Origin of the sequence: Hydrogenispora ethanolica (assembly GCF_004340685.1) — a bacterium.
In the GTDB taxonomy this organism is placed as follows: Bacteria; Bacillota; UBA4882; order UBA8346; family UBA8346; genus Hydrogenispora; species Hydrogenispora ethanolica.
In genome coordinates this window covers 1-57,671 of the sequence record NZ_SLUN01000008.1, presented here as the reverse complement: position 1 = coordinate 57,671, position 57,671 = coordinate 1, and the positions used below count along the sequence as shown (strand labels likewise).

The window sequence follows — 57,671 nt, the reverse complement described above, 5'->3', positions numbered from 1 at the left end:
GCCACGCGTTCCGTGATGAAGGTGCCGTTGGTGGAGAGCACCGTCCGGATCCCTTTTTCCGACGCATAACGGGCCAAATGGAAAAGATCCGCCCGCGCGAGCGGTTCCCCGCCCGAGAATAGCAGGACCGGAACAGCCGACTCTTTCAGCCCGTCGATAAAACTTTCGGCTGCGGCGGTGGATAGCTCATTGGGATGCGGCTCGCCCTCCGCCTCGGCGTAGCAATGCCGGCACCGGAGATTGCAAGCCCGGGTCATATTCCATACCACCACCGGGCCTTTGCCCGCCGCCGTTCCGTGATGCGGCAATTGGGAAGAAGCCGCATACCGCAACGGATCTCCGCTGTGTTGCGCATCGGTCAATAACTTGGTAACACTGATCATCGTTTTTTTCCTTAGGCATTTTTCACCATCGATTACCCCATTATTCAGATTATAAATGAATTCCCCAAAAAGACCAACTTTTTTTACAAAAAATAAAAGAACAAGCCCGCCTGCCTGTCTTTTATTTTTCCCATTCCGAGAGAGCGATATTGGATGAAACCGGAATCAAGACGAGCCGAAACCGGACGCTTGGGAAAAAAAGCCCGCCTTTACGCCTCCTCCACCATCCGGATCGCTCCGAACTTGCAGAGCCCGACGCAGACTCCGCAGCCCAGGCAGCGATCGGCCAAGACCTTCAGCTGCTGTTCTTCCGCCACCACCGCGTCGCAATGGCCGGGCTTCAAACAGGCGCCGCAAGCCTTGCAGCGGCCCGGATCGATCTCCGCATGACCCCGGCCCAGCTCGATCCGGTCCGTGGCGGTCAGATACTTTAAGGAGAGGCCCACGATGGCTTCATAAGAAGCATATCCCTGCTCCTCGAGGAAACGCTCCATGCCGCGGCGGATCGCCGCCACCGCTTCGAATCCCCGCCACATGGTGGCGGTGCAGATGCCGACCGACATCGCGCCCCACATCATCATCTGAATGGCATGCTCCCACGTATCGATCCCGCCGGAAGAGGTCAGCGGCACTTTGACTCTTTCGGCTACCTGCGCGGTGATCTTGAAAGTGTTGTAGCGGATGGCCGAGCCGGTGATGGCGCCAAAGGACGAGCGGCCCATCAGGGGATACAACGGCCGGCCGCCCTGATAAATATCCACCGGGGGCGCAGCCAGAGACGGACCGCCCACTAGCGACAGGCCCGCGGCTCCGGCCCGGACGCAGGCCTCGGCCACGCTGCCGATATCCAAGGCCGTCGGAGTCAGTTTGGGAATCACGGGAATGCTGCAATTCTCCTTGGCGATCTTGACGATGGCCGCCGCCAATTTCGGGTTCTGGCCGGTTAACGCGCCCCCTTCGGCCTCCTCGTCGGCCAGGCCCAGCTCCTTCTGGCCCAGGCCGAAGTTGGGACAGCACATATTGATCTCCAACGCGTCGGCGCCCGCCTCCTCAAACTGCCGCGCCAGGCGGCCGTAAGCCTCGAGATCCGGTTCCTGGCTCGAAAAATTGACCAGCACCGCCAGGGAGGTCCGCTTTTTGGCCTGGCGGATCAGTTCCAAGCCTTCGGCCAGATCGAGCCGCTTATCGGAAGGAAAGACCATCACCCGTTCCGGGCTGGAATAACAGCGTAATTTCCCCTGGTAGGTCTGGCGGGTCATCACATGCTTGATGCTGACTCCGGCGGCGCCGTTCCGCTCCGCCGCCTCCAAGTGTTCGATCTTGGCGGTGGTCGGTCCGGAAGCGATGATGATCGGGTTTTTTAATTTCAGTCCGGCAAAATCCATCGGATTGGCCTCCCTTTTGTAATTAATGCCTGGGTCGTCTGGCGGCGCACCCGTCAGCCGGACTCCGGCCACGTTAAACTGAGCCGTTTCTGTTGGTCCGCGGCGTCCCGGGCGGTTAACACCGTCCTCAGCGTCGCGAAGAGTTCCGTCGCCTGAATCATCGGCGCGCCGGGAGTGGCGATCCCGCGACATTGACACAGGAAATCGGCATATAAGTCATGGTCCGGCCGAACCAGCGGCACTTGAACGGGAGGTTGATCGTGGGTGCAAAGCACCACCTTGCCGTCGCGATCGGTAATATCGCCGCCGGTATGGACTTCCACGGTTCCCCGGGTGCCGGTTACAAAATAACGGCAATCCCCATGGGAAGGGAAAGCCTCGGGAGCCAGCCATTCCGTTTTGATGAAACCGGCGCTGCCGTCCGCCGCGGTAAAGAAGATCTGCCCGTTGTCCTCAAACTCCGGATATTCGGGGCAGCTGAAATTGGAGTGCGCCGCCATGATCGCCACCGGCAGCCGGCCGGTGAGCCAGTGGTATACATCCAGATCGTGGACTGTCAGATCGACCAGAATCCCGCCATAGCTCCGGCGGCGGAACATCCACTCCGGCCGGGTCCCTTTTTTCAATTTATGCGGCCGAAACGCCGTGAAATTGACCACCGGGCCGATGGTCCCCGTCGCAATCAAGCGTTTCAGCGTCAACACCGGCGGATTATAGCGCTCGCTAAAGAGCGCCGCCAGGACCGGCGCGGGATTCAGGGAACGGGTTTCGTAAAACGCCTCTTCCAGCTCGGCCAGTTGGTCGAAGCTGATGGCCGGCGGTTTATCCGCCAGGACGTGAATTCCCCGGCGCAGGCAGGCGGCAATAGTCGCGGTCCGTTCGGTAAAAGCATCAAAACAAGCGACCGCCTCCGGCTGGGCTTGCTCCAGCAAATCGCCCAGGGAATCGTAGATGGGAAGCCGGTACTCCTCAGCCAACAATCGCCGATAATTGGGATGGGCATGGCAAACCCCCACCCATTCGATATCCGGAAAGCTTCGCATGGTTTGGAGCAGGTCAAGAAGATGAAAATGCTGGGCTCCGGCGATGGCAAAACGCATCATGTTCCTCCGTTTCGTAACGGCGGCTCGCGCCGTCATCATGATAGACACCGTCGATTTGAGAATAAAAACCCAAATCATTAAAAACTTGGCGCAAATAATCTTTTTTACCAGATAATTAACATTTGTTAGCGCACAATTTCATTTTGTCGAATAAAAAATTCAAACTAAGTATCCACTTCGCTCCGCTCACCCTCCCACTTTACCCGGTTTGAGCCGCACTTCCCCGACTTATCCACAGCCAAAACCATGAACCCCGTTAAACGGAACCGTTTATCCACAAAAATAGATGACTTATTCACAAAAAGAGCTTGCTGAACGACTGAGCAAGCTCTCCCATTCACAAAACAAGCTTGCTTATCCACAAAAAGAGCTTGCCGAGCGACTGAGCGAGCTCTCTTATTCACAAAACCAGCTTGCTGATTCACAAAACAAGCTCACTCATCCACAAAAAGAGCTCGCTGAACGACTGAGCAAGCTCTCTTATCCACAAAACGAGCTCGCCCGACGACTGAATGAGCTCTTTCAGTCACCCAAAGCGATCCGTGATCCACAAAACGTTCTCTTTCAGCTCCTCAACCCGGTCACGTGTCCGCCAAACAACGCTACTAAACGCCATGACTTATCCTTCAATCCCTTCGTAATTGTTTTTGACAACGACGGCACCGGATCTCCGAAAGCAATCCCCTTCAAAACGCGGTAAAATGATCAAATTACCCGTTTACCTTCACTTTATTGTATCATAAATTGCTCGTTGAACACTATAAAAAAATAACCAGTTGTTATTTTCCTTTAGATTTGCCGCTGCGAAAACTACGAAAATGGTTCAGTTCATTCGGACAATAAGAGGTCTCCTGCTGCCAAATAAGAAGAGACCCTGTTTAATTTGGGTCTCTTCTTAGAAGCGTTGTGATAAACCCTGTCCGAAGGCCAGGGTGAACACAAAAGCTCAGAAAAGCAAGTGATAAAGTCGTTTTTTAATCCATTGAAAGGATGATTTCCGAATTTGAGGACTTTATCACATGGCTTTTAGGAGAAACCGGATTGAAAATTATCTGAAGTACACTACGTTTCACCCGGAACTCCGGAAAATGGTCAAAAAGTTTCGCTATCTCTTTGGGATTTCCTATTTCTTTTGAGTCAGGCTCAAGTCTCCCCTAAAGTCTCAAAAGCCATCCCTGACACGAGGGGACCCGTTGCTATTTTCTTCGCCTGCCATACTTAAATTATGGTAAACAGATTGACTCATTTTACGATTTTGCAAAAGTGTGCCAGCATATTTTAAGGTTGCAACCAAGCAAAAAAGACAGCCTAATAATTCATTTCCTTCCTCTACCGCATTTTTAACTACCCGGTACGATGGTCCCACCAAATGTTGCCAAATTATTTTCATGCCAATTATTCTGGAAGTAACTACCATTAGCATCAAACCACACATCATGATATAGTAAGCTTCATTCTTGCAGAAGTGATTGAGCCCATATAAAGCATTTTCTTTATGTTTTATCGCGAGAAAAAGGCAAACGAGAATAATCGCCAGTACCAAATAAAACCATGAAAAAGGAGTATTATCGGTTAGAAAGTCCAATTCCCGAATGAGTAGACAAGTGAAAAATCCGGCTATGATGATCATGCCATATTTTATTTGCGGGTATCGAAACGAAAGATAGAGAAATAAGCCGGCAATGATACACAAAATCGCTTCTTGAGAAAATTCTGTTGCCGAAATTTCTGTAACAGAATTTTTTAATAAAATGATGTCAATGAAAAAACCCGCAAATAAAATAATGAGAAACACAGAAATCATCACAAATTCGGTAATTCTTTTTTTAAAAGTGCAATCAATGTCCATCGTTCCATCACCTTTATTATCATGAAAAACATTCCTGTATAATCCTAAGATATTGCTATGATATGCGATATATGATACGGAATAAGCTTTTGGATTCGTTTACCATCCGATCACGGCATCACTCGTTATGGTGGGAAGTTTCCGGATTATCTTCGCTGTTTCAAGATCAATCCAAATGACCTTTTTCCCGTTGGCAATGACCAGTACATCCCCGGCGGAACTGTGGTAAAAATGCGGAACGATCTTCTTGTCCAAGCCGATCCATTTAATGCGCAGATTCAGATCCACCTTTTGAGTCTCAACGTTAATAAACTTCCACTGGTCGGGGCCGATGGCGATAAGGTATTTTTGGTTGGAAGTATAGAGTAAGTTACAAGCGGCGCCAAGGTCACAGCCAATCCGTTTGATCACTTCTTTTTTTTCAGTGTCAACCGCCGTGATATCGAGAGAAAAATTGTTATAAATATAGGCCAGTTTCTTTTGCGGAATTGTGAGGATGTCACCGGTCCGGAATATAATATCCGGCGCGTCCAGCAGCACGAAAACATCCCCCTCGACGATGGACGCAGTATAACCCAAGGCCTTCCAAGCGACCATATAACTTCGTCCTAACGGCAATGTCTTGATAATCTGCCTATTATTCAGATCCAATACGGTCAGAATCCCCCGATTCGTCGGATGATAGATTAAACCATAAGCGGAATCGGCGGGGATTACCAATTGATCGATCTTCCAATTGAATTGAAATTTACAAACTAAATGCTCATCGCCGATATGAAAGACCGCCACCTCTTTATTTCCGATAACATATAGCTCGGACCGTTCCGCGGCAATTTCAACTTGCTTCGGGATGAAATCAACCCGGTAGGTGGCGGCGTTTCCGCTCTCATCCAAACAAACGACCCTGCCTTGGTTCTTTTCGGCAACAAGAGCATAAACAGTTCGATTTTTGGCAACATAATCCACGCTCAGTTCATCCAATTGAACCTGTTTGCGAAGTTGCATGGTATTCAAATCGATAAAATAAGCGGCGGCCGGAATGGGAGTGGCCGTTTTGACCAACGTTTTGGGAGCTAAATTCTTTAAATTGGAGTTATAGCCATAACTGGTCGCCAGCAAAACCCGTCCGTCTTGAGAAAAATAATTGGCGGCTGGGTTTTTGGCGATGGCGATGGTTTGCCGGATTATTAAAGAGTCCGCTTCGAAAAAGCATAGATTGGCGGAGAGCGGGTCCGTCCCCGCCGTGGTCACTATCAGACGCTCCTCCCCCGGAGTGAGGGTAATGCTGACCCCGGGCGAATCCAGGGGAATTTGCTGGGATTCCAGATTCATCAGATTAATCCGCAGCAGCTCCGAGGGACCACCCTGCGCAACGGATTGGCTAAGCGCCCAAAAGTAAGAATGTTGCCGATTGATGGCAAACGCGGTCAAAACCGCCGCCCGTTCGAATTCTTTTTGATACGCCGTGTAATCCGGCTTGAGTAATGAAAGGGACCAATGGCCTTTGTCCTTGCAAAGGAATAGCTTCTCCCCGCGTTGATTGGTGATGACTTGTTGCGGACCCTTATCCAAAGTCAACGAAGCCAACACTCGCCCATCCGAGTCGATGACTTGAGCTTTCTGGTTATTGCCGAGCAAGAAGAAGCGCTCCGGGGCGTCCGCCCAACTATGGCCCTGAAATGTCAAGAACAGGAAAAGCGCCGCTAATAAAATACCACTGATGCGTCGTTTCAAAATGTAACCTCCATTATTTAGAAATTTTCTTTTTTTGTTCTAAAAGCGTTGTGATAAACCCTGTCCGAAGGCCAGGGTGAACACAAAAGCTCAGAAAAGCAAGTGATAAAGTCGTTTTTTAGTCCATTGAAAGGATGATTTCCGAATTTGAGGACTTTATCACATGGCTTCACGCGACAACTGCTTCTGACTGATTATCAAGGTTTTTTCGTAATTTTGATTTGTCCCGGATACTGGCGGGGCATCTCTAATAAGTCAGCGTCGGATCCCCCGGTTAAATAGATTTCAAAAAAGTTCAAAACCGCTTTGCGGGTCAGCTGCACCGCCAATTCCGGTTCGATTTTGCCAAAATACAACGCCCGGACCAGCAGCGGACGTTTAGGATAGTAACGCTTGATAATTACTCCCAAATCGGAGAAGTCCAAATGTCTGGCTTTGTGAATTCGGACCATGTAGCCCCGATGGGTATTCCGCCAGAGCTTTTTAACGGTGTAATCACACGTTGCTGTCAGGTCATTATTGATGATGCCTAACGGTTTGGCGATCGGCCGATCATAATCCTTGCCATGCATCGATCCGTCAATGTCGATGGCTGCCTTTATTTCCGGATCATCGATACAGGCTTGGACCGCGGCCGCGCCGCCGTAGGAATGCCCGAAACAGCCGATCCGGCTGAGATCCAACCTGTCCAAGAAAGGTCGCGTGCGGTCCTGATTCAGCACCGCCATTTGAGCGACAACGAACTGGATGTCCGTAACCACCGTCCTAAACTGATCGTCCAGGAATTGGTCTTCATTTTTAGGTTGAGCCTGGGGATAAAAATGCTGGTCCGGGAAGACGGTGATCCCCGATAGATAAGGATGGTTGATTGCCGCGATGAAGTACCCGTGCGAAGCCAAATCCTCGAACAAACTCTGATAAAATAGGTAGGTCGCGCCATAGCCCGGCGAAAACACCAATACCGGAAATCCCGGCCCATCCTGCGCCGGGAGCGCGTCCCGCACCGCGTGAGTTTTGATCAGGAACTGGAAATCCGGACTCAAGCGGGGGGCTTCTTTAGGAATCAACTCGGCCGAACTTACAGCGGCAAATCTGGCGGAGAGTTCGTCCAAATACTCGCTGGGTTCCCCGGCGGTCGCCGGAGTGATAGGGTACCACAATTGCACCATCAACTCCCGATGGCGGAAGCCGGCATTTTCTCCAATCGTTTCGGTCCGGGACTGATCCACTAACGGCAAGCTGGTGACGCCGACCCCATAGGCGCCGGTTGGCGCCGGCAACGCGATAGGAGTCATGCTGGATGGCGTGGCAGCGGATTGACAGCCACTGAGGAATAAAACCAATAAAAAGAACCCACTTTTTTCGCAAAACTCATACCTCCGGCAGAAATCGCTATTTTTAAACACTCATGCGATGGTTCGGAAAGAAAAAACTTCGGTGGAGCGGATGGCCGATGATCAGCCCAGTGCTTTCCGTAGCTCTGCCACTACGGTCTCCTGAATCGTGCGGGTAATCGTCGGGCCGATAGGCAGCGATAACACTTCTGCGGCGGACTCTTCCGCCACCGGCAACTCGGCGGCGTTCCGAGCATACAACGGCTGTCGGTGGAGGGGGACCGGGTAATAGATCATGGTGCCGATCCCCTGCTGCTCCAAGTGGCGTTGGACTTGATCCCGCTTGCCATGCAATATCCGGATCGTATATTGGTGATAAACATGCTTGACGGCGGGGTCTTCATGGGGGATGATCAACCCCGATATATCGGCTAACAATTCGTTATAGACATAAGCGGCCTTTCTCCGGCCTTCATTCCAGGCTTCGATGCGCGGCAGTTTTACCCGGAGTATTGCCGCCTGCAGTTCATCGAGGCGGGAGTTGTAGCCAAGCATCTCATTGTAATAGCTTCGTTGCGAACCGTGATTCCTGAGCATTCGCGCCAGCGCCGCGATTTCGTCGCCGTTGGTCGTAATCAATCCGCCATCTCCGTAAGCCCCCAAATTTTTGGACGGATAGAAAGAGAAACAACCCACATCCCCGATGGCGCCGAGTTTTTTACCGTAGTACTCTCCGCCAAAAGCTTGGGCCGCATCTTCGATAACCTTCAACTTGTATTGCTTGGCCAATGCCAAAATGTCGTCCATCTCCGCCCCCTGGCCGAATAGATGGACCGGTATGATCGCCTTGGTCTTCGGCGTAATCGCTTGCTCGATCCGCCGGACGTCGATGTTATAAGTTTCCCTGCGGATATCCACGAACACCGGTGTCGCTCCGATCTGACTGATCGCTTCGGCGGTGGCGTAAAAAGTAAAAGGGCTGGTGATCACTTCATCTCCGGTTGTAATGCCGGCTGCCCGCAACCCGATGAGCAAAGCATCAGTTCCGGAATTGACGGCGATCGAATGTTTAACTCCCAGGTATTCCGCACTCCCCGCTTCAAACGCCGCTCCATTCGGTCCCATAATGAACCGGGTCGAACGCAACACTCCCTGAATGGCTTGGTTTAAATCCTCCCATAACTCATCCACCTCAGGCTTGAGATTTAAAATGGGTATGTTCATCGACAATGACTCCTCCAAACATAATCAATTCCCTCAACGCTGGATACCCCGTTTGTTATTCAAGATAAACCGGATGAAATGATCGATCTCCAAACTGCTCTGCAGTTTGAATTCCATTTCCTCAATGGCCTTATGCAGCGCCAGTTTCGAATGGTACAGGATCTGATAGGCCAATTGAATCTGGGTGAATACTTCCGGTGGGATTCCGTTTTTGCGGAGACCCACCTCATTGAGACCGGCCACTTTCGCCGGATTCCCCTCGACCAGAATAAACGGGGGCACGTCTTTGGTAACCTTGGTCATCAGGCCGATAGTAACAATGCTGCCGATTTTGCAAAACTGATGAATGCCGCTCATCCAGCCGACTACCACATGATCTTCCAGCATAACATGTCCGCCGAGCGCGGAACCGTTTTCCAGCAGATTGCCGTTGCCCACATGGCAATCATGGGCCACATGCGAATATAGCATCAATACATTGTTATTACCCAGCCGCGTTTCTCCGCCGCCTTGTTCCGTGCCTCGGTTTACCGTTGTATATTCGCGGAAAATATTGTTATCTCCGATGAATAGAAAAGTCTTTTGATTTTTAAATTTTAGATCTTGCGGCTCGTAACCGATCGAAGCGCCGTGAAAAAAACGGTTCCCTTGGCCGATCGTTGTCCAACCGTCAATGGATACATGCGGACCGACCATGCAATGATCGCCGATCGTCACATTCTCTCCGATGACGGCATATGGGCCGATAGTCACGTTCCATCCGATTTTGGCATTGGGATGAACCACCGCCGTGGGGTGAATGCGATGAATATCTCTCGTCCTGAAATTGTTCTTCGTCTTCATCCTTTCTCTCCCTACACTATCGATAGTACATATTCAGATTCACCGCGCAGCTTTTGACTTACTTCCTCCAGCACCTTGATGACCGCTGCCCCGCTTCTTCCGTCCGAGAGCGGCTGTTTTCGGTCGCGGACACATTGCAAAAAATGCTCCATCTCCCGGATCAGCGGCGCCCCCTCCCCTTGAAAGACCCGTTCCGTTCCTTCGTCCCAGGCGGACAGATCTTTTTTATGAATGCCGTTTCGGTGCAAGGTAACGGTTTGAGCCATTTCATCATAGACGAGCATCCCTTTGGCGCCGGTGAGCGTCAGTTGTCTGCGCCGGACCGGCCAGATCCAGGAAGCATGCAAATGCGCCTGGATATTGCCGTCAAACATTAAATGAAGATAGATATCATCCTCAATCCCCGAGCGCAGTCGCTGCTGACCGCTAACCCGCCCCACCACCGGATGGGTTCCGGTAAGGTAGAGCATCACCGCCAGATCATGGACACCCAAATCCCAGAGCACACTCTCCGTTTCCCTGGCGCGCCCCAGGCTCAGACGCTCCTGATGCAAGCTGCTCAACTCCCCCAAAAGGCCGGAGTCCAGGTACGCTTTGAGCCACTGCACAGCGGGCTGATAAAGCAATAGGTGCCCTATCATCAAAATTTGGTTTTCTTTTTCGGCGAAAGCCGCCAACTCATCGGCTTCAGCCATTCGAAGAGTCATTGGTTTTTCAATAAAAACATCTTTCCCGGCCCAGAGCGCTTCCCGGGCAATCCGGTAATGAGTCGGGGCTGGCGTGGCAATCAGCACCGCCTGAATATCGGAATCCAGCAATTTACCGAGTTCGGAACATACATTCAGATCCGGATAGACTTTTTTCAGATTGGTACGGCCTGCTTCAGACTGGTCGGCAACTGCCGCCAAAACACCCAATGGGTACAGAGTCTTTATCAGATTCGTGCCCCAATTTCCCGCGCCGATCACCGCAACTTTGGTCCTCATTCAGCTCTCCTCTTTCATACACTGGAATTGATCTCAGCTTATCCATGAATGACTACGAAAGGAATTTCAATTTGGTTCGAAAAAACTCAAAAAATATCAATAAAAAAAGAGTGGCCAAGCCACTCTTTCCATCGGACGAACCTCGTCACGGTAACCATTCCTCGGGTCGGAAGGTGAATATCGACACCTTTAAGCCATGTTTTAAGTCCCGGTTTCCGGGCCGGTCATTCCTGGCAATATTTTGTAAATACCGGCGAATAAGGTCCGTTTTGCTCCGCGGCCATTCCGAACCGGCCAATACCGCCCGGACCGTTCCCGCGAAATCCGCCGGCGTGATACTCCCTTGCCGGAGATACGCCTCATAAAGCCGGCGCGTAACCTGCTTCAGGACGGTTGCGCCGGGGTCCGCGGTGCGCATCTCATCCAGTGTCAGGAAGACATCCCGAACCACCGGACCACCGGCCAACCACGGCAAGACAAACTCTCCGCCGTCAGGTCCTTTGCCGGCCCGCAGGTTCGCTTTGGTCGAATCGTAAAACGCCCGGCCGCCATTTTCTGCGGCATGGAGCATGAATAAATAGAGCATCAAGCCCTCGCTGATATTGCCATTATGCCAAGAGCCGCCGGCGGTGATGTCCTCCTGGAGCCAACGTTGCAAAACAGCGATGCTGCGTTTATTTTCCTGCATTACGGCGGTGGCTGCCAAGCGCCACTTCCCGGTCTGAAAAATATCTTCGGAGAGCAACACGGTATCGGTGAGTGTCAGGTCTCGGCCCAGCTCCTCACTACTAGCCAAAAAAGCCAAAGCCGGCATTTCCAATAAGGTATAGTTCTTGCCGGACCCGGCGGCCGCCGGTTGCAGCAGATCCCGATAAAACCGGTACGGCTTGGCCAGCGAGTTCAAAACCGCCGTGATCCGGGCCCGGTGTTGCGGAAAAGCATAGATCTCCATAAAGCCCGAACCGTCCGGGATTGCCTTCTTTTGATAGCAATACGGTCCGGCCAGCAGGAATACATCCCGCCCCCGAAGCGAGCCAAAGCGATATCGTTTCTTATACGCGCCGGTCAGTGTCTCCACCCCGGTCCGTTCCAGATTGGATAGCACCATATTGTCAGTGTCCGAATCCACCGTCAAGCGAAAGGCAACGGCGGGATGAACGGCGCGGCCGGCCCAGATGGCCGTTCTGACCGTCGGGCGCCCCGGAATGGTGTAGGGTTGGCGGATATACAATGGCTGAACGCAGGGAACGGGATACCATGCCTGCCCGCTGCGTAACAATGAAAAGGAGGACGTCACGAAGTTCAGCGGTCCGCTGGGGCGCGCCCACACTCCGGTCCCCCATTCCCAGACCACTCCGGAGTAAACGATTACGAAAGTAAACCGGCCCCCCTGCCGATAGCGCTCCGGGAGCCGTACCGCCAGAACGGACCCGTCCCGCCGCCATTGCAGTCTTTCGCCTCCGTCGGCAAGCGCGACGGACTCCACCGCCAGGTAATTTCGCAAGGTAAAAAAGACCCGGTCCGCCGGTTTCTCAAGGCGGAGACTGAGTTCCGCTCTTCCTTCCAAGCGGTGTTCGGCGCTATGCAGTTTGATCCGAAGATCGCAAGATTCCCATAACGGAGCGGCATTCGTCTCCGGCTGGGCCATGACCCGCTGCAACCGGTCCGTTTCCCGCCCTCCCAGGCGAAATGCACTCTCTCTCCGTTCCAGCCCCTGCCAGACCGCGACGCCAGCTACTGAACCGATCAATACTGTCAGGAGAATCATTCCCGGCAAGCGTCTCGCCCGCGTCCACCGTTCGCCCCGTTTGGCCATCCGGCCAATTGTCCCAAGTAACCATAGTAACAGACCCAGAGCAACTTGGTAAATTATCAATGCGGGGAAAATATCCGGCTCCGGAAAAAACCCCAACGCCGTCGCCGGCGCCATCAGCCGCACCGCACGGCTACCCAAGACGTAAAGCTTGTTCCAGTAGGGAAAGGCCGCCGCGTTACTGTCAAATAATATTCCAAGGAGCCAACCGATTCCATGGATCAGATACAGCCGTCCGGGCCGCCGCGTATATGAACTGCTGAAAAATACGAAACCCACCGCGATCAGGCAGAGGATAAGATAATGGAAGGAGAGCGCCGCCAGATCCCGGGCATTGAGCAACCAGGCCGCCGGTTCCAGTCCCGGCATGAAACCGACGGTCAGCACCATCAAAGGCCATAACGCCAGCAACAGGCAGAGCGTAGCCAAGGCGCGCGCCAGAGATAATTGCGCCGTATGATATGGCAGAGACGCCAAAATCCCGGCAAAGCCCGTCCGCTGATCCCTGGTAACCGCGGCGATGACGATAAACTGCAGCAGCAGCAAAGTGAGCGCCGGAATGAATATCGCCGCCACCGCGAGGATTCCGAGCAACCAGAAAGTCTTGCTGCGCAAGGAAAGCCCGATTTCATGGCTGATCAGTTGTCCTAAGGAGTTCATGAACTCACCCCGCGCGACAGGATGGCCCGATACCCTTGCTCCAGCGGCTCCGGCCCATACGTTCCATCGCTTCCGGCGTCTTGCCCCGGAACCGGAAGGAAATCCGTCCCGAGCGGCCGGGCGGCCGCCGCAAGTTCGACGGGGGTGCCCCAAAAACAGTTTTTGCTCCGGGCCAAAATCAAAACCCGGTCGGCGAAAACGGCATCGGAGATCAGCGATGAAGCCCAAATAACGGGACGTTCTTGACCAATCTCCACCAACATCCCCCGAAGCTTATTCCGGGCTTCAGGGTCCAGTCCGGCGGTAGGCTCATCCAGGATTAAGGCCGGAGCCCCGCCTAATAATACCTGGGCAATCCCGACGGCTTGCCGCATGCCCCTGGAATAGGTTCCCACTTTACGGTCGGCCGCCGCCGCCAAGGTGGTCCGCTGCAAGACCTCCGTCACCCGCCGCTCCCGCTCCTTCTGCCCGACCATTCCTCTTAATAACGCAATATAACGAAGCGTTTCACGGGCGGTCCATTGGGGATAAAAGCCGAAAGCTTGCGGCAAATACCCCATCGCTTGGCGAAGATCGGACTGGGTTGCGGTTCTGCCATCCAGCGTTATTTGGCCCGCGTCCTGTAAAATTAAACCGCAAAGGACTTGCAGTAAGACTGACTTTCCGGCTCCGTTGGGACCGACGATCGCAGTGATGCCCGTCGTAAAGGCGCATGAGATCTGCTGTAGCGAGGGCCTACCGCCCGGAGCAGAGGTACAATCTCCATGACGCGCCCGCCAAGCGCCCCATCTCAAACCGTTCCGCTGCGCCATAGGTCCATGAACCGTAATATCTTCAAGCCGGATGATCATCCCGTATTTCCTCGCTCGTCGAATGATTGTAACGCAACCAAAAAATATAGGCTTCTTCCAAGCCCGGCTCCCCAACCTGTACCCCCGGAATATCAGGCGGCCGTTCACCAATGAAGTTGCAGCGGTATTGGCCGTCTTCCAGGATGATCGTGCCCGTTGAGTCATGATGCGGTAATTTGAGCCATTGGTCCTTGGAGACCGTTAGCGACCAGACCTGTCCCCGGGCTTCGTTGATGAAAGCCGTTGGCGCTCCTTCAAAGCATAGACGGCCGTTCCGCAGGAGCAGCAGCCTGGTTACGGCCAGCCCGGACAGGACATGGCTGCTGATAAGGATCACCCGCTCCTCAGATAATTGCGCCAGAAAGGCACTGACCGCCCGACTTTCTTCGGGGTCTAATCCGTTGAACGGCTCATCCAGGATTAAAACCGCCGGATCGTTGAGCAATGCTTGCGCCAGGCCCAAGCGCTGCCGCAAACCCATCGACCAAAGAGCGATTCGCCGCCGGCATTCCTGTCGGATTCCGAAACGGATAGCAACGAAATCACTCCGTTCCCTCGCCAATCGCGGCGGGAGCCCCTTCAACCCAGCCATGTATTGCAGGAATTCCCAGCCGGTCATCTCCTCGTAGAGGCCGAAAGTCTGCGGCAGGTAGCCGAGAGTCCGCTTATAGCCGCCATTGGCGTAGATGTCCCCGTTCCGCCAGGCGATTTGGCCGCAATCCGGCCGTAGCACCGTGGCGATCATCCGTAACAAGGTCGATTTTCCCGCGCCATTGGGTCCGGCCAGGAGATGCAGGCCGTTCTCCAGGCGGAAGGATACGGGCCCCAAGGAAAAACCGGCGGCGCCAAACTGTTTCGTTATTCCCGTCAACTCCAGCATCATAGACTTCCCTTCGGGTCATTCGCCCGGCTCATCGTTCCAAGTCATCGTGGAATTCCAACGCCGATACGTAAAAAACAGCAGCAATGTTCCCAAGGCCATGCTGAGAAGATCCGCAGAGAGCGGCGTCATTCCCGCATAAAACAGCGCCATCAGGGGACCTCCCTTATGCAGGGCAAAGGCAAATTGCAAGCCCCAAACGGTCGCGGCAACGAGACAGCCGCCGCCGATCCCCAGCCATAAAGAAGCCGTCAGCGCGATGCCCATCATCAGTAACAGCGGCGCCAGCCAACCCACGATGACCAATCCCAGAAGGCGGCCCTGTCCATAACTGACCATCGGGGTGGCGACCAAACAGAGTACGATATCATACCCCAGGACCACCAGTAACCGGGCGGCGGCAAGCTGCGCCGCCGAATAGGGGCAAGCCGCCTCAAGCTCGCTGACGCCATTGAATTTCGCCCGGAACTCATAGAACACTGTCAGAAGGCCCAGGATAGGCGCAGCATTGGCCAGATACTTCATCATATTGCCATGCGCCACATGAGTAAGCGCTAGTCCGGCGAGGAGCAGCAGCATCGAGAATGCAATGAAACCCTTGCTCAACAGCATGGCCTGCGGCCGCGCCAACTGCAGCAGCAACGGCAGTTTCCAACCCCGGGCCGGCATGATGGTTCCGGTCGCGGGTTGCTCGGCCCTAGGCGACTCCGCCTCCACCAACAGGGGCTTCAGGGAAGCGATCAGTGCCTCCGTCGCTTGCTCGGAGGGGGGAGCTACCGGGCAACGTTCAAGATAAGCCATGGTTTGAAGCAGTTCCGACCGGTCCGCTTCCGCCCCGATCTCGGCCAAAATCCGCTCCTGTTCATCGATGGACTGAATTGACATGGATACTCTCCCCCTCCGCAAGCAATTGTTTCAACTGGCGCAAGGCACCCGATAGCCTCGATTTGACGGTGCCGACCGGTATTTGGACCGCCAGGGCGATCTCCTCCAGTTTTAGGTCCTGATAATAACGGAGAATCAACACTTCGCGGTAAATTTCGCCCAGTCGCTGCAGCGCTTCCAGAACCATCCGCCGTTCCGCCGCTTCCAAAAAAGCGGTCTCCGGAGTTTCCGTAATCGCCGCGACCTCTCCGGTTTCCGCGCCCAAAACATCTTTTTTCACGTAAGCCTTTCGCAAATAATCCTTGTAAGTGTTGGAAGCGATCGTATAGAGCCAAGGGCGAAAAGGCAAACCGGCCCGATAATGGCGGATGTTGCGGCAAAGCTTGATAAAAACCTCCTGCGTAATATCGCTTGCCGCATGATACTCGCCGCCCATTCGCACCACATAGGCGTGAATCGGACCGTGGTACCGCCGGACCAGCGTCTCCAGCGCGGCCTCGTCGCCCTGCTGGAGTTGTAATGCCAACTCTTCGTCCAATCCCAAACCAATCACCTAACTGTTAAAGATACGAACCAAGCTCCCTAAAAGTTCGCTCCGAGCAAAAATCCCTCGTCCAAAATTTTTCCCGTTCCGATGCACTAAACGTAATAGCCTTTGAACCCAAACAATTTTCGTGAAGAAATTTTTCTCATTATATCATAAAAGTTCCAAAAAATTCTCTCTTTTCTTCTTCAGGCGCTATGAACCACGGGCAAGTTACTGATTCCGCGGCCGAAGAATACGGCCCGGTTATTGCGCATACTCGCGCGGCGACCAAGCAAGCTCTCCCAGTTATCGTGCATGCTCGCTCCCCAACTGTGTCAGCTCTCACGGTTACGGTGCCCGCTCCCCCGGCAACTGGGAGAGTTCGCACAGTTACTGTGCATGCTGGCTCAGTCGCTGCGCCAGCTCTCACGGTAACAGCGTATGCTTTCCCGGCAGCCAAGCCACCTCTCCGAGCTGCCATGCATGCTCCCGCAGGTTCTGGTGCTCTTTATCCAGTCCTCTGACAGGCCCATTCAACGGCCGCCCCGGCCCGCTCGTGCATCAAATGCTGGAAATAACGTAAAGTTTGCCCGGCACCGGACTCCGCCGAGGAACCATCTCCCCGGAACCACGCATACGATATTGGGAAAAAGTCCCGTCAAATCCGCCGGAGGCGATCGAATGACCACGAAGGTTGGGAAATCAGAACCGCATTTTCTGCTGCCTTTGGCTTTCCTGCTCGTCCTGGCGCTCGCGTTTTCCGGTTGCGGCGTGAAGCTCATCGCCGAGTATGACGCGATCATCGACCGCTATGTGACGGACCTGCAGGCCGGCATCGAGACGTTCCTGGTCAAGATGGAGCGGACCGCGGGAACGCCGGATGGTCAGTACCGCAATAATGCCGGCTTCTATGACCAGATCAAAGGAAGTTTGAATAGCATCCTGAGCCGCGCCAACTCCCTGCCCCAAAACGAGCTGGTCGTGGCGGAGATCAATCTATTGCGGCAAAATGTCGAGAATTTGCGGCAGATCCATGAAAATCAAGGGGAAAAGGGCCTGACGCCGCCCCTCATCGAGCCGATTCGCGCCGCTTTTGAGGCGCAACTGACCGCCATCATCAAACTGCAGCATGCTTTGAAACGGAGCGCCCAACGATAAAGGCAAGGAGTCAACACCATGGCCGATTTGAACATCGATGAACTGGTGCGGCAGATGAGCGATGCCGCGAGGAAAGCATTAGGGAACCAGCTGCCGGAGACATTCCGTTATGCTGAGGACGAATTCAAAAAACTGGGTGAGGTCCTGCGGCGGATCCAAGCCGGGAAACAGGCGGGAGCGATCGATGCGGCCGATGCCGCGTTGTTAGTGGAGATGCAGAAGAACGCCATTCAAACGGTGCTGCTGACGGTGGTCGGGAGCGGTACCGTCCTGGCCGAACAGGTGCTCAACGCCGCATTGGGAGTGGTGCGGGACGTCGTCAATTCGGCCCTCGGCTGGCCGCTTTTGTAAGCAGGCGGCTTGGAACCTTCCGGCCGGACGGGATGGAGGTTGGTTTTACCAGCCATGACCCGGACCGGGAAGCAAGTCAAAGAGAGCCGTTTCGCGGGAGACGGCTCTCTTTGCGATGCCACGTTGTGATTACAGGGTAACGCCCGATTTGAAGATCGCCATGTCGCGGTAGCCATTCCGTTCATTCTGAGTCAACTGCTCTTTGCCGGCGACCGCCAGCAGATATTGAAAGAATTCGCCGCTCAGCTGTTCCATGGTCGACCCCTCCAGCAGCTTGCCGGCGTTGAAATCGATCCAGTGCGGTTTCTCCTGGGCCAGCCGCCCGTTGGTGGAGACCTTGATGGTGGGAACGATCGCTCCCATGGGATTGCCCCGTCCGGTGGTAAAAAGGATGATCTGGGCTCCGGCCGCGGCCAACGCGGTGCAGGAGACAATGTCGTTCCCCGGTCCCTCCAGCAGGTTTAGCCCCTTGACTCGGGAGCGTTCGCCATAGCGGAGCACGTCCGTGACAATGCTGGTGCCGCCCTTTTGGGTGCAGCCCAGCGACTTATCCTCCAGCGTGGTGATGCCGCCGTCTTTGTTGCCGGGAGACGGGTTCTCGTAGACTTCCTGGCCGTTCCGGATGAAGTAGTCTTTAAAATCATTGATCAACGCCACCACTTTTTCGAAGGTAGCCTGATCCTTCGCCCGGTTCATCAGGATGGTCTCGGCCCCGAACATCTCCGGAACTTCACTGAGAATGGCGGTTCCGCCGTACGCGATCAGGCGGTCCGCTGCCGCGCCCACCAGCGGATTGGCGGTGATCCCCGAAAAGCCGTCGGAGCCGCCGCATTTCAGACCGATCGTCAGTTCCGAGACCGGGACCGGCTCCGGCTGAAAACTCCCGGCGAAATCGATCAGCTCGCCCAGCAGTTGCAGGCCGACCGCCAACTCGTCGGCCACTTCCTGCAGAACCAGAAATTTGACCCGGTTCGGATCGACCGGACCGAGAATCTTTTGAAAATCGGCCATTTGATTGTTCTCGCAACCCAGCCCCACCACCAGCACGCCGCCGGCATTGGGGTGGCCGACCAGTCCGGCCAGAAGCTTCTGGGTGTTATGCAGGTCCTCGCCCAATTGCGAACAGCCGTAAGGGTGAGAGAAAGCGTACACACCGTCGATCCGGCCGGCCGCGATCTGCGGCTGGTATTGCTGGCGCGCCAGTTCCGCCAGGCGCTCGCTCTGCTTATTAATGCAGCCGACCGTGTTGATGATCCAGATCTCATTGCGGATCCCCACCCGGCCGTCGCCGCGCCGGTATCCTTGAAAAGCCGGAACTTGGCCGGTTAGGACCGGCGGCTCATGAAACGAGGGTTCGTAACGGTACTCCAGTTTGTCATGGAGCGCGGTTGCCACGTTGTGGCTGTGAACCCATTCGCCCCGGCGAATCGGCCGGGTCGCGTGACCGATGGTAAAACCGTATTTGCGGACCGGATCCCCGGCCGCGATGTCCCGCAACGCCAGCTTGTGCCCGACCGGCACCTCTTCCAGGACCGTGACGGACAGCCCGTTGACTGCGATGACCTCTCCAGTCGCCAGCGGCGCCAGCGCCACGCTGACGTTATCGGTGGGATGAATCTGTAAAACCTGATGAATGATAATCACTCGCTTCCAGTAAGATCATGCCGGTTCGCCCGGAGCCATTGGAACCAGGGGCCTGAGTGGCCAGCCATTTCGCAGGCCGGACGCTCCCGGTCAGTGTAAAAAACCCAGTTTGCCCAAGTGCTTTCCGATGTGGTTCTCCAACTTCAGATAATAAAGATTTTCATTTTCATTCAGGCAGCGGTAAATGCGATCCCTGAACCGGTAGTTGCCGTTTTCGTCCTTGGCTTGCAGGATCAGCCCGTAGGTGATGTGAATCACCTGCCGCGCATCGTTCTGCTCCATCAATCCCGCCAGCTGGGCATCGGACAATCCGTCTAGATCGGGAATCCGGCCCGGATCCGCTGAAATATGGTAATATTTGCGGGCCTCGCCCAATTGAGTCAGGGCGAAACGGTGGATCTCCCGGTACAGTCCGGGGTCGGTCTCGATAATGACCCGGATCGCTTCCAGCCAGTTGGTCCCGGCGGTCTTGACATGGACGACGCCTCCGGTCTCCCGGCCAATGATCGGAAAGACGCTGAACTTATCGCTGCCCGAATGGATGCTGAGCTTATAGCCGAAATGGGCGGCGATGGCCTGGTGCTCCCGGAATTCCTCAGCAAACTGCGCCGTATCCCCCAGATAGTCAATGCCTTTTTGAAACTCGCCGCAGAACCGCGGCGCCACGCTGTTTGCCTTCACAGCGGCCTCCGCCAGCTGCAGCGCCACAAAATAGTGGGACGCCGGATCAGTTGGAGTTTGGGTCTCATCGATCGAAACCTCGAAATCGACCCGTCCCGCCAAGGGCTGGAGCAGCTCCCTGTAGATCCCGATGGCGAAATCGATTGCCTGCTGATAGACCGCGGCGTTGAACTTTAATGTTGCTGGGGTATAGGAGAGAGTCAAGCCGTCCCCCACTTTAAAACGGGCGCCCAAAAAGCGCGCTTCCAGCGCCTGGCGTTGGTTGGAATCCAAGGCTTGATAGAGCGTTTCAACTTTCGTTTCATCGGCGGCCGTTAAATTGTGGATATGCTCCGAGCAGTCCAGGGTGATCATGGTGAAGCCATGGTCCAGCGCCATCCGGACCTCGGCCGCGCTCTTAAGATGATCGCCATCCGCGCCAAAGCCGCCCTGATAACCCTCTTGAAAGACCGCCCAAACGGCGTCGGCCAAGACCTGGCCGTAATCCCGGCCCGTCAGGTTCAACTCCCGGATGGACTGCTGCGCCAAGATGGGCCGGACGTCTAAGTTTTTGATCAAGCGAATATGCCCGGCCGAAGCCAGGCCCAAACGATCGCCCAAACCGATGGTGCGATGGAAGCCGGAAAGAGCTGTCGGATTGGTGAAGGGGAAATACTTGCGCAGGACCCGGCTATTGCCGACCGATAACGGGCATTCTTTTACGGGAACCCCCTCGACCGGGCGCTCTGCCCCGTCCATCTCGCGGAAGAGCGGCGAACGGTCGCCGGCAATGAATAATTTTTTGCCAGTATCCAAACGGGCGATAAATAGGATCGAGCCATCATGATGTTGGATGGATTCGGGATAGACCCCCGTCCTTCCCGGATTTTGGTGAACCGCTGTTCTCAGTTCCTCGGTCGTTTTTTGCTCTTTGATCAACTGCAAAAACAACTTCAATCCTTCCATTTTTTGACCCTCCCTTTTGTATGTTCCACCTCTTCCTAGCCTCTCCCTGGTTTCACACCGGCGAACGACTTACGAACACTTTTCCAGACTGGACACAATTCCGGAGTTCAGAATATCCTGCAGATAAAAGGCTACTTCCGAGGCTAACGTCGGTAATTCTTGCGCTTCCTGCGGCCAGAACCGGGTGAGAATGCCGGCGACTGCCTGTTCCAAGCTGAGCTCCGCTTTTTCATATTTCTGCCAAACGTCGCGGAAGAATTCCAGCTTGGGCAGATCGTCCTGGACGAAATACTCCTTGCCGTTCCTGTGGCCAACCAGTTTGTTGTCCCGGATCTCCGTCCCGTAATACAGCGCGAATAATGCGGCTAATGAGAACGTCATCCGTTTGGGGAGCACCCGCTGCTTCTCAAAGTATTTCTTGAGCGACGGCATGACCCGGGCCTCAAATTTGGAGGTAGAGTTCAGCGAGATATCCGACCATTTGTGATCGATGAACGGGTTGTCGAACCGCTCCAGAACCGCAGCGGCGAACTGTTGCAACTCGCTCTTCTCGAGATCGAGAGTGGGGATAATTTCTTCAAAAACAGCCTGTTTGAGGAATTGGCCGACCTTTTGATCGTGAACGGCATCCCGCACCAGATCGATCCCGGCCAAATAGGCTACGGCCACGGTCGAAGTATGCGCGCCGTTTAGGATGCGAACCTTGCGGGTACGGTACGGAGTCATATCCTTCACCCATTTGACATTCAATCCGGCCTTGGTGAACGGCAACCGCTCTCCGAGCGCGGCGTCTCCTTCAATCACCCATAAGTGAAAAATCTCGCCGGTATCCATGTTTTGATCGGTATAACCCAGCTCCTCCTGGAGCTGCGCCATTTCTTTGGCGGGATAGCCGGTCACAATCCGGTCAACCAGCGTATTCAGAAAATGATTGGCCTTGGTCAGCCATTCCTGGAATTGGAGCGGCAGGTTCCATTCCGCGGCCAGTTGCAACACGACCCGCTTCAGATTGTCGCCGTTCCGGTCGATCAATTCACAAGGCAGGATGACCATTCCCTTGGTGGCGTCGCCCTGGAAATGTTGGTAGCGGTGGTAAAGATAGGCGGTGAGTTTGCCGGGGAAAGAGACCGGCGGTTGATCGCTCGAACGGTCAGCCGGGTTGTAGGCGATGCCGGCTTCGGTGGTATTGGAGACTACATATTCAATGGCCGGATTTTCGGCGCATTTCAGCACTTCTTGCCACTGGGTGTACGGGTCCAGACCTCGGCTGATCGAGGTGATAATCTCCCGCTGGTCCACGACCTGACCGTCCTGGGTGCCGCGCAGAATCAGCGTGTACAATCCGTCTTGCTGGTTGAGCTCCGCGACCCGGCCGCTGGGGATCGGCTGCGCCACGACGACCCGGCCCTGAAAGAGGGATTGCTTATTCAGCTGATGAACCATCCAGTCCACAAAGCCCCGCAGGAAATTGCCTTCGCCGAATTGGATGATCTTCTCCGGATAATCCAAGATTTCGGCGGTAAACGGCGCCAGCTCCTTTCCCAGTAAATTCTTCTCCAGAAAATCCCGATTTAATTGCTGCTTTGGTGTTGACATTGCTCGTATACTCCTTCGTGTTTGCAAATTAATGAATTACTCCCCCACCTTCCGCCAGGCGCGGCTCTGATGGCTGGCCAGAACCGCATCGATCACCCGCATGGTCTGGTGGGCATCGGCAAACGTGGCGTACTGTGGTGGAGCACCTTCCAAAATGGTGGAATAAAAACTATGAATTAAATTCTTCTGAGCCTCGGGCCAGCGCTCATAACCGCTTCCTAAAATACTGACGGTTTTTCCTCGCTCATTCAGCAAATTAGGCCGGGAAGTCATGGTCTGGTTCGGCTGGTTCCGATGGCCGATCCACAGGCTGTGAGGAGTTTCCTGGTTCCAATAAACAGAGGCTTTGCTGCCGTTGATCTCCAGAGAGAACTCGCTCTTGCGGCCGGCGCTGACTTGGGATACGGTGACGCAACCCCGGACCCCATTCTCAAAATGGAGCATCATGGTTCCGAAATCTTCGGTATGTACCGCTACTTCTTCCACCGCCCCCGCGGCATCGGTTTTTTTCCGGATCGGAATCACTGTCGCCAGATCGGCATTGACCTCACTGATTTTGCTGCCCAGTAAATATTGGGCCATGTCAAACCAGTGCGATCCGATATCCCCGACCGCCCGGGAGGGGCCGGACATTTCGGGATCGACCCGCCAGTCGTAGTCGGTATCGTAAAGCAGCCAATCCTGAAGATACGCCCCGTGGATCGCGTAAATGGTCCCGAGTTCGCCCGCATCAATCATTCCTTTGATATGTTGAATGATGGGAAAATGGCGGTTGATAAAATTGACGCCGTTCGCCACTTGGCGCTCGGCCGCTAACCTCGTCAGCTCGGCCGATTCTTTGGAAAAGAGCGTCAGCGGCTTCTCGGAAAGAATATGTTTACCGGCGGCAATGGTCTCCAGGTTGATTGGGTAATGCAAATGATTCGGGGTGCAATTATGAATCACTTGAATTTCGGGATCGTTCAATAATTCCCGGTAGTCGGTATAGAACTTGGGAATGCCGGTCTTTTCACAGATCGCCCGGGCGCGCCCGGCATCCCGCATCATGATGGCGCCGACCCTGGCGTAACCCAGACGGTTGATGGCTTCGATCTGGGAAGTGCCGATGTAACCGATCCCGATAATTCCGGCTGTAATCCTGGCCATGATCTTCCTCCTCAATGAATGAACATGATCGCCTTGCAAAAGAAACGCTCCGTTCCGTTACTTCTCTCAAACCGTGACGATTCCTTTGATGTATCCGGCGTTTTTCTGTTCAAAATCCATAAAAGCCTGGTCGATCTGGTCCAGCGCGTAGCGGTTGGTGATCAACTCTTTGACCGAGACTTGGCCCTTGGCCATCAGCCGCAACCCGATATCGAGACAGCGCATTTTATGATCGTCCCGCTTCTCATGGGCGTTGATCAAGTCAACCGATTTCCAATTCAACATCTGCAGGTTGACCCGGGTGTACTCGCCCTGGTGATATCCGACGATCGAGAGGATCCCGTGACATTTGACCATTTCAATCGCAAGATTCAAAGGCGCTTCCTTGCCGGTGCATTCGATGACCACATCGGTCCCGGTATTTCCGGTCGAATGGTCCAGCTTGTAAACTGCGGGGACCCTATCTGGGGTATATATTTCATCGGCGCCGTAATGACGGGCCCATTCCAGCATCTCCGGCCGGGTATCGATGGCGATAATCCGGTAAGCCCCTTTCAACTTCATCAATTGTAACACCAATAGGCCCATAAAGCCAACCCCGATAATTGCCACGGTCTTGCCGAGCCCCACATCGGTGCGGAGCGCACCGCTGACGATGCATAAGAGCGGCTCGCCCAAGGCGGCCTCGTCAAAGCTCACCGGATCAGGCAGTTTGCCGACCCGGGTCTGGTCAATCAGCGCATACTCCGCAAACCCCTTGCGGAAGAGGCCGGCAACCCGGTCACCGCGTTGGAAGCCAGCGACTCGACCGCCGACCGCCACCACTTCTCCGGTTACCTCATGACCAAAGTAAAGCGGAAAACGGTTGTTTCCGCCGTTCCAATCAAAATATTCGGACCCGCAAACCCCGCAAGCACGTACTTTGATTAATACATCGTCCGGACCCGGAGTCGGAATCTCCGCCTCGATTAAACGGGAGGTGCGTGGTTGGTACAGCTCGCTCATTCTCATCATCCCAGCCATCCTAACAACTCCTCCACTCATAAGGTATCACCTTCCCAACGAGTGGGAAGGTGATCTTTGCAAACATCGCTTGGCCTAGAAGTATTTCGCTTTCAATTCTTTGGTGAGCGATTGGATCTGCTCCGGACTCAGGTCGAACATGGCGCTGTTTTCCATGGAGGTGTCCCGGTTTTCTACCAGAATGATCTTGACGTCCCGTGACACAATGGTGTTATGCCAAACCCCTTTTTTGATGCAATAGACCAATCCTTTCTCCATGGGAACGCTGACAATATCGCTGCCGCTCTGGTCGGGGGATCGGTCAATCAAGAGTACGCAGCGTCCTTCCAGCAATACGAAAACTTCATCGGTGAGAAAATGCCGTTCCAAGGCGCTCAAGTTGTCGACATCGTTGAAAGGCTTGTAATTCTTGATTCCCACAAACCAGGAACCGCTCTCGACCACCCGCTTGAGTCCTTCGCCGCTGTACTCCTCAATTGATAGTTGATTTTCCAATTTCTCCATGCTATTTTTCTCCTTATCCTTTGATCGACTGTGCGACTTTGATGATATTTTCTGAGCTTAAACCATAAATCTTCAGTAATTCGTCCGGAGTGCCCGATTGACCGAACTTATCTTCAATCCCGATCCGCTTCAATTGGAACGGTCCGGAAGCGCTCTCGCTCAATACCTCGGCTACTGCCGAACCCAGACCGCCGATGATCGAATGTTCTTCGACGGTAATGATCTTGGGAGTGGCGGCGGCTACTTTCAGAATCAGTTCCCGATCGATCGGTTTGATGGTATGGAAATTGACCACGGTGGCCTCGATCCCCAGCTTGCTTAAATCATTGGCTGCTTCCAACGCACGGTAAACCATCAATCCGGTGGCGAAGATGGCGACATCTTTGCCTTCCCGCAGGATGTTGGCCTTGCCAATTTCGAAGGGCGCGTCCGCCGCCGTGAAGACCGGTGAAGGCGGCCTGGCAATCCGCAAATATACGGGGCCCTGGAACTCCGCTGCCGCGAAGACTGCTTTCCTGGCCTCGACCGCATCGCAAGGAACGATGACGGTCATGCCCGGGATGGTCCGCATCAGCGATATGTCTTCAACCGATTGATGGCTTCCGCCGTCTTCGCCGACGGTTAATCCGGAATGGGTGACCGCCACTTTGACGTTTAATTTGGGATAACAGATCGTGTTACGGACCTGTTCATAGGCACGGCCGGCGCCAAACAAGGCAAAAGTGCTGGCAAAAGGGATAAATCCCGATTGAGCCAAACCACCGGCGACACCCATCATGTTGGCTTCGGCGATACCCATATTAAAGAAACGGTTCGGGTATTTTTCGCCGAACATATAAGTAGTGGTAGCATGGGCCAGATCGGCATCCAGTACCACGATCTTTTCATTTTTTGCGCCCAATTCGACCAAAGCTTCGCCATACGCGATCCGCAATGCTTTCATCTCTGTCATTTCTGTACTCCTCCAAGTTCGCAAACTGCCTTATCGACTTCTTCGTCGCTGGGGGCCTTGCCATGCCAACCCACTTGATTCTCCATGAAGGAGACTCCCTTGCCCTTGACGGTGTGCGCCAAGATAAATTTGGGCTGTCCGGTCGCCTTGACTTGAAACGCTTTTTCCAGCTGTTCCAGATCATGACCGTTCACTTCGATCACTTTGAACCCGAAGGCAGCCATTTTTTGATGAATATCCCCCAGACTCATAACCTGCTCATTGGTGCCGTCAATCTGCAATCCGTTGTTATCGAGAATAAAGGTCAGATTATCCAGTTTATAATGGGCGGCCGCCATCGCTGCTTCCCAGACTTGGCCTTCTTGCATCTCGCCGTCCCCCAGCAAGGCATAGGTGTGATAATCTTTCCCGGCCAACCGGGCTCCCAGGGCGAACCCGACCGCGATCGAGACTCCCTGTCCCAACGATCCGGTGGATGCGTCAACCCCCGGGGTTTTCTTGGAATCGGGATGGCCTTGCAGCCTGGAACCGTATTTGCGGAGGGTTGCCAGCTCTTCGACGGGGAAAAAACCTTTGTGGGCCAACACCGCATACAGCGCCGGCGCGCCGTGGCCTTTGCTGAATACGAAGCGGTCCCGGTCCGCCCATTGGGGGTTGGCGGGATCAACCCGCATTACTTTGTTATATAAGGTGGAAATAATCTCTACGCTGGAGAGCGACCCACCGGGATGCCCGGATTTCGACTGGCAAAACATATTCATGAGATCGATTCGGATTTGCTGATTCAAATCTTGTAGTTGCTGATAATCCATTTTTAAATTTTCCTCCTAAAATTTTAGCCCTTGACTGCTCCGGCGGTTAACCCTTCGACCAGCTTTTTCTGGACGAACATAAACATCAACAGGATGGGCAAGGTGGTCACGATTCCCCCGGCGGATAGCAGTCCCCATTGAATATCAAATTCGCCGATGAACGACTGCAACGCCACGGGCAATGTTCGATTGCCTTCATTGGTGAACATGACCGCAAAGACAAATTCATTCCAGGCGGTGATGAAGATATAAATTCCAGTGGCGATGATCCCGGGAACGGTTAGGGGCAATAAGATCCGGATAAAGCCTTGTCGCCGGTTACAGCCATCCACCATTGCCGCTTCTTCCAAAGAGATCGGCAGATCATTCAGATACCCCGTCAACAGCCAGACCGAGAAAGGAATGGTGAAAGTGGAATAAGCGATGATCAACGCCCAAGGGGTGTAGAGCAATCCGATCTGCCGCATAATCGAATACAACGGGATTAATAACAGCACCGAAGGGAACATATTGATCAACAGGAAAGAGATCATCACGGCAAATTTGCCCGGAAAATTGTAACGCGAAAAGGCGTAAGCCGCCAGTAACGACACAGCCAGACTGCAGATGGAGGTTACGATCGCCACCAGCAGACTATTGGCCAGGTTATGGACAAACTTCATATGGCTGAACAATTCCACATAATTGCCGAGAGTCGGCTGTAGCGGGAGATAATGCAACGTGGAAGTGAACAGTTCCTTTTGCGGTTTGATGGAGGTCAGAAAAGTCCATACAAACGGGAAAAGGGTGAATATCAAAAGGATAGCAAGAGGGATAACAAAGAAGATGGCTCGTTTGAAAAAAGAAGTTTTCATCGTAATCTCGCCTCCTGCTTACTTAACGTACGAAGGTAAACCACGAGCACCAGCGATAACATTAAGGTTAGACAGATCGACAGCGTCGAGGCATAGCCGAAATCGAGCGCGGCCCGGGCTTTCACGAAGGTATATACGCTCAAGGTCAGCGAACTGTATCCCGGTCCGCCATTCGTCATGATGTAAATCACGTCTACCGAATTCGCAACCCAAATAATCCGCAATAATGAGGTTACAAAGACAGTCTGCTTGATCATCGGGAAGGTTACATGCACAAAAGACTGCCAGGGCCGGGCGCCGTCGACCTCCGCCGCTTCATAAAGCTCGCGGGGAATGGTTTGCAACGATGCCAGAATCATAATGGCGAAGAAGGGAATTCCTTGCCAGATGATCGTCACAATCACCGAACCCAGCGATGTATTGGACCGCGCCAGCCATGGGATATAGTCCTTGATAATGTTCAGCTTATGCAACACATCATTGATGACGCCATAATTGCCGTCATACATCCAGGTCCACATCAAGCCGATCAGAATGCCCGGCGTTACCCAGGGAATCAGAACCAGGGAGCGAACGAGGCCCCGTCCCTTGAAATCCTGGTTCAAGAGCATCGCCAAGACTAAGCCGAATATTAATTGAAAAAAGACTCCAAAACCGACCCAGTATAACGTATTGAGGAACGATTGTTTGAAAACCGGGTCTTTGAATACCTGAAAGTAATTGACCAAACCGACAAATTGGATGTCAAAAGGCCGGTATAATACATACTTCAAAAAACTCATGCTCATTGAGCGGGCGATCGGGTAGGCCACGATGAGTAACATTAAAATGACGGCGGGAGCAATTAATAGGTAGGGCGTCAGCTTGTTATTTTTCATCAAATCACTCCTTAAGGCACACACTAGCTTCAATTCAGGGAGAAACCGTTTCGTAGGTTCTTCTCTATTTTTATTTTTTCTTCGATAGGCTGCGGCGTTAACCGACGCAGCCTACCGAGCCTACTTTGGTTTATTTCTTGCCCATGGCCTCAGCCAAGGTTTTCATCATCTGATCGGCAGTAATAGCGCCCTCTAAAGCCTGTTGAGTGGTTGCCGGCCAGAGCGATTCGATCCATTCGCCCATCACCGGAGTTACCGGATAGACGTGGGCGTACGGCATGGATTCGAAGGACGCTTTCATGAACCGATTGTTCTGGTAATATTCCATGGCTTGAACCGATTTACATACTGGAACGTTCCCCGAAGCCCGGCACCATCTGTCGATCTGTTCTTTCTCCGCCAACCAGGCAATGAAGGTGAAGGCCTCTTTCTTATACTTGCTGGTGCTATACATCGCATTCTCGGTGTCGCCGAGCGAAGTCCAACGGCCGTATTTGCCGGCCGGAACCGCGAAAGCGGATACGTCGTCGCCGAAGGTTTTCACCATATCGGGAGAAGACATGATATGGTGGACGACCATTGCGGTTCTGCCGGATTTGAAGTTGGCGATGATCTCCGCGAAACCGTCACGCGGCGCCGTCGGCGGCACGACTTTATGTTTGCGGTACAGATCAATATAGAATTGATTGCCTTTCCGGGCATCGGCCGTATTGAAGACGACTTTGCCTTTGTCCATAATCTTGTTGCCTTTTACATTCGAGAAGACAAAGCTGCCCCACGGCTCATGGCCGTACCGCGCGCCCCGCATGCCGAAGCCGTACTGGTCGATCTTGCCGTCGCCGTCTTTATCAACGGTCAGTTTTTTAGCGGCTTCCAAGAAATCATCCCAGGTCTTGGGAACTTGCACGCCGGCTTGTTTGAAAAGGCTGGGCCGGTAGTACATATACAATACTTGAATCACCCAAGGCATAACATAGGTCTTTTTATCATTGGTTACTTTATAAACGTTCCATAAATTCGGTTGAATGTCCGATCTCGCCTTCCATGATCTCAGATAGCTGTCGACCGGTTGTAAAGCGTTCAAACCGGTAAACTCCGGGATCCAGGTGAGCTTGAAAGCGGAGGTATCGGGCAACCCGCCGCCGGCCGCGGCTGTCAGCAATTTGGTGTGAAAATCTCCCCAGGGTACAACTTCCAAATCCACTTGGATGTTGGGATGGGTCGCGTTAAATTGCTTAACCATGTTCGCAAAAGTCGGGTCATTGGGATTGTCCAGCCAAACCCAGTGCTTTAAGCGGACAACCTCGTTACTCTTGGCGCCATTGACCACGCCGGCGAACAAAGAAACGGCCAGCAAAAGCACTAAAGTCAACGAAACAACGCTACGGTAACTCCTTTTCATTCTCATTCTTTTTGCCTCCCTTATTGATATTGGACTGAATTTCGCCGAGGGTTAATTCCAAGTGATGCAACATTTCTTCCCTGGCCTTATTGGAGTCGCCGTTTTTAATGGCGGTATAAATCCGATGGTGTGCTTCGACCATGTTGTGCGAACTGCCCGGAATATCCATGGTCTGATAATAACCGTGGATAATCGACTGGTTGATGATCGGGACAATTCTTTGAATAATCGGATTTTTTGTGGCTTTGGCGATTGATTGGTGAAATTCCATATCCTCTTCAATATACGGCTCATTTCTCTCAATCAGTTCGGAAAGAACGTTGATGCACTCGCGAATTTTCCGCAGATCCGACTTGGTGGCGCGCTGCGCCGCTAAGTATGCAACGCCCGGCTCAACCAAGGTGCGTGTTTCGAATAACGAAAATAGCAAATTATCTCCCTTTAGAAACTTTACGCCCAGCGAATCCGTGACAAAACCCGGCTCCTGACAGACGAAGGTCCCTTTTCCCCGCACCACCTCCAGAATATTATTGGATGCTAATGCTTTGATGGCTTCCCTGACGGTGGAGCGGCTTACGCCCATCATGCGGGAAAGTTCAATTTCATTTGGAAGCTTGTCACCCGGTTTCAGCTTTTTATCACTGATCAGTTCGCGCAAGTTTTCGGATATTTCTTGCGACAAGACCGTTTTTCCAAATGAAACCAATTCCATCGTGGAACCTCCCGTTTACCCGTCAGCAGTCTGTTGTCCGTTGTCAGACAACCTACAACATCTTTATTTTACTTTGCCTAGATGATCTTGGCAAGAGAGAATTTGTTTTCAAATCCCTCCTGCTGCTGGCAAAACCGCGTCCCGGTTGGAATTCTTGCCATAAAAATTTTTACGTTGTATTGAACAATGGGTTACGGATACGCCAAGTGAAAGACCCGACCATGAACTAAGTCGCTTCGCAAAGCAAAACCTCTACCGTCTTGCTTTAGCGGGAGGAAGCGGCCTTTTCCTAAGGTTACAATTTGATGATGTTTTGAATCAACTGAGTATTTCGGTTCGATTGCGACGTATTATCCAGACAAAAAAATAACCGTCGGGAGACGGTTTCGGGAAATCCATATAAACTTACAATATCTCAATCTTCCTTGGGAAAGTTGCACTGATCGCCAGCGCCATGGAGAACTCTCGGCACGCCCCCCAGCTAGTGGTTAATGCTTCCGAACATTCCGGACATCCTTGGCGCCGCTCATTGGACCGAACGAACGGTGATCCCGCCCAGCACCGCAGTGCCGTCGATCCGCAACCGTTTCATATCGGCACCGGGTTCTTCACGCCTTCCTTGTTCGGCGCGGAGTTCAGCGACCAGCCCGCCGTTGGAGCGGCCGAAGAATTCCAGGCCGCCCAGGACCGCGGTGCCGGTCGCCAATACCCGGAGATCGGCTGGAACCCATAGCTCGATCCCTCCCAATACCGCGGTGAGATGAATGACGCTCTCCCCTTCCGCCAGCTGTTCTTGGCGCAGGTCCAATTTAAGTCCGCCCAGGATCGCCTCATGATGGATCTCGGCGGAAGCGGCTCCGGGCTCGCTCCACCGGTTCCAGTGGTCACGCTCCTGACGCTGTGTCTTGCCCCACCCCCGGAACAGAAGTTCCACGCCGATCAGAATGAGCAGCGCCGGCCAGAGCAGTTTCCAAAAAGTGATGCTCTCAAACGACCACCATGCCAGGTTTCGCCCCAGGAACAATACTCCGATCAGCACCACCGTCAAGCCACCGCTCCACGAACCCGAGTTGCGGCCGGGCAAGGCATTGAGCCCAACCGCAATCAGCAAAACCGGCCAATAAGTATGAAACAACTCCCCGATACTAAAAGCGGCGAAGCCGCTATTGCGCAACAGCAACAGAACGCCCACCAAAATGATGATCAGTCCGAAACTCAACCGGCCTCTGGACATCTTGGGACCTCCTCCGCGATCTTATTCCGTGATCGACAATACCTTGGCTTCGCCTTTCACCAGGCCGGCAAAGCGCGGACCATCCTCTTTTTTCCCCACGATCGTTCCATAGTGCATCGGGATCACTAATTTGGCCTGGAGCGCCGCCGCGGCTTCCGCGGCCTCTTCGGCGGTCATGGTATACGTTCCGCCTACCGGCAGGAAGGCGATATCCGGACCCAAGCCCTTCATCTCCGGGATAAAGTCGGTATCGCCGGCATGGTAAAGCTTCACGCCGTCCACTTCCACCAGATACCCCACCCAACGTTTCTCCCGGGGGTGAAAAGCTTTGTTCGTGTTGTAAGCGGGCAGCGCCGTCACTTGAAACGCCCCAATCCGGACCGTTTGGCCGATGGCCAGCCCCCGCCGGCCGGGCTTGGCCATCGTTTCCGGGACGATGACCGTGGTGCCGGATTTGCTCAGACTCTGAATGACCGATTCATTATAATGATCGCCGTGTTCATGCGTGACCAGGATCAGATCGGCTGCTTGCGGCCGTTGGGGCAGTCGCAGTGGGTCGATGTACAACACCTCGCCGCTCTCGGATGTAATCTTCAGTTCGGACTGACCATACCACGTCACATGCCGATCAACAAACGTCGTGAAACTCTCGCTGGCAGCTTCCACTATCGCCGCACCTCCAAAAATTATCAATAGAATGGCTACCCAAAACCAGAACCTCATGCCATCACTTCCTTTCCTTGTCATAACCTCCTCGGACGCTTATGTAATTCCCCAATCTTCTTCCTTTTCCTGCCATCCGAGTTCGCCCGGAATAAATTTTTCAAATCAACAACCGGAATCTCCGTCGCCTTTCCTAACCCCGCGTTACGGAGCAGCAACCGCGCAACTGGTTCTTCGCGTTTTACTGGGATGGTTTCTTGCCGCAGCGGCCGGGCCGGCAGCTTTCGCGGCACTGGGCCGCGCCATTCGCCGGGATCGCCTGATCCGTTCCACCCCGCCCGCAACGAAACCTCTGGTGTTACCGCTCCGAAACTAATTGGCGAGTTCAAATTCTTGACTTTCTTTGTTATAAATATATACCTCACCTGTCTCTATCATGTAGTACCAACCGTTTATTGCGAGCCTTCGTTGTGCATATTTCTCCCGGATAAAGGAATAGGTCAGCAGGTGTTTCAGCTGTTCCACCACGTTTGCCTGTTCTGTCATCCACTCCCGTTTGGCCGCATCTTCCGCTGTTACTTGGGATAAGACGGTTTCTTTGACTCTCCCCGCCAACTCCAGCCATTTTCTTGTATGCGGTATGGCGCTTAACGCTTCGCCGGACGCGTAGAGTGCCTTACACCCTCCGCAATTGGAATGTCCGCAGACAATGATGTTCTGGACCTCCAGCACATTGACGGCGTATTCAATCGCCGAGGTCGTCGCCAGATACTCTTGGGACTCCCGATACGGCGGAACAATGTTGGCAATATTTCTGACCATGAACAATTCTCCCGGCAGAGTTTGGGTAATCAGATTCGGAACCAGCCTGGAGTCGGAACATCCGATAAATAAGGTATGAGGATTTTGCGACTTGCTTAACTGTCTGAAAAGCTCCTTATGGATCTCGAAATCATGTTCCCTGAATTTGATTAATCCTTTTAATAGTTTTTCCACCTGTGCTTCACCTCACCCTGATCATTCCCCAATAAAACACGGATGTCTTCCGGCGTTTAAAATGTCGAAAACCTCAAAACAACCTTTGGCCCCGATACCCCTCCTTGCTCACTCAAACCCTCCCAGGCAAGGATTCGGACCTCAGAAACAGGCCCGGAAATGAAGGCTCTCGCCGGATGCATCCGGCGCATCGACCGCCCCGGGTTATCACCGTTCTGACTGTACTGGTTCGCATATGGAATTCTACTCCGCGTACTCTTCCTCCTTCTTGGAGGAACCTTTTTCCCCACGCCGTCCGGGCAAGCTTTCCCGATGTTCCTCAGTACTTGGAAGATAGGGCATTCCGGCTCTGACAGCACCGGCGAGGCGCGACGTTTAAAAAACGAAGTTTGGGCTCGCCGGCTCGTCCCTGTTTCGGGTAGCAGCCGTCAATTTTTTTAGGCCGATAATGGCCGCAAAGCCTTGAAACCAAATTAAGCCGCCCGGAGCAGCCGCCGCTCCGGGATGAGAGCCGGGGATGCTTCCCCGCTCCTTGCCGATGCTTCCCGAAGCCTTGCCTCTCTTCTCCGGAGGCTCGGGGCAGCATCCCGAAGGTTTGGTCCTTTATCCCGAAACCTTGGGGATGGTTCCTCTAGGCTCTTGGTATCTAGGATGACGTTTCGGGAAGAAAGGAGCGCAGGATCCTCTGAAAGGATCATCGGAGCCCTTACAAGGATGAAGCCCAATCCCTTACACGGATCCTGGCATCCCTTACAAGGATCTAAAAATCCTTTGAAAGGATCGGGGCATCCCTACACGGATCAAAATATCCCTTACAAGGATGAAGAATATCCCAGTTGGACCAAAGCCATCCCTGACACGAGGGGGAATGGAGCCCTGGCCCTGCAACCCTGCAGTTCGCCGTTCCCTGCAACGCGTTCTTGCGGCGCAGCGCACTTTTTATCAATCGATGGCCATCAACTTCTTCTCGATCGTACAAATAATGGTCTTCTCCCGGCCTTGAATTTTGGTCTTCAGATGCACCGCATGGCCCCAGATCTCGACCAGATATTTCAAAGTCTCGCCGGCATATCCCAATTCCAGTTCCCGAGCGTCGGATTCGTGCTCCAGGAGCAGGGTCCGGTCCTTGGGGTCCACTTCCATCGCCCGGATCACCGGGACCGCCCCCAATCCCACCGTGGCGCTGAGCGTCTCCCGGATCGCCTCCCACCCCTTCTCGTCGGGGACCTCGGTGATCACTGCCCCGTCCGGCCCGGCCAAAAATTCGAACAAATGCAGTTCGTCGCAGAGCTCCCGAGTCAGATAGCGCCGGATCAGCGAGCGGTCGCTCTCCACGGCCCGCGCTTCGAAAAGTTTGGCGCTGCCGAAACGCCGTTCCAGATCGGTCAGGATCGTGAAGCCCAGATGATAGGGGTTGAGCGAGCCGCGGTGGGGCCGGATGACCTGGTGATGCCGCTTCAAGAACTCCAGGTGCAACGGGGCGGGCAGCTCCAGCTGGTTCAGGATGCGGTAGTGCCAAAAACTGGCCCAGCCTTCATTCAAGATCTTCGTCTCGATCTGCGGCAGAAAATAGGCGGCTTCTTCACGGACGATCCGGATGATGTCCCGTTCCCACTCCGCGAGCTGGGCATGTTCCGCCAAAAACCATAGCAGGTCATCCTCGGGCTCCAGCGGAATCCGGTCGAGATCGGGCTCGGGAACGGTTCCAACGGCTTCGGAGTCTTTGGCCGCTTGCACTTGACGCCGGTAATCGGCGATGAGCCGCTCCTTCTGTTCGGAGGGGGTGAGGCGGCGGACGCCGATGACCCGGTTGATCTGGTAGCGGACGGCATGGGCCGCGTCCAGGATCCGCTCGACTTTTTGATAGCCGATGCTGGGGTCCTGAATATAATTGCGGATGCGCCGGGCATGATTCTGGAAGGTCTCCACCGTCAGCTCGGGCCGGGTGGACTGAAATAGCCGGTTGTTCTTGAAAAAATCGTTATGGCCGTACACATGGGCCATGGTCAGAATCTGCAGCAGCAGGTTGTTGTCACGCATCAGATAGGCCAGGCAAGGGTCGGAGTTGATCACCATCTCGTAGGGAAGCCCCGTCAGTTGGTAGCGATACAGGGTGTGCAGCCGGTCGAAGGCTTTGCCGTAGCTCCAGTGCGGATAATGGCTGGGCATCCCGATATAGGCTTCATAGCCCAGCATCTCCTCATAGGAGCAGATCTCAAACTCCTGCGGGAAACAGTCGAGCCCCAGGCGCGTGGCGCAGGCCTCAATCCGTTCATTCCATTCTTCCAGCTCTTTCAGGGAATACTCACGCATGGGGTTCCTCCCGGGCCAGCATATCGCGGAGCGCCGGCCAGATCTCCTCCCGCGAGGTGATATTGACGAAGACGAAATTCGGCTCTTTCAGTTCCTCCTGGTATAAGCGCCGGATCGTGCTGGTGCCGGTCAGAATCTCGCCGTAGCCGAACAGGTTGGAGAACTGGCAGAGTTTCTTGGCCAATTCCAGCGCCTTGGCGTTGTCCTCTTCCCAGTTGTCGCCGTCGCTGCAATGAAAGGCGTAGATGTTCCAATCGGCCGGAGGATAGCGCTCGTCGATCACCTGGAGCGCCTTCTCATAACCGCTGCTGATATAAGTTCCCCCGGATTCCGCCTTGTGAAAGAACTCGTTCTCATTGACCTCTTTGGCCTCGGTCGAATGGGCCACAAAAACGATCTCCACTTGGACATATTTCAAACGGATGAATTGGTAGAGCAGAAAATAAAAGCTGCGGGCCAGATACTTCTTGGTCTGGTCCATCGAGCCCGAGGTATCCATGATGCAGATGACCACCGCGTTGGATTCGGGCTTCTTTTCCTCGCGGATCCGGCGATAACGCAGATCTTCCTCCCGGAAGGGAAAGCGCTCCTCCGGCAGTTCCTCCTCTGGCAGTTCCCCCTCTGGAGCCCCGGTACTGTCCGCGGCGGGGCGGTTGTAGCCCTGCCGCCGCTTGATCTTCTCAATCACCGCCTTTCTCTTGGCGAGTTTGGGCGGCGTTCCTTTCCGCCGGTATCCACTATGGCGTTTTTGGGCCACCGATTGAATGGTGGAGAGCTTTTTCCGCTCCATAAACGGCAGGTTGAGGTCGTCAAACAAATAATCCAGCAATTCTTCCAGAGTGATCTCCGTCTCGTAAATATCTTCGCCGGCCTCGTTCCCGGCGTTCTGGCCGTCCGCGCCGTTACCGGGGCGGCCCTCGCCCAACACGTCGCCTCGCGTCTCGTCCCCGGTTCCGGTGCCCACGCCGGCGCCGTTCTTGCCATAGACGAACTGGTATTCGCGGAGGCCGCGAATGGGCACTTTGATCTTCTTCTGGCCGCTTTGGCCGATGATGCTCTCTTCGGCGATGATCTTGCCGATATTCTTTTTGATCGATTGCTCAACCAACTGGCGGTGGCGGCGCCGGTCCTCGGCGGCCCGGCCGGAATCGCCGGCGGATTCCCGGAAAATGGCCATGCTAAACCTCCATCCCGCGTTCCCTCAATCTTTCCAGAGGTGATTGGCGGCGTATTTCAGGATCACGTTGCAGCAGTGATCGCAGTAACCGTTCCGTTTCATCTCCTCCACCATCGTATGGTACTTCTCGCTCTGTTCCTTATCCCGCACCTTGGCCTGGGTGATCACCCGCGACAACTCCTTGACCGAAGCGGTCAGCTTCTTTTCGATGGCCGCCTTGAGCGGTTCATAGCTGTTGTAATCCATGGTCCCGCCGTTGCGCAGCACAAAAAACATATAGGCCGTGACATCCTGCCGGAAGCCTTTGGCGGCGCTGCCGGTGATGCCGATCTGCTCCTCGATGGAACTGAGAAACTTCTCGTCCGGCTCCAGTTCCTCGCCGGTATTCTTATCCTTGAGTTTGGTCCGGTTGGCGTAGGCCTCGGCGTGGTCCAGATAATTGTTGAAGAGATCGCGGGCCTGCTCCTGGTAGCCGTGGATGAAGGCCTTGGTCACCTCGCCCTCGAGCAGCTTGTGGAACTCCTTTTTGAGGTTATCCTGCAGGAACCCCAAGTACCGCTTGCGCTCCTCCTCGGGCAGAGCCAGCTCCTTGACGGCTTTCGTCAAGGTGCCCAGGATGGCCAGGGGGTTGATGCAATTGCTCTCCGACTCGGCCAACGCCGTGTCCAGCGCCTTCATGATAAAGCGGGTCGAGATGCCGGTCATCCCCTCACGGTTGGTGGCCTCCTCGCGCAACTCGGCGATGTCGACCTTTTTGATGCTGCCTTGCTCCAGAATCTCTTCGCCGTTATAGATTTTCAGCTTGGTCATGGGGTCCACCTTCGCCGAAGGCGCCAGCCGGGTCAGGATGGCGAACATCGAGGCCAGCTCGATGGTGTGCGGCGCGATATGCGCGGTGAAGTTGCTGTTGCGCAAGAGCTTCTGGTAGATCTTGATCTCTTCGGCCAGCTCCAGGCAGTAGGGGACCTCCACCTTGACGATGCGGTCCAGAATGGCCTCATTGGTATGATCGGCCTTGAACTTGTTCCATTCGGCCTCATTCGAATGGGCCAGAATGACGCCATCGAAGTAAATCATCGCCCCCTTGCCCGGTGAGGGAATCGATTTTTCCTGGGTGGCCGTGATCATGGTATGCAGGTATTCGATCTCGTTCTTAAAAACCTCGATGAACTCGGCAATGCCCCGGTTGGCCACGTTGAAAGCGCCGTTCAGGGAGAGCACCCGCGGATCGTCCTCCGGATAAAGATCCATCTTCGAAATGTCCACCGATCCGATGAGAACCGAGGTGTCCTGGTTGTTGGGATCCACCGGCGGCACCACGCCGACGCCTTTGCGGGAGCGGATCGAAAACTCCACCGTAACCACGGGCATCCGCTCGTATTCGCCGTGAAATTCGTGGCGCAGCCGGTAGCGGCAGACCGGACAGAGGTCGCCTTCGATATGCACCTTCAATAGCTTGCTGAACTCTTCCCGCAGGTGTTTGGGGATGAGATGCAACGGTTCCTCACGCATCGGGCAGTCTTTGATGGCATAGATCGGCGGCGCCGCTTCCAAAGCCCGTTTCAAATGCTCCATGATGGAGGACTTTCCGGCGCCGACCGGGCCGACCAGGTAGAGCACCTGACGCGACTCCTCGCCTTGCATCGCCGCGGCGTGAAAATAACGGGCGATCTTCATAATGGTGCGGTCGATGCCGTAAAAATCCCCGGAAAAAAAACGATAGCGCTTGATGATGTCATTGCCGTAGATCCGCCGCAGCCGCGGGTGCTCTTCGGTTTTGACCACGTCCACGCCGCGCTCGGTGATCAGCTGATAGATTCGTTGATGGGCCAGTTGCGCAATTTCCGGATTTTGCTTCACGAGATCCAGATAATCCAGGAAGGTCCCTTCAAAATATTGCTGCTTACGCTCGGAACGGTCTTTCTTGATCAATTCGGAAATCTCGTTCGATTCCATTGTATCCCTCCAAACGGTCGTTCCGTCTCCGCCAGCGGCAAGCAACGAACGTTGCTTCCCTTTGGCTTCTCCTCTCCATTTCCCAAAAGAGCTATTGTCATTCATGGTATTTTACTCTTCTAACAGGGTATTCGGAACATGGTTTTTGGCATAAGCCATGCCTGCTTTGGAAAAACCCGCCGTTTTCCAAATGGAGCGATGGTTTACTTTTCAAAAAAATCCCTGGAGCCTACCCCCGGACAGCCCTCGCTCCGTTGCTCCCCGTATATTGTATTGCGAAAGGCACATGATGGTTTCGAAATTCGACCGATTCCTCCGGAACTTGGCTCTTGCCCCCAAAACAAAGACAACGGGCGTTAACTCTCGCCCGTCGTTTTGGTGAATGAATATCTGGTATATATCGCTCTCGCCCCGTCAGCGGACGGCTTTGTTACTCCTCGTCGCCGGTTGAAAAATCCCGATAGAGCAGACTCGGCTGAATTCCCCGGTTGTTCTGGTATTTGCCGCTGCAGTAACGGTCATAATCTCCCTCGATGGTGTGGTAATAAATCTGGCAGATCGACACGCCGGCATAGATCCGGATGGGTTGGATACAAAAGATCTCCAGCGTCCAATAGCCTTTGAAACCGACGTCGCCGAATCCGGCGGTGACATGGATGAACAGGCCCAGCCGCCCTACCGACGACCGGCCCTCCAGCATCGGCACATAACCGTCGGTCTCGGTATACTCCAAAGTCCGCCCCAGATACAGCCGGCCGGTCTCCAGGACCAGCCCCTCGGGGGGTATCGTCAACTGCCGGAATGGATTGGGCCGTTTCATGTCCAGGACCGGTTCCTCATAAACCAGCAATTCATGATGGAGCCGCAGATTATAGCTGTTCGGATTGAGCTGCTCCTCCCGAAAAGGATCGATGATAATTTGTTTTCCTAATTTCGCCTTGATGGCGCGACCCGACAATATCATGAGATTTCCTCCATTTTGAGTGTACAGTTTCGTTAACAGCTGAGCGGTACGAGTGCTTCATCGAATGCCTAACCCAAAGGCCGGAGATAAATCTCGATCCGTTCCTTGCCGCCGCCGACGTTGCGCCGTTTTAAAGTGATGGCGCCGATCTCTCCGGTACTGCGGAGATGAGTTCCGCCGCAGGCTACCTTGGCGAATCCCGGAATCTCCCAATAGCGCCGCTCCGCTTCCACATCCTCAAAATCGCTGGTGATCGCCTGATCCGCCGCGATCATTTCGCTAATCTTCCGTTGCAGCTCCGGAAAGAGCGCCGTGATATTCCCGGGCCAGTGAAAGTCCAATCTGGCTTTATCCTGAGTGATATGAGCGCCGATCTTCTCGGGATGATCAAAATTCTGATAGACCAGTTCCAAGATAAGTTCCGCCGCAAAATGCAGCTTCATGAGTTTGTACCTTTTTTCCCAGTCAATGCAAACCGGGACGCGCTCTCCAGTGTACAAATCATGCTCGGGCGGCAAGGTATACAGGATCTCCTTGCCGTCCTTCTCCGCTTTGAGCACCGGATAGCCGGCGATGGTCCCGGAGTCCGAATCTTGGCCACCGGAGAAAGCGTACAAAATGGTCTGGTCGAGCGTGACAACCGGACCGGCGACGCCGGTAACAACGGCTTCGACGGTCGCGCAATACGGATCCTCCCAAAACAGCTTTTTGACTGCCATGACAGCCTCCTTGATCTGAAAAGCCTGAGCAAACATTCGGTTTATGCAAATTATACCATCAAAGCGACAGAGAATCACCCTCGAAATCATCCTTTTCCGGAGAGCCGGCCCATCGCAAAAGCACTCAAAAATGAGGAACCGGTTCTCAGCGTTCCTCATTCATCCGACCTATTTGCGCTCAAAAGAACTCTTCTCAATCCCGCTCAGGCCCGGACGGCTTCCAAGCGCCAGCAGCAGCTCTGAAAGTCCCCCGCCAACAGCAGTGGCTCCGGAATCTTCAGACCGACGTACAGCAATTCATCGCCGCCAAAGATCCCGGCGCCGTTCACCCGGTAATTGAATTCCGGGTTGAGGCCCTGCAACCGGAGGCGTTCCAGACCGGGGTTGGGCTCGGCCAGGATCTTGCAGTACACCGCAAAAGCCTCCCGCTTGTCTTCGGACACGAAGAGCCAGGCCGCCCGGTTCGTTTCAAACGGGCTCAACAAGCGGTAAAAGTCGCCGAATTGCACGATCGGCCGGACTTCTTTATAGAGCGCCACTTGGGCGGCGACGGCTTCCCGTTCCGCGCCGTCCAGCCGGGTTAAATCGAGTTCGAAGCCGAAGTTGCCCGACATCGCTACCAGTGCGCGGGTCGCTAACGGAGTCACCCTTTGCAGCTGATGATTGGGAACGGCCGAGACATGGCTGCCCATGGTGATCGGCGGGTAGACCAGGCTGGTGCCGTACTGGATCTTCAGCCGCTCCACCGCGTCCGTATCATCGCTGGTCCAGGTCTGAGGCATATAATACAGCATGCCGGGATCGAAACGGCCGCCCCCGCCGGAACAGCTTTCGAACAATACCTCGGGGAAAGCCGCGGTGAGCGCCTCCAACACGCGGTACAGGCCGAGCATATAGCGGTGGGCGGTCTCCCGTTGCCGTTCCGGCGGCAGCGCCGCCGAACCGATCTCGGTCATGTGCCGGTTCATGTCCCATTTCACATAGGCGATGGGCGCGCTCCGCAAAATATCCGAGACCATGGCGGTGATCGCCTCGCAGACCTCCGGGCGGGAGAAATCCAGAATCAATTGATTCCGGCCCTGCGAACGGCCGCGGCCCGGCACATGCAGGCACCAGTCCGGGTGTTTCCGGTATAAGTCGCTGTCGGGGGAGACCATCTCCGGCTCGAACCATAACCCGAACTTCAGTCCCAGCCGGTTGACGCGCCCTGCCAGATCATCCAGCCCGTCCGGGAGCTTCGCCCGGTTGACGAACCAGTCCCCCAGCGAAGAACGGTCGTCCTCGCGCCGGCCGAACCAGCCGTCATCCAGGACGAAGAGCTCGATGCCGAGCTCCCCGGCGCTCCGGGCGATCCTTTCGATGGCGGCGGCGTCAAAATCGAAATAGGTGGCTTCCCAATTATTGATCAGGATCGGGCGGACTCGATCGCGATAGACGCCTCGGCAGAGCCGGGTGCGGTAGAGCCGGTGGTAGGTCCGGGACATTGCCCCCAACCCTTCCGGCGAATAGACCAGGACCGCCTCGGGAGTCTGGAAGGTCTGGCCCGGTTCCAACCGCCACGTAAAATCGAAGGGGTTGATTCCCAACATCACCCGGGTGGTAAAATACGGGCCGACTTCGGCTTGGGCCAGAAAGTTGCCGCTGTAAACCAGGTTGAACCCGAAGACTTCGCCGTGGTCCTCGGTGGCGTCCCGGCGCAGCAGGGCCAGGAAGGGATTCTGCTGATGGCTGCTGGCCCCGCGCCGGCTGGCGATATTTTGAACGCCGTTTCTCAAAGGACACCGCTCCGGATGGCGTTCCCTGGCCCAAGCGCCGTGCAGATGCAATCGATCGTATTGATTGTCCGGGAAATCGACGCTCACGCTCAGGGCCCGCAGCAAGGTGAGGTTGCTTGGACCGGCATTGTGAAAACGCACCGCACGGGTGAGCACGTTCCAATTCTCATAGATGGTATAGGAAAGCAGCACTTGCAGGCCGATCAATTCATCTCGCAACTCGATTTCCAGAGTGCTGGCTTCCTCGAGGGTCTCCACGTAGGTCGCGGGCAACCCGGGGAGCCCGGGCTTTCCCGGCAGGATGCGGTAGCCGTGAAACCGCAAATCCGTGACGGTCGAGCCGTTCTCCAGCTGCACTTGAAAGGCGGGCTCCCGGAAATCGCTGTTGCCGTAAGCCGGGTACTCCTGAGCCAGCGTGTCCAGGGAGAAAGCCGGATCGTCCGGATCCGGAGTCACTGAGAACGGGCGGCCCTGCTGCTCCAGCAGCGGCCCCGCCGGGAGGGAGCGGAGCCGCCGCCCCCAGTAAAGATGCGCCAGATAGCCTGATTTCATGACTTGCATTCCGTAGCTCATCTGGCTTGATTGCAAGTGAAACATCCGTTGCGCTTCATGATATACGATTCCCATTTCCGACTCTCCGTTCTTTGTTTGATGAAATAAAGGCTCCATCAGTCCGGGCCATATCGACTAACGGTTGACTCCCGAAAACTGAATCCCCTTGATAAACAGTTTTTGGGCTAGGGCCAGAATCACCAGCATCGGAACAATGGCGATCATGACCGCAGCCATCAGCGCATTCCACTGGATATTGCGGTATAGCCGGAAATCGGACAAACCCACCGCCAAAACTTTCAAAGCCGGGTTTTGGGTGACCACCAAGGGCCAGATGAAACTGTTCCACTGGGCTACCAGGGTCATGACGCCCAGCGTGGCCAGGGTCGGCTTGCTCAACGGCAGCATAATGCTCCACCAAGTCCGCAGATAACCCGCGCCGTCAATGGTAGCCGATTCCGCCAGATCCTTCGGGATCGTCAGATAATACTGGCGCATCAGAAAGGTGCCAAAGGCATTCCCGAAGATGAACGGGATGATCAGGGCGAAGTAGGAGTTGGCCAGGTTCAACTTTAAAATCACGTAATAGGCAGGGATCAGTGTAACCGCTCCCGGGACCATCATCGTTCCCAAATAAAGGTAGAATATGAAATCGCGCCCCGGGAACCGCAAGCGGGCGAAAGCGTAGCCGGCCATGGCGCAAGAGAGCAAAGTCCCGAAAGTGACAATCGCCGCCACCACCACGGTATTGAAAAGATACTGGCGAATGTTAAAGGTCGACCAGGCCGTGGCATAGCTGTCCCAAACCACTTTTTTCGGAATCAGATTATACCCCGCGAAAACTTCGCCGGACTCCTTGAGGGAGGTGGAAAACTGCCAGAACAACGGGAAAAGGTAGGCAAAGAGTATCACGCAAATCGACAGATAAAGCAGCGACTGCTTTAGCCAATGCTTCGGGCTTGAAGAGCGCATGGGTAGTCTCCCCCTTGTTTAGGATACATCATAGTTAACCCGCGAGCCGAGATATCGAAAGACAATAAAGGTCGCAATCACAATCAATCCAAACTGGATAACCCCCATCGTGCAGGCCTGGCCCATCTGCAGAAACGAGAAGCCTTTCTGATAGAGATAGAGGTTGAAAACCCGGGCCGCGTTGCCGGGGCCGCCATTGGTCATGGTGATCGGCAGGTCGAAGATCTGGAGCGTGTTGATCATGTTGACCACCAGGTCGTAGAAGAAGATCGGGCTGATCACCGGCACCGTAATCTTCCAGAAGCGGGTCCAATTGCTGGCGCCGTCCACCAACGCGGCCTCGTGCAGTTCGGGCGGGACGATCTGCAAGGCGGCGAGCAGCAGAATAATATGCCAGCCGAGATACTCCCAGACGTTGACGGCCAAAATCGAAAATAAAGCCAGATCTTGCGAGGTCAACCAGCCCACTCTGCCCAATCCCAAGGATAACAACAGATGATTCAGATAGCCGAATTCAAAATTGTAGATCCAGGTCCAGGAGAGACCGATGGCCACCGGCATGCAGATCCACGGCATAATGAAGAGCGTCCGCAAAAGATTCAACGCCCGTAGCTTACGATTGAGTAAAACCGCTACCAACAGCGCCAGAAAACTTTGAATCGGCACATTTACGACCGTAAAGAGCAGCGTTTTTTTGAGGGACAACCAAAAAATGGGGTCCTGAAACAGCGCCTGGTAATTTAAAAATCCCACCCACTTGGGGACGGTAATCAAATCCCAATTGGTAAAACTGATCAAGATGGTGGCCACGATCGGCGCCAACATAAAGATGAGAAACCCGAGCAGATTCGGGAGTATCAGAAAGTAACCGGCCAGCCATTCCCGCCAGCGATGTCTGGCGGATGGAGTCCGCCGGTTCTGGATTGGAACCATCTCCGTTTTCATGGAAACCTCCTGTAACAAAGAAATGGCGGGAAAGAGCGCCATGAGCGGATCCTTCCCGCCTCCAAGCCGGTTCGCGGATTTACGGTTTGAGTAACGGCTGCACTTGCGCCTTGATGTTTTGAATGGCTTCTTTGGCTGTGATGGAGCCGGAGAAAGCGGTATTCAATTCCCGTCCGATGATATCGAAGAGCGGATTCCAATTGACATGCATCGGCCAGAGTCCGGTTTTGGCGGTCTCGTCGATAAAGTATTGGATATGGGCCGGTCCTTTGGATTTAGTCGCTTCCAGATATACCGGCATCAATTTGGAAATGGCCGGGAAGACGACGCCGTGTTTGGAGACGATCTGTTGCGATTCATAGCCGTCCATCCATTTCACCAGCCGCCAGGCTTCTTTCAGATGTTTGGTTTTGGCATAGATATTGTGCGCCAAGCCGTTGAAACAACTGTAGCGTCCCGCCGGGCCTTTGGGCAACAACGCCACGTCCCAGTTAAATTTGAGATTGGCCCGGGCCGCGGATAACATCCAGGAGCCTTCCGGTACCATCGCGATTTTTTGAGCGGTGAACAATTCCCAGGCATTGGCCGATCCGGTCTGGGTGGCGAAGGTCGACGGAGCGACGCCATACTTGCTGACCAGGTCACCCCAGAATTGAAGCGTCTCGACGGCCTTCGGCTGATCCAGCACGAACTTGTCGCCGTAAGGCTTATTCAATACGCCCGTTCCGCCGTTCATCCAGACGAAATTCAGCCAGCCGCCCTGCATATTGTCGCCGGCTACTTCACCAAAGCCGTATTGGGCCACTTTGTTTTTGTCAAAACCTTTTTCCGTGGCGTTTTTGCCGTTGGCATCGATGGTCAGCTTCTGCAAGACCTGCAGGAACTCCCCGCCGTCTTTGGGATTCCAGGACCAATCCTCGCTGGGATACGGCACATGGGCCTTATCCAACAGGTTCTTGTTGTAGAAGATCGCGATGGTATCCCAATCTTTCGGAATGCCGTACTGCTTGCCTTTATAATTCCAGTTGCCCACGAGCGACTTGTAATAGATGCTCAAATCGATTTTGTCTTTTTTGATCATGGGGGTCAAGTCGGCCAGGGCGCCTTTGGTGATCAGTCCCGAAAAATAAGCCAAATGTCCCCAGAAAACATCGGGCAGCGTGCCTGAGGCGACGCCGGTGGTGATTTTGGTCCAATAATCCGTCCACTCGGTCAATTCCACCTTAACGTCGATATTCGGATTCCGCTTCATGAATTCCTTGATCGAAGCTTCCATCGCCGGTTGCTGATTGGAATCCCACAGCGCGTACCGCAGGGTGACCTTCGGCGCTGCCAGAACCGACATACTGGACAAAGCCACCAGGAGAACCAATGCCATCAACCAGAATCTTCTCAAATGTACCCCTCCTCTTTGATAGGCTCTCGGCTGCCGTTACCACAATCCGCCCACGCTTTGAGAACCGCTTTATTTATTAGTAACATAATTGCAAAGCGTTCGCCATTTCCTAAAATTACGATATAGTCGATGCAATACGGATACTTTCGTCCCGGAAGGACGCCTGGCGCGAGCGGAGTGAAAAAAATTCCGCAACGGGTGGAATAAATTTGGCTATATAAGTTGAACCTGAATCCGTGACCTCTATAGGCTACCAGGCAAAACCGTAAGAACTTGCGACAACGTTTCACCTGGTATAAACCGATTCGTCACGGATTCAGGTTGAATTCAATTCCGTTTTGATTTCATTTGCATTCGGCTTTGCTATGCAAACGGCTTTGTTAAAAGTCGTTGCATTAGGAATGCAAATCTTATTAAAGAAATTTATTTCATCCTATGTAGCAGCTTTTATTCCGCTTATGGCTCTTTCGGGTAATACTTGCTCACCCGCATGATGCTATCTACTTGCCGATCGAGCGTCTCCAAGGTGGCCTTGACGTCGGCGCCGGTCAGAATGCCGTTCAAAGCCGAACCGATGATCGCGTTCAGCTGAGTACTCTCCGGGAGGGCGGATTGCTCGCGGGCCACGGTCAGCAACCGGGTAGCGATGGCGAAAGAGGAATGAGGGGCGGCCTCGGCATACCGTTGGTTGATCTCCGGCACCGGGGTGGGGGCGATTCCCAGGGACGCCACTGCTTCGAGCGTTTCCCGGCCGACCATCACTTCGCAGAACTTCTTGGCGGCCAAAATATGCTTGCTCCGGCTCGGGACAATGGCTCCCCACGCTTCCATGGGGGGAATTGCCTTCCCCAGATCGCCCGCTGGCAGCGGCGCATAACCGACCTTCCCCGCCACCCGGCTCTTTTCATTATTACCCAAAATGGCGGACGCCCCGGACCAGAGAATCATCGCCGCCAGACGGCCGCTGACGAAGAAATTGACGGCCTCCTCCGTCTGCCAGGTGGCAACCGCCGGAGGGGCGCATTCCTGGAGCATCTGGTTGTAGAGCTGGGTCGCGTTCTGGGCCATGCGGCTGCTGAGCGCCGGATGCCAACGGCGGTCAAAAAATTCGCCGCCGCTGGACCAGAGAAAATAGCTCCACAATATGGCCGCGTTCTCCTGGGGGTTGGCCGGAAAGGCCAGCCCGAAACGGCCCTCCGCCGTCATTTTTTTGCCGTTCAGATATAGCTGCTTGAGCGTGCGCGGCGGAATCAGTCCCGCCTTTTGGTAAAGGTCCCGCCGGTAAATAAAGATGGGGGTATCCACTAGGTAAGGCAGGCAATACATTTTGCCGCGGATCGGGAGGCTCTCTTGCAGCGGCCGGTAAAGGGCTGCCATTTTCAGGCCGGCCCGTTCCGCCACGTCGTTTAGGGGAATCACCTTGCCGCTATTCACAAAATGGTTCAGTTTGGCGCAGGTGCCCAGGATGATATCGTACTCGCCCGTGTTATTGATAATGGCCATGCGGGCCTTGGCCCAATAGGTATCCCAATAAAAAAAGTTTTTTTCGACCCGGATGTGATACGGGGCCAAGCGCTGCTCCCAGAGGGCCACCAGAGCCTCGTGGACCCCGACCGCTCCCAGCAAATGAATGGTTTCGCCCTGTTCGCCGACGGGGGTCGGGCGATTCGAGCCGAAACAGCCGAGGATCAGGGAGCATAGAACGATTAGGAAAAAAACTTTGATGAAGTGCATGGTTCCTCCATCTCAAGGAATATCGCTATCCGTTCGCCGGCACCGGGTCTCGCGCGCCCAGCCTCCCTATTGATAGCGCGCGCGGTATTCGGAAGGCGGACAGTTCTGCAGTTTCTGAAACACCTTGGCAAAGTATTTGGGATCGCCGAAGCCGACCTTGAGGCCGATCTCGGAGATCAGGCTGTCGGTCGTCTCCAGCAGCCGGCAGGCGTGTGCGATGCGCACCCGGTGCAGGTACTCAATGAAGTTCTGACCCGTTTCCTCCCGGAACAAGGTGCAGAGATGGTTCTTGCTGAGGCCCACCCGCCGGGCCAATGATAATAGATCGATATCCTGGGCGTAGTTGCCTTCAATAAAAGAAACCGCCTGCTTGATGGCAGGGGAATACGTACCGAGCCGGATCTCCTGGAGCCGCCGGCTTAAAACTCCGGCTTTAGCCAGGAACCAGTCGCGAATCTCCGCGATCCGGTTGCAACGCTCCAAAAAACAATGCTCCTCTTCCCCCGGATCAAAGAGCGCGGTGAGCGCGATGCCATTTTCCCAAGCCAGCTTGGAGAGTTCTCCATACAGCTCCTGTGCGACTCGCCGCAGCATCAAGGCCGAAGCCTGCTCCTCAACCTGAGTGAACAAAACAGACAATGCTTCCCGGATTCCTTCCGTTTCGCCATGGCGGATGGCCAGAATGAAGGCTTTCTCCAGTTGGCTGGTATGGCAATACGCCGGTTCGTCGGAGGGCAAGTCGGTATGATGGAAGAAGTCCCGCTCCGGGAAGAAGTAACGGTAATCGGCCTGTTGATGCAGAAGCTTCCAGGCGTCGCCGATCTGGCCGTAGCCATCCAGCACCGGCCCGCTGATGGCCAGCGTCGCCAGTTGAAAATACTGGCGCAGACAAGTCTGGATCTGACGGATATTGAAGGGGATAATCTGCTTGCTGTAACCGGCCGCTTCATCCGGCCGGAAACTATAAATAATGCCCCATTCCAGGCTGGCTGGCGCTTCCCAAACCAGTCCGGCATTGATCCGCTCGACGATATCGCCGATTAAGCCATTCATCTGGTCGGCCAGCGGCCGGAGAGCGGCGCGGCCCGGCTTGCCTTTGAGCAAGACCGCTTGAAACAGGTTGCCTTCCCATTGCAGATTGAGATCTTTCAGAAAACCGCTCCATTCCGCCGCCGCGATCCGCCCGGTGATCAGCCGTTCCGCCAAGAACTTTTTCAGGTAAAAGAGTCCGGTCCGCGCTTGCTGCTGCAGCTCCTCGATCTTCAAGTTTTGTTCCTGCTCCCGTTCGATCGCTTCCCGCAATTTTTGTAACACCGGCAGCAAGGTCTGATTGTCCAGGGCGGTTTTGAGTAAATACTCGTCCGCCCCCAGTTTCAGCGCCTCTTTGGCGTATTCGAAATTGTCGTAATTGGTCAGAATGACAGTCTTTAACCCCGGTTTACGGGATTTCAAGGCCCGGATCAGCTCGATCCCGTCCATCCCCGGCATCCGGATATCCGTGATCAGGATATCGGGGTCGGCCGCGGCGAACTTATCGATGGCTTGCTGCCCGCTCGAGGCGTCGCCGGCGACCGCGAAGCCGTGCTCCGCCCAGGCGATGGTGGACCGCAAGCCGAGCCGGACCAAGATCTCATCATCGACGATCATCACCTTAATCATTGGAGCGGTTTCCTCTTTCCCAGTCTTCGGGTACAGGGGATGCGGATGGTGACCCGGGTCCCGGAGGGCTTGATATTCTCGATCTGCAAGCCGTAATCCGGCCCGAAGTTCAGTTTGATCCGCTCATCCACATTTTTGATTCCCAGGCCGCTGAAACGATGGTCGCTTCCGACTTTTCCCTCCATCACCAGCCGCGCCCGCTCGGGCTCGATCCCGGGTCCGTTGTCGATGACCTCGAAACGTACCACGCCGGCCTCGATGGCGATGCCGATCCGCAAGCGGCCGTCCAAGACTCCGTCCAGCCCGTGATAGACCGCATTCTCCACAATCGGCTGCAAGATGAAGCGCGGCGCCAAAAACTCCGCAACTTTGGGGTCAATGGCATACTCGACGGTGAAGCTGTTGCCGTAGCGGAAGAGCAAAATGGCCAGGAAATTGCGGACATTCTCCACCTCCTGATCGATGGGGATCAGGTCGTCGTTCTTGCCGATGCTGGCCCGAAGCAGATTCTCCAGGGCCGAAATGATGTCGCTGATCTCCTCCACCTGCCGGATCTTCGCCAGCCAGCGCAGGGAATCCAGGGTGTTGTAGAGAAAATGCGGATTGATTTGCGCCTGCAACACATTCAGCTCGGCCTGGCGTTTCTTTTTTTGGGCTTCGTAGATCCCGGACATCAACGTCTTGATCTCTTTGACCATATGGTTGTGGCTGGCGGCCAACTCGTTAAACTCATTCATGCTCTGAAGCTTGAGCGAGACATCCAGGTTGTTGTTTTCGACTTCCCGCATCGACGAGCACAGCAGCTTGATCGGGCCCGAGATCTTTCTGGAGAAAAGCACCGCGAAATAGATGGAGACCAGCAACAGGCAGAGCGCCATCCCCAGGGTCAGATTGCGGATGAAAAGGTTCTCCCGCTGCAAAATGTGGTACGGCACCATGAAAAGAACCTTCCAGCCGCAAGGCGCCGCGGTCTGAAAGACCAGAAGCTCGGTGCGGTTGCCGATCTTCTGCAGATAGCTGCCCCAGTCGCGCAAGGTCAGGTAGTCGAAGCTTTTGTCCAGGTAACGCCGGGCGTCCTGCGCTTCACCGTAAATCACCCGCCGGCCGGAGTCCAGAATGGCGATCCGCCCCTGATCCCACAGTTGGATATTCTCCAGCATCTTGGTGACGAAGGCATAATCCAGGTCGATCAGAATCCAGCCCAGATCCTTTTGACCGTCCAGATCCACGATTCGTTGCGCATAGGTGACCACCTTATTGGCGGGAGTCAGCATCTGGCCGACATAATCGTCGGAGTGGGCGCCGCTGATCACCACTCCCACTTCGGAACGGATGATCCGGTTGAACCACCCCTGCCGTTTCAAATGGCTGAGCAATACCGGCGGCCCGCTCGAATAGATCTTGCGCTGGTTCCGGGAGAGCAGGTAAATCCCGGTCACTTCGGAGCGGGTGCTGGTCAGACCGGCCAGAAAGGTCTTGAGTTTGTTCTGGTAGGCGATCTCCTTCCAGCGATCCAGCCCCGTCTCGTCCCCCAATACCGCCAGGATATCCTGGTTGACCGAGATAACATAGGAGAGGCTTTGCAGGTCCCGGAAATAATACTCGATATTCTCCTTCACCTTGATAATGATCTGCTCGACATAGGTCTGCACCCGTCCGGTAATCGTCCTGGAGGAGACCGTATAGGTAATAATGCCGAGCACCAGGAGCGGCGCCACGATCAGCAGCCCGAAATAGAAGATCAACGTAGTTTGAACCGTGTTCCACGGACGGCCTTTCAGCCATTCCCGCCACCGCTCCAAAGGATCCTCAAACGCTTTTAACACTGCTTTCATGTCGCTGTCCTAAACGAGAAATTAACGATCCGGTTACTAAAATTTGATATTTCGCTTTTGAACCCGGTTTCCCTGCTTTTTGCCAAGGAATCAATATAAAGGAATTTGCCTTTTCTCCCCAACTTCTTCGTTATCAATGGGATCCTCTCAGCGCTGGTCCGTGATTCCGAACTCGCGCCAGGTTTCACGCGGCAGCTCGACCTTAATCTGGTTGCGGGCCTCCGCGGCCATGGCTTCCAGCTTCGCCAGGGCATTTTGGCGGACGACGGTCTGCTCCATCATCCGCGCTTTGAAACCCAGCCGGCGGTTATGGGCTTCCGTTACCTGCCGGTGACAGGCGTTCATCCGAGCGATGAAATCAGCGTCGATCCCGCGCCGCTGCATCCTGTCGACGTGTTTCGCCAACCCCGTAAGCATCTCCTCGGCCCGCCCCAATTTGGCCGCCAATGATCGGTCCAATACCATGTCATTCCCTCCAATCAACATGTTAGGTAAATAAAAACGACTGCCCGGGTTCAGTCTCGACAATAATATGATATCACATTTCGTTAAATAAAGTCAATATTATTTTGATTAAAAACAACAAATCATAATATTCAAAGCGTAAAAACCCAAAATAGCATTTCGCGAATGGTTCACTTCTTCATGTAAGGACTGCTTATTTCAATCGGATTAAAGAATGCTGCGATGTCGATATCTAATCCTTCGGCAATCAGGTACAACATATCCAGCGACAACGAAGTATTCGCCTGGGGAGCTTCAATTTTACTAATATGACTCACGCTGACTTCGATTTTTTCAGCGAGAGCCTCCTGCGATAATCCGCGAAGGTTACGGTAAAAAGCTATTTTTCTTCCGATTTCTCGGTATTGTTCGGTGAATTTTTTGGGTCTGCGCAATGCCGTCCACCTCCTGCGTTCATTATAGAGGCGGGCGAATGCAAATGCACTTCATTAAAAATGAAATAATATTGCATTAATTGTGAATAATATGGTACAATATGGATAAATGTTGATAACCGAAAACCCAATCAAACCTCTATAAAGAAAATAAAAGTTATTATCCAACTCAACTTTCGCAGTGCCAGAATAACGTGAAAAGCTAAATAATTAAGGATTTTTACCAAACAGCAATCGGAGTTGACTCCTTAGTCCAAGTCGCAACAGCGAGGAAGCAACTCGCTGGGAAAGGAATGAACTCACCCATCTCGCTTCCCTCTTTTGCGGAAAGGGAAGAAAGGCGGTTCAAGTCAAGCCAATGAGTTTTGGGTGCGGAGGATTGGGGTTACCCTCTCTTTCTTAAAAAGAGAGGGCAAGGGTGAGTTCCAAATCTCCGCCCCAAAAGGTCTGCATTAAAGTCAGTAACTAAATTCATGGATTGTCATCTACCCGATTGGTTTGCGGGTTTTCCCCATTATTTCAGGCTTTATCTGCCCGATTTAGGCTGCGAAAGTTGAGTTTTCCAATTACTGATTGAATTGAGGTATCAAAGTCGGATGTCAATCGGTAAAGAGCCCGGTTCTTTAAAAACTCTTCGGGAACAAATCAAGATTGCCCGCGACCGAATGCAGCAATTATGGGATGAAAAAGGCCATACCGATACCGAAGTTATCAACGCTAGTATTGAGTTGGATGACTTAATCAATGAATATCACCGGAAGACTGACTGATTTTTTTACCGAGTCGGTTCAAAAAACCTTTCAAGTTTTTATGATTCCGTCAAGATGTTCCTTCCACATCGGGGCTGGTACGATCGCTAAAGCCGGGAGCGGTAATTCAAAAAGCCCGTCGCTTCAATTGGCGGGCATATCGAAATCAAAAACCTGGGTCCCCTGGGAGACGCTATTTTACCGCATTCTGGCACGACCGATCGCCCAAAGCCCAGACTGAGGGCAAAGAATTTGATACTTACCCGAAAGCGCGTCCGCCGGCAGCGAAAAACCTGGAAGAAACGATCGTAAGCCGGATTAATTGGCACAGGGTTTGGGTTTCTCGCGGGAAGTAATCGAACCACGCTTTAATAACCCCAAAAGAATGATCCGGATGATTCAAGGCAATCATGAATCCGTTTTTCCCCAGTCTCCGGAAGCCGGGCCCGGATCAAAAACCGCTCTTTGTCCATAAAACCATATTTGAGATAGTCCAGCAACGTATGCCACCGCTTGATGTTCAGTGTCATCACAGTCGCTTCAAACCCGAGTTTCTTCAGCATTTCAAGATCCGCTTCCGGTCGTTTTCGCTGTCGCATCGGGAAATGCTTCTCCATCGCCCGGTCGGCCGCTGAATTCGCCCACGGGTTGGAGCCTTCGGTCAACAGGATAAGAATTCTGCCGCAAAACCGCCAGATTTTTTTCGCGAAGCTCATTCCTTTGCCGCTGTTGCTGTCCATAATCACCAACTCTCCTCCGGGCCTTAGCAACCGCTTCCAATCGGCCATGGCTTCCTCAGGATGCGGCAATGTCCAGACCACATGCCGGTTGACCACGGCGTCAAAAGATGCCTCCTCAAAATCCAGCGTCTCCACATCTCCCACCCGGAAATCGGGCTCCAGTCCCATTCGGGCCGCTTTCTCACGGGCTTGACGTAACATGTCTTCAGCGATATCGACGCCGGTTACCTGATGCCCCAGCTCCGCCAGGAGCAGAGCGACCACTCCCGTGCCCGTCCCCACATCGAGAATTTTCAGTTTCTTCTCGCCGAACACTTCCCGGAACAGCTCGATCCAGCGCTGATGTTCCGCTGAATTTTGAATCCCATGGCCCGGTGACCGATCATAAGTCAGCGCCCGCTTATTCCATTTTGCCCTCACCATTTCCTTGATCGTCGAATTCTCAATTGCCATCTTCTATTGCTCCTTTCGGTATTGGAGATCCACTGGAATCATATAAGGCTTGCCGGAATCAGCGTGATAAACCGCCTGGATGCCGTAAACTTTCTCGATATGGAACGGTACTATCACCTCTCCGGCGCTTCCGGACGCATGAATTTTCCCTCCGTCCATCAGGATAATCTGGTCGGAAAAACGGGAGGCGAGATTCAGATCGTGTACGATCATGACCACTGCAATATTTTCTTTTCTGGCCAAGGAAGATAGAAAAGCCAGCACTTCAAGCTGATGCTTGATATCCAGATTGCTGGTGGGTTCATCCAGGAGGAGAAGCTCCGGTTTTTGAACCAAAGCGCGGGCCAGAATCACCTTTTGCTTTTGTCCGCTGCTGAGTTCGTTAAAGTAGCGGAATGACAAATCTTCCAGGCCAAGCAGAACCAAGGTTCGAGCGGTAATCTCTTGGTCGCTTTGACTTACGTTCCAACGAATATATGGCCTCCTGCCGAGCAGAACCGCATCAAAAACGGTTAACGGAAACGGAACGGTAGTTCCTTGCGGAACATAGCTCAATCGCCGGGCTAGATCCGCATATTCCATTCCGGCAATGTCTTGTCCGTCTAGAAGAATCACTCCCTGAGACGGTTTTAATATTTTCGTGATACATTTCAGGAGCGTGGTCTTGCCGGAACCGTTCGGCCCGATGATGCTAGTCACTTTTCCTTCTCCGGCGGTGAATGAAATGCCGGATAAAGTCCTGCGGCGGCCATAGCTGAAATGAATCCCGTTGACCTCAAGTCTCACGACCAGAAACTCCTCCTTCGGGTCAAAAATAGATAAAAGAAAAAGGGGGCTCCCAAAAGAGAGACCACAATCCCCACCGGAATTTCGATCGGACTGAGAAGCGTTCTTCCAACCGTATCGGCGCTTAGAAGCAGTAATGATCCGATAACACAGGAAAACGGAAGGAGAAAGCGGTGGTCGCTGCCGACCATCATCCTGCCGATATGCGGAGCGATTACACAGACAAATCCGATAACCCCCGTAAAACTGATAATTCCGGCCGTAACCAACGACACCAGCAGCATGATCACTTTTCGCACCCGCCGGACATTGACGCCCATGGCCATCGCGGCCTCATCCCCGCTCCCAATGGAGTTTAAATTCCAGGCATTCTTTAATAGCAGTAGGACTCCGAAACCGGTAATCAGCGCCATCGGCAAAATATCCTTCCAGGCCACTCCGGCCAGGCTGCCGAAGAGCCAGTTGACCACGGCGGAGACTTGCTCCTCAAGGGCAATGTATTTAAGGAGCGAGGCCAGCGCATTCAACAGATAGGTGACAACGATGCCCGCCAGTATCGGCGTTTCCTGCGTCATTCCCCGCAATTCGGATAGGCCGAGAATCAGAACGGTGGTTAGCAAACACAACCCAAAGGAATTGAGAACTATCAGGTTCGCGCCGGCATATCCTCCCATGAGGCTGTATCCGAGGACGATCGCGATGGTCGCGCCCAAACCGGCGGCCGCCGAAATACCGATGGTAAACGGACTCGCCAGGGGATTGCGCGTAATCCCCTGCATCCCCGCGCCCGCCGCGGCAAGCCCCGCGCCGGCGATAATGCCGGCTAAAATACGGGGAAATCTGACACTCCAAATGATCGAATAGGCTATTTTGTCGGTGCTGAACGCTCCGGGAAAGAGTCCGGCCCCAATCGCGCTGACGACCCTCTTCCAGCCCAAACTGGCCGCCCCCAGATAGGCGGCAAGAACAGCCAACATCCCGACAGCGATGATCCCCAGGCCGATCAGCAGCAGTTTACCGGCGGCCGTTCGGCTGTACAAATTTTTTAGTTCTTTTACTTTCCTCTCAGCGTGATCCATTGCATTCCTCTGTCTATTTTTGCTTTAAAGTACTGCCTGATTTCGATGGGACAGGATCGGGATAGATAATCACACCATTGTGGTTTAACCCCAGAAATTTTTTAAACCAATCCTTTAACATGTCTGTATCCTTAAACTTTTCAGGGTAAAGGATTTTAGCGAAACTATTGAAGGCGGCGCTCTGATCGAGATGATGCGCTTCCAGGCTCAGCAGATAAACCCGGTTGTGTTTCACCGCGTCGATATTTTCCCAGCCGGGACGACTGATTAACTCTTTCCTCAGTTTTTCCATGGGAAGGGTGTCGGTTACGCCGTAACCCATGGGGCAATCGGCCACATTGCACATCTTGATGATGACCTGGGGATTCTTCTCGATAATCGACTCCGGACTGACGTCAAAGGCATTTAGCTTGTCTTCGCCGCCGAAGACATTCACACCGCCGGCACGAACGATCCACATGTTTTCATGATATTTCGAGCTGAAAGTCCTGTAATTTCTCCCTCTTTCAAAATAAACCCGCGCCTTGTCCCCGGGCTGCAAATTCTTCAACCTTTCCCCGATGAGGGCAAGTGACTTTTTTTGAAAATCGATCAATTGCTGGGCTCGCTTTGGGGCGCCGAATATCGCGCCGAGGATTTTGACTGATTGTATGTATATTTGGGGATCGGAGAAAGAACGCACATCCAGATAGATTACTTTGATCCCGTTTTTTGCAAGCCTCTCATCCAGGTCTTTGAATTTCTTCTCGTTTCTGCGCCGCGCAAACTCCGCGCAGATGACGAGCTGTGGATCTAGTTCCAGAAGCCTTTCAATATTGGGTTCCAAAAAAGATCCGGCGTCAAGGGTATTTTTTATCAAAAGGTTCCACTACTGTCCGGTTAAGAATCGAATAGAATTAACTGTTTGTCGATAGTAGGGTCTGAAATATTGAAATTGGATTTTAAAAATACTTGATTTAAC

The 57,671-nt window shown here is 53.9% G+C and carries 51 protein-coding genes (1 of these 51 running past the window's edge); 4 read left to right on the top strand and 47 right to left on the bottom strand.

Annotation, left to right across the window (positions count from 1 at the left end; translation table 11 throughout):
* The 3 genes from EDC14_RS08600 to EDC14_RS08590 form a co-directional block, all read right to left on the bottom strand.
* Positions 1 to 383: the start of a radical SAM/SPASM domain-containing protein gene (locus EDC14_RS08600; protein WP_132013879.1), read on the bottom strand. The gene continues 790 nt to the left of window position 1, outside the view; the window shows 383 of its 1,173 coding nt (coding positions 1-383); the start codon lies at positions 381 to 383; its stop codon lies off the left edge, out of view.
* Between the two features lie 209 nt (positions 384 to 592).
* Positions 593 to 1,768: a 4Fe-4S binding protein gene (locus tag EDC14_RS08595; RefSeq protein ID WP_165907895.1), complete on the bottom strand. Its 1,176-nt coding sequence runs from the start codon at positions 1,766 to 1,768 to the stop codon at positions 593 to 595.
* Positions 1,769 to 1,821: 53 nt separating this feature from the next.
* Entirely contained in the window at positions 1,822 to 2,868 is a 1,047-nt protein-coding gene (locus tag EDC14_RS08590) for a Gfo/Idh/MocA family protein (RefSeq protein ID WP_207930727.1), read from the bottom strand.
* A gap of 289 nt (positions 2,869 to 3,157) precedes the next feature.
* Between EDC14_RS08590 and EDC14_RS08585 the strand changes: the two genes are divergently transcribed.
* Positions 3,158 to 3,571, top strand: a complete 414-nt coding sequence (locus EDC14_RS08585; RefSeq protein WP_132013876.1) for a hypothetical protein — start codon at positions 3,158 to 3,160, stop codon at positions 3,569 to 3,571.
* 462 nt (positions 3,572 to 4,033) lie between these two features.
* Here the strand turns inward: EDC14_RS08585 and EDC14_RS08580 are convergent, their stop codons facing one another.
* From EDC14_RS08580 to EDC14_RS08530, 11 genes are all read right to left on the bottom strand, one after another.
* On the bottom strand, positions 4,034 to 4,720 hold the full coding sequence (locus tag EDC14_RS08580) for a hypothetical protein (RefSeq protein ID WP_132013875.1): 687 nt from the start codon (positions 4,718 to 4,720) through the stop codon (positions 4,034 to 4,036).
* Between the two features lie 99 nt (positions 4,721 to 4,819).
* Positions 4,820 to 6,454, bottom strand: a complete 1,635-nt coding sequence (locus tag EDC14_RS08575) for a YncE family protein (RefSeq protein WP_132013874.1) — start codon at positions 6,452 to 6,454, stop codon at positions 4,820 to 4,822.
* A 197-nt stretch (positions 6,455 to 6,651) separates the two neighbouring features.
* Positions 6,652 to 7,797 (bottom strand): alpha/beta hydrolase family protein, encoded by a 1,146-nt coding sequence (locus EDC14_RS08570; protein ID WP_132013873.1) that lies wholly within the window; start codon positions 7,795 to 7,797, stop codon positions 6,652 to 6,654.
* Between the two features lie 114 nt (positions 7,798 to 7,911).
* Positions 7,912 to 9,012, bottom strand: coding sequence for a DegT/DnrJ/EryC1/StrS family aminotransferase (locus EDC14_RS08565; protein ID WP_207930726.1), 1,101 nt, complete (start codon positions 9,010 to 9,012; stop codon positions 7,912 to 7,914).
* A gap of 33 nt (positions 9,013 to 9,045) precedes the next feature.
* A complete protein-coding gene (gene lpxA / locus EDC14_RS08560; protein ID WP_132013871.1) occupies positions 9,046 to 9,855 on the bottom strand; it encodes an acyl-ACP--UDP-N-acetylglucosamine O-acyltransferase in 810 nt (269 codons plus the stop codon).
* Between the two features lie 11 nt (positions 9,856 to 9,866).
* Positions 9,867 to 10,841, bottom strand: a complete 975-nt coding sequence (locus EDC14_RS08555; RefSeq protein ID WP_132013870.1) for a Gfo/Idh/MocA family protein — start codon at positions 10,839 to 10,841, stop codon at positions 9,867 to 9,869.
* A gap of 145 nt (positions 10,842 to 10,986) precedes the next feature.
* A complete protein-coding gene (locus tag EDC14_RS08550; RefSeq protein ID WP_132013869.1) occupies positions 10,987 to 13,314 on the bottom strand; it encodes a M1 aminopeptidase family protein in 2,328 nt (775 codons plus the stop codon).
* Positions 13,311 to 14,165 (bottom strand): ATP-binding cassette domain-containing protein, encoded by an 855-nt coding sequence (locus EDC14_RS08545; RefSeq protein ID WP_165907893.1) that lies wholly within the window; start codon positions 14,163 to 14,165, stop codon positions 13,311 to 13,313. The genes EDC14_RS08550 and EDC14_RS08545 overlap by 4 nt, the downstream gene beginning before the upstream one ends.
* Complete coding sequence (locus EDC14_RS08540; protein WP_207930725.1) at positions 14,149 to 15,045, bottom strand: ATP-binding cassette domain-containing protein; 897 nt, start codon at positions 15,043 to 15,045, stop codon at positions 14,149 to 14,151. The genes EDC14_RS08545 and EDC14_RS08540 overlap by 17 nt, the downstream gene beginning before the upstream one ends.
* Positions 15,046 to 15,063: 18 nt before the next feature.
* Positions 15,064 to 15,930, bottom strand: a complete 867-nt coding sequence (locus tag EDC14_RS08535; protein ID WP_132013866.1) for a hypothetical protein — start codon at positions 15,928 to 15,930, stop codon at positions 15,064 to 15,066.
* A complete protein-coding gene (locus tag EDC14_RS08530; RefSeq protein WP_243662860.1) occupies positions 15,908 to 16,474 on the bottom strand; it encodes an RNA polymerase sigma factor in 567 nt (188 codons plus the stop codon). The genes EDC14_RS08535 and EDC14_RS08530 overlap by 23 nt, the downstream gene beginning before the upstream one ends.
* Positions 16,475 to 17,137: 663 nt before the next feature.
* On the opposite strand from EDC14_RS08530, the gene EDC14_RS08525 reads away from it, so the two are divergent.
* Both EDC14_RS08525 and EDC14_RS08520 read left to right on the top strand, forming a co-directional pair.
* On the top strand, positions 17,138 to 17,614 hold the full coding sequence (locus EDC14_RS08525) for a hypothetical protein (RefSeq protein ID WP_132013864.1): 477 nt from the start codon (positions 17,138 to 17,140) through the stop codon (positions 17,612 to 17,614).
* Between the two features lie 18 nt (positions 17,615 to 17,632).
* Positions 17,633 to 17,965, top strand: coding sequence for a hypothetical protein (locus tag EDC14_RS08520; RefSeq protein WP_132013863.1), 333 nt, complete (start codon positions 17,633 to 17,635; stop codon positions 17,963 to 17,965).
* 129 nt (positions 17,966 to 18,094) lie between these two features.
* Here the strand turns inward: EDC14_RS08520 and EDC14_RS08515 are convergent, their stop codons facing one another.
* The 29 genes from EDC14_RS08515 to EDC14_RS08375 all read right to left on the bottom strand — a co-directional run bounded on the left by EDC14_RS08515 (position 18,095) and on the right by EDC14_RS08375 (position 52,903).
* Complete coding sequence (locus tag EDC14_RS08515) at positions 18,095 to 19,600, bottom strand: UxaA family hydrolase (RefSeq protein WP_132013960.1); 1,506 nt, start codon at positions 19,598 to 19,600, stop codon at positions 18,095 to 18,097.
* Positions 19,601 to 19,699: 99 nt separating this feature from the next.
* On the bottom strand, positions 19,700 to 21,235 hold the full coding sequence (locus tag EDC14_RS08510) for a tagaturonate epimerase family protein (RefSeq protein WP_132013862.1): 1,536 nt from the start codon (positions 21,233 to 21,235) through the stop codon (positions 19,700 to 19,702).
* A 69-nt stretch (positions 21,236 to 21,304) separates the two neighbouring features.
* Positions 21,305 to 22,831 (bottom strand): tagaturonate reductase, encoded by a 1,527-nt coding sequence (locus EDC14_RS08505; protein WP_132013861.1) that lies wholly within the window; start codon positions 22,829 to 22,831, stop codon positions 21,305 to 21,307.
* 36 nt (positions 22,832 to 22,867) lie between these two features.
* Entirely contained in the window at positions 22,868 to 23,977 is a 1,110-nt protein-coding gene (locus EDC14_RS08500; protein ID WP_132013860.1) for a Gfo/Idh/MocA family protein, read from the bottom strand.
* A gap of 66 nt (positions 23,978 to 24,043) precedes the next feature.
* On the bottom strand, positions 24,044 to 25,000 hold the full coding sequence (locus tag EDC14_RS08495; protein WP_165907892.1) for a zinc-binding dehydrogenase: 957 nt from the start codon (positions 24,998 to 25,000) through the stop codon (positions 24,044 to 24,046).
* A 75-nt stretch (positions 25,001 to 25,075) separates the two neighbouring features.
* On the bottom strand, positions 25,076 to 25,504 hold the full coding sequence (locus EDC14_RS08490) for a cupin domain-containing protein (protein WP_132013858.1): 429 nt from the start codon (positions 25,502 to 25,504) through the stop codon (positions 25,076 to 25,078).
* A gap of 13 nt (positions 25,505 to 25,517) precedes the next feature.
* On the bottom strand, positions 25,518 to 26,456 hold the full coding sequence (locus tag EDC14_RS08485; protein ID WP_132013857.1) for a transketolase family protein: 939 nt from the start codon (positions 26,454 to 26,456) through the stop codon (positions 25,518 to 25,520).
* Entirely contained in the window at positions 26,453 to 27,268 is an 816-nt protein-coding gene (locus EDC14_RS08480; RefSeq protein WP_132013856.1) for a transketolase, read from the bottom strand. The genes EDC14_RS08485 and EDC14_RS08480 overlap by 4 nt, the downstream gene beginning before the upstream one ends.
* Positions 27,269 to 27,291: 23 nt before the next feature.
* Entirely contained in the window at positions 27,292 to 28,122 is an 831-nt protein-coding gene (locus EDC14_RS08475; protein WP_132013855.1) for a carbohydrate ABC transporter permease, read from the bottom strand.
* On the bottom strand, positions 28,119 to 29,003 hold the full coding sequence (locus EDC14_RS08470) for a carbohydrate ABC transporter permease (protein ID WP_424337405.1): 885 nt from the start codon (positions 29,001 to 29,003) through the stop codon (positions 28,119 to 28,121). Before EDC14_RS08470 ends, EDC14_RS08475 begins: the two co-directional genes overlap by 4 nt.
* A gap of 127 nt (positions 29,004 to 29,130) precedes the next feature.
* Entirely contained in the window at positions 29,131 to 30,408 is a 1,278-nt protein-coding gene (locus tag EDC14_RS08465) for an ABC transporter substrate-binding protein (RefSeq protein ID WP_243662859.1), read from the bottom strand.
* Positions 30,383 to 31,114, bottom strand: a complete 732-nt coding sequence (locus EDC14_RS08460; protein ID WP_132013853.1) for a FadR/GntR family transcriptional regulator — start codon at positions 31,112 to 31,114, stop codon at positions 30,383 to 30,385. The genes EDC14_RS08465 and EDC14_RS08460 overlap by 26 nt, the downstream gene beginning before the upstream one ends.
* A gap of 526 nt (positions 31,115 to 31,640) precedes the next feature.
* Entirely contained in the window at positions 31,641 to 32,348 is a 708-nt protein-coding gene (locus tag EDC14_RS08455; RefSeq protein WP_132013852.1) for a LiaF transmembrane domain-containing protein, read from the bottom strand.
* A 21-nt stretch (positions 32,349 to 32,369) separates the two neighbouring features.
* The gene (locus EDC14_RS08450; RefSeq protein WP_165907891.1) at positions 32,370 to 33,071 is read right to left on the bottom strand and encodes an MBL fold metallo-hydrolase; all 702 of its coding nucleotides are present in this window, start codon (positions 33,069 to 33,071) and stop codon (positions 32,370 to 32,372) included.
* 312 nt (positions 33,072 to 33,383) lie between these two features.
* Positions 33,384 to 34,007 (bottom strand): carbonic anhydrase, encoded by a 624-nt coding sequence (locus EDC14_RS08445; protein ID WP_132013850.1) that lies wholly within the window; start codon positions 34,005 to 34,007, stop codon positions 33,384 to 33,386.
* 942 nt (positions 34,008 to 34,949) lie between these two features.
* Positions 34,950 to 36,320, bottom strand: coding sequence for a SpoVR family protein (locus tag EDC14_RS08440; protein ID WP_132013849.1), 1,371 nt, complete (start codon positions 36,318 to 36,320; stop codon positions 34,950 to 34,952).
* Positions 36,313 to 37,497, bottom strand: a complete 1,185-nt coding sequence (gene yhbH / locus EDC14_RS08435; protein WP_132013848.1) for a sporulation protein YhbH — start codon at positions 37,495 to 37,497, stop codon at positions 36,313 to 36,315. The genes EDC14_RS08440 and yhbH overlap by 8 nt, the downstream gene beginning before the upstream one ends.
* Before the next feature lie 24 nt (positions 37,498 to 37,521).
* Positions 37,522 to 39,453, bottom strand: coding sequence for a PrkA family serine protein kinase (locus EDC14_RS08430; RefSeq protein WP_132013847.1), 1,932 nt, complete (start codon positions 39,451 to 39,453; stop codon positions 37,522 to 37,524).
* Between the two features lie 430 nt (positions 39,454 to 39,883).
* Entirely contained in the window at positions 39,884 to 40,417 is a 534-nt protein-coding gene (gene dcd / locus EDC14_RS08425; RefSeq protein ID WP_132013846.1) for a dCTP deaminase, read from the bottom strand.
* Between the two features lie 68 nt (positions 40,418 to 40,485).
* Positions 40,486 to 41,136, bottom strand: a complete 651-nt coding sequence (locus EDC14_RS08420) for an alanyl-tRNA editing protein (RefSeq protein WP_132013845.1) — start codon at positions 41,134 to 41,136, stop codon at positions 40,486 to 40,488.
* 203 nt (positions 41,137 to 41,339) lie between these two features.
* A complete protein-coding gene (locus EDC14_RS08415; RefSeq protein ID WP_132013844.1) occupies positions 41,340 to 43,538 on the bottom strand; it encodes an alpha-galactosidase in 2,199 nt (732 codons plus the stop codon).
* 60 nt (positions 43,539 to 43,598) lie between these two features.
* Complete coding sequence (locus EDC14_RS08410) at positions 43,599 to 44,435, bottom strand: carbohydrate ABC transporter permease (RefSeq protein ID WP_132013843.1); 837 nt, start codon at positions 44,433 to 44,435, stop codon at positions 43,599 to 43,601.
* Between the two features lie 18 nt (positions 44,436 to 44,453).
* Positions 44,454 to 45,380, bottom strand: a complete 927-nt coding sequence (locus EDC14_RS08405) for a carbohydrate ABC transporter permease (protein ID WP_165907890.1) — start codon at positions 45,378 to 45,380, stop codon at positions 44,454 to 44,456.
* A 79-nt stretch (positions 45,381 to 45,459) separates the two neighbouring features.
* Positions 45,460 to 46,776: an ABC transporter substrate-binding protein gene (locus EDC14_RS08400; RefSeq protein WP_132013841.1), complete on the bottom strand. Its 1,317-nt coding sequence runs from the start codon at positions 46,774 to 46,776 to the stop codon at positions 45,460 to 45,462.
* Between the two features lie 456 nt (positions 46,777 to 47,232).
* On the bottom strand, positions 47,233 to 48,510 hold the full coding sequence (locus tag EDC14_RS08395; protein ID WP_132013840.1) for an ABC transporter substrate-binding protein: 1,278 nt from the start codon (positions 48,508 to 48,510) through the stop codon (positions 47,233 to 47,235).
* Positions 48,511 to 48,576: 66 nt separating this feature from the next.
* On the bottom strand, positions 48,577 to 50,169 hold the full coding sequence (locus EDC14_RS08390) for a response regulator (RefSeq protein ID WP_132013839.1): 1,593 nt from the start codon (positions 50,167 to 50,169) through the stop codon (positions 48,577 to 48,579).
* Positions 50,166 to 52,004, bottom strand: a complete 1,839-nt coding sequence (locus EDC14_RS08385; protein WP_132013838.1) for a cache domain-containing sensor histidine kinase — start codon at positions 52,002 to 52,004, stop codon at positions 50,166 to 50,168. Before EDC14_RS08385 ends, EDC14_RS08390 begins: the two co-directional genes overlap by 4 nt.
* Before the next feature lie 147 nt (positions 52,005 to 52,151).
* Positions 52,152 to 52,469, bottom strand: coding sequence for a hypothetical protein (locus tag EDC14_RS08380; RefSeq protein ID WP_132013837.1), 318 nt, complete (start codon positions 52,467 to 52,469; stop codon positions 52,152 to 52,154).
* Between the two features lie 170 nt (positions 52,470 to 52,639).
* Positions 52,640 to 52,903 (bottom strand): helix-turn-helix domain-containing protein, encoded by a 264-nt coding sequence (locus tag EDC14_RS08375; RefSeq protein ID WP_132013836.1) that lies wholly within the window; start codon positions 52,901 to 52,903, stop codon positions 52,640 to 52,642.
* Between the two features lie 596 nt (positions 52,904 to 53,499).
* Between EDC14_RS08375 and EDC14_RS08370 the strand changes: the two genes are divergently transcribed.
* The gene (locus tag EDC14_RS08370; protein WP_132013835.1) at positions 53,500 to 53,673 is read left to right on the top strand and encodes an aspartyl-phosphate phosphatase Spo0E family protein; all 174 of its coding nucleotides are present in this window, start codon (positions 53,500 to 53,502) and stop codon (positions 53,671 to 53,673) included.
* 347 nt (positions 53,674 to 54,020) lie between these two features.
* On the opposite strand, the gene EDC14_RS08365 is transcribed toward EDC14_RS08370, so the two are convergent.
* Genes EDC14_RS08365 through EDC14_RS08350 form a run of 4 tightly spaced genes read right to left on the bottom strand, consistent with a single transcriptional unit; the run spans position 54,021 to position 57,536 of the window.
* Positions 54,021 to 54,845: a class I SAM-dependent methyltransferase gene (locus EDC14_RS08365; RefSeq protein ID WP_132013834.1), complete on the bottom strand. Its 825-nt coding sequence runs from the start codon at positions 54,843 to 54,845 to the stop codon at positions 54,021 to 54,023.
* A gap of 3 nt (positions 54,846 to 54,848) precedes the next feature.
* Positions 54,849 to 55,631 (bottom strand): ABC transporter ATP-binding protein, encoded by a 783-nt coding sequence (locus tag EDC14_RS08360; RefSeq protein ID WP_132013833.1) that lies wholly within the window; start codon positions 55,629 to 55,631, stop codon positions 54,849 to 54,851.
* Positions 55,628 to 56,710: a FecCD family ABC transporter permease gene (locus EDC14_RS08355; RefSeq protein WP_132013832.1), complete on the bottom strand. Its 1,083-nt coding sequence runs from the start codon at positions 56,708 to 56,710 to the stop codon at positions 55,628 to 55,630. The genes EDC14_RS08360 and EDC14_RS08355 overlap by 4 nt, the downstream gene beginning before the upstream one ends.
* Before the next feature lie 13 nt (positions 56,711 to 56,723).
* Positions 56,724 to 57,536: an ABC transporter substrate-binding protein gene (locus EDC14_RS08350; protein ID WP_165907889.1), complete on the bottom strand. Its 813-nt coding sequence runs from the start codon at positions 57,534 to 57,536 to the stop codon at positions 56,724 to 56,726.
* Positions 57,537 to 57,671 lie beyond the last annotated feature (135 nt).

Bases quoted from the DNA above. Each gene is read 5' to 3' on its own strand.
- EDC14_RS08595 (WP_165907895.1), bottom strand. From the start codon at position 1,768: ATGGATTTTGCCGGACTGAAATTAAAAAACCCGATCATCATCGCTTCC.
- EDC14_RS08590 (WP_207930727.1), bottom strand. From the start codon at position 2,868: ATGCGTTTTGCCATCGCCGGAGCCCAGCATTTTCATCTTCTTGACCTG.
- EDC14_RS08585 (WP_132013876.1), top strand. From the start codon at position 3,158: ATGACTTATTCACAAAAAGAGCTTGCTGAACGACTGAGCAAGCTCTCC.
- EDC14_RS08580 (WP_132013875.1), bottom strand. From the start codon at position 4,720: ATGGACATTGATTGCACTTTTAAAAAAAGAATTACCGAATTTGTGATG.
- EDC14_RS08565 (WP_207930726.1), bottom strand. From the start codon at position 9,012: ATGAACATACCCATTTTAAATCTCAAGCCTGAGGTGGATGAGTTATGG.
- lpxA (WP_132013871.1), bottom strand. From the start codon at position 9,855: ATGAAGACGAAGAACAATTTCAGGACGAGAGATATTCATCGCATTCAC.
- EDC14_RS08555 (WP_132013870.1), bottom strand. From the start codon at position 10,841: ATGAGGACCAAAGTTGCGGTGATCGGCGCGGGAAATTGGGGCACGAAT.
- EDC14_RS08550 (WP_132013869.1), bottom strand. From the start codon at position 13,314: ATGAACTCCTTAGGACAACTGATCAGCCATGAAATCGGGCTTTCCTTG.
- EDC14_RS08545 (WP_165907893.1), bottom strand. From the start codon at position 14,165: ATGATCATCCGGCTTGAAGATATTACGGTTCATGGACCTATGGCGCAG.
- EDC14_RS08540 (WP_207930725.1), bottom strand. From the start codon at position 15,045: ATGCTGGAGTTGACGGGAATAACGAAACAGTTTGGCGCCGCCGGTTTT.
- EDC14_RS08535 (WP_132013866.1), bottom strand. From the start codon at position 15,930: ATGTCAATTCAGTCCATCGATGAACAGGAGCGGATTTTGGCCGAGATC.
- EDC14_RS08525 (WP_132013864.1), top strand. From the start codon at position 17,138: ATGACCACGAAGGTTGGGAAATCAGAACCGCATTTTCTGCTGCCTTTG.
- EDC14_RS08520 (WP_132013863.1), top strand. From the start codon at position 17,633: ATGGCCGATTTGAACATCGATGAACTGGTGCGGCAGATGAGCGATGCC.
- EDC14_RS08510 (WP_132013862.1), bottom strand. From the start codon at position 21,235: ATGGAAGGATTGAAGTTGTTTTTGCAGTTGATCAAAGAGCAAAAAACG.
- EDC14_RS08505 (WP_132013861.1), bottom strand. From the start codon at position 22,831: ATGTCAACACCAAAGCAGCAATTAAATCGGGATTTTCTGGAGAAGAAT.
- EDC14_RS08500 (WP_132013860.1), bottom strand. From the start codon at position 23,977: ATGGCCAGGATTACAGCCGGAATTATCGGGATCGGTTACATCGGCACT.
- EDC14_RS08495 (WP_165907892.1), bottom strand. From the start codon at position 25,000: ATGGCTGGGATGATGAGAATGAGCGAGCTGTACCAACCACGCACCTCC.
- EDC14_RS08490 (WP_132013858.1), bottom strand. From the start codon at position 25,504: ATGGAGAAATTGGAAAATCAACTATCAATTGAGGAGTACAGCGGCGAA.
- EDC14_RS08485 (WP_132013857.1), bottom strand. From the start codon at position 26,456: ATGACAGAGATGAAAGCATTGCGGATCGCGTATGGCGAAGCTTTGGTC.
- EDC14_RS08480 (WP_132013856.1), bottom strand. From the start codon at position 27,268: ATGGATTATCAGCAACTACAAGATTTGAATCAGCAAATCCGAATCGAT.
- EDC14_RS08475 (WP_132013855.1), bottom strand. From the start codon at position 28,122: ATGAAAACTTCTTTTTTCAAACGAGCCATCTTCTTTGTTATCCCTCTT.
- EDC14_RS08465 (WP_243662859.1), bottom strand. From the start codon at position 30,408: ATGAGAATGAAAAGGAGTTACCGTAGCGTTGTTTCGTTGACTTTAGTG.
- EDC14_RS08460 (WP_132013853.1), bottom strand. From the start codon at position 31,114: ATGGAATTGGTTTCATTTGGAAAAACGGTCTTGTCGCAAGAAATATCC.
- EDC14_RS08455 (WP_132013852.1), bottom strand. From the start codon at position 32,348: ATGTCCAGAGGCCGGTTGAGTTTCGGACTGATCATCATTTTGGTGGGC.
- EDC14_RS08450 (WP_165907891.1), bottom strand. From the start codon at position 33,071: ATGAGGTTCTGGTTTTGGGTAGCCATTCTATTGATAATTTTTGGAGGT.
- EDC14_RS08440 (WP_132013849.1), bottom strand. From the start codon at position 36,320: ATGCGTGAGTATTCCCTGAAAGAGCTGGAAGAATGGAATGAACGGATT.
- yhbH (WP_132013848.1), bottom strand. From the start codon at position 37,497: ATGGCCATTTTCCGGGAATCCGCCGGCGATTCCGGCCGGGCCGCCGAG.
- EDC14_RS08430 (WP_132013847.1), bottom strand. From the start codon at position 39,453: ATGGAATCGAACGAGATTTCCGAATTGATCAAGAAAGACCGTTCCGAG.
- dcd (WP_132013846.1), bottom strand. From the start codon at position 40,417: ATGATATTGTCGGGTCGCGCCATCAAGGCGAAATTAGGAAAACAAATT.
- EDC14_RS08420 (WP_132013845.1), bottom strand. From the start codon at position 41,136: ATGGCAGTCAAAAAGCTGTTTTGGGAGGATCCGTATTGCGCGACCGTC.
- EDC14_RS08415 (WP_132013844.1), bottom strand. From the start codon at position 43,538: ATGGGAATCGTATATCATGAAGCGCAACGGATGTTTCACTTGCAATCA.
- EDC14_RS08410 (WP_132013843.1), bottom strand. From the start codon at position 44,435: ATGCGCTCTTCAAGCCCGAAGCATTGGCTAAAGCAGTCGCTGCTTTAT.
- EDC14_RS08405 (WP_165907890.1), bottom strand. From the start codon at position 45,380: ATGAAAACGGAGATGGTTCCAATCCAGAACCGGCGGACTCCATCCGCC.
- EDC14_RS08395 (WP_132013840.1), bottom strand. From the start codon at position 48,510: ATGCACTTCATCAAAGTTTTTTTCCTAATCGTTCTATGCTCCCTGATC.
- EDC14_RS08390 (WP_132013839.1), bottom strand. From the start codon at position 50,169: ATGATTAAGGTGATGATCGTCGATGATGAGATCTTGGTCCGGCTCGGC.
- EDC14_RS08385 (WP_132013838.1), bottom strand. From the start codon at position 52,004: ATGAAAGCAGTGTTAAAAGCGTTTGAGGATCCTTTGGAGCGGTGGCGG.
- EDC14_RS08380 (WP_132013837.1), bottom strand. From the start codon at position 52,469: ATGGTATTGGACCGATCATTGGCGGCCAAATTGGGGCGGGCCGAGGAG.
- EDC14_RS08370 (WP_132013835.1), top strand. From the start codon at position 53,500: ATGTCAATCGGTAAAGAGCCCGGTTCTTTAAAAACTCTTCGGGAACAA.
- EDC14_RS08365 (WP_132013834.1), bottom strand. From the start codon at position 54,845: ATGGCAATTGAGAATTCGACGATCAAGGAAATGGTGAGGGCAAAATGG.
- EDC14_RS08355 (WP_132013832.1), bottom strand. From the start codon at position 56,710: ATGGATCACGCTGAGAGGAAAGTAAAAGAACTAAAAAATTTGTACAGC.